Origin of the sequence: Bacteroides acidifaciens, assembly GCF_024623065.1 — a bacterium.
Lineage (GTDB): Bacteria > Bacteroidota > Bacteroidia > Bacteroidales > Bacteroidaceae > Bacteroides > Bacteroides acidifaciens.
In genome coordinates, this window is sequence record NZ_JANJZR010000001.1 from 115,344 (window position 1) to 167,025 (window position 51,682).

General features: G+C 45.0%; 30 protein-coding genes (1 of these 30 running past the window's edge). 11 read left to right on the forward strand and 19 right to left on the reverse strand.

Features of this window, described 5'->3' with window-relative positions; translation table 11 throughout:
• From NSB03_RS00420 to NSB03_RS00450, 7 genes are all read left to right on the forward strand, one after another.
• Nucleotides 1-313 carry the 3' portion of a SusC/RagA family TonB-linked outer membrane protein gene (locus NSB03_RS00420; RefSeq protein WP_162222255.1) on the forward strand. The gene continues 2,885 nt to the left of window position 1, outside the view, so only the last 313 of its 3,198 coding nucleotides appear in the window; its start codon lies off the left edge, out of view; the stop codon is at nt 311-313.
• Between the two features lie 38 nt (nt 314-351).
• Nucleotides 352-2,067, forward strand: coding sequence for a RagB/SusD family nutrient uptake outer membrane protein (locus NSB03_RS00425; RefSeq protein ID WP_024986068.1), 1,716 nt, complete (start codon nt 352-354; stop codon nt 2,065-2,067).
• Between the two features lie 32 nt (nt 2,068-2,099).
• Nucleotides 2,100-3,140 (forward strand): DUF5017 domain-containing protein, encoded by a 1,041-nt coding sequence (locus NSB03_RS00430; protein WP_024986069.1) that lies wholly within the window; start codon nt 2,100-2,102, stop codon nt 3,138-3,140.
• Nucleotides 3,141-3,177: 37 nt separating this feature from the next.
• Nucleotides 3,178-5,154, forward strand: a complete 1,977-nt coding sequence (locus tag NSB03_RS00435; protein WP_128824187.1) for a PL29 family lyase N-terminal domain-containing protein — start codon at nt 3,178-3,180, stop codon at nt 5,152-5,154.
• A gap of 13 nt (nt 5,155-5,167) precedes the next feature.
• Nucleotides 5,168-7,723, forward strand: a complete 2,556-nt coding sequence (locus tag NSB03_RS00440) for a BT3328 family hyaluronic acid endo-lyase (protein ID WP_024986071.1) — start codon at nt 5,168-5,170, stop codon at nt 7,721-7,723.
• 132 nt (nt 7,724-7,855) lie between these two features.
• Nucleotides 7,856-8,800 (forward strand): tRNA-dihydrouridine synthase family protein, encoded by a 945-nt coding sequence (locus NSB03_RS00445; RefSeq protein WP_257466126.1) that lies wholly within the window; start codon nt 7,856-7,858, stop codon nt 8,798-8,800.
• Nucleotides 8,801-8,854: 54 nt separating this feature from the next.
• On the forward strand, nt 8,855-10,078 hold the full coding sequence (locus NSB03_RS00450; RefSeq protein WP_121765610.1) for a DcaP family trimeric outer membrane transporter: 1,224 nt from the start codon (nt 8,855-8,857) through the stop codon (nt 10,076-10,078).
• A gap of 582 nt (nt 10,079-10,660) precedes the next feature.
• Here the strand turns inward: NSB03_RS00450 and NSB03_RS00455 are convergent.
• The 3 genes from NSB03_RS00455 to NSB03_RS00465 all read right to left on the reverse strand — a co-directional run bounded on the left by NSB03_RS00455 (nt 10,661) and on the right by NSB03_RS00465 (nt 16,001).
• Nucleotides 10,661-13,738, reverse strand: coding sequence for a chondroitinase family polysaccharide lyase (locus NSB03_RS00455; RefSeq protein ID WP_024986073.1), 3,078 nt, complete (start codon nt 13,736-13,738; stop codon nt 10,661-10,663).
• Between the two features lie 315 nt (nt 13,739-14,053).
• Complete coding sequence (locus NSB03_RS00460; RefSeq protein WP_172503684.1) at nt 14,054-14,614, reverse strand: DUF4348 domain-containing protein; 561 nt, start codon at nt 14,612-14,614, stop codon at nt 14,054-14,056.
• A 103-nt stretch (nt 14,615-14,717) separates the two neighbouring features.
• Nucleotides 14,718-16,001 carry a DUF2851 family protein gene (locus NSB03_RS00465; protein WP_024986076.1) on the reverse strand — a complete coding sequence of 428 codons (1,284 nt, stop codon included), beginning with the start codon at nt 15,999-16,001 and terminating at the stop codon, nt 14,718-14,720.
• Nucleotides 16,002-16,085: 84 nt separating this feature from the next.
• On the opposite strand from NSB03_RS00465, the gene dapB reads away from it, so the two are divergent.
• Genes dapB through NSB03_RS00485 form a run of 4 tightly spaced genes read left to right on the forward strand, consistent with a single transcriptional unit; the run spans nt 16,086 to nt 20,012 of the window.
• The gene (dapB, locus tag NSB03_RS00470; protein ID WP_024986077.1) at nt 16,086-16,850 is read left to right on the forward strand and encodes a 4-hydroxy-tetrahydrodipicolinate reductase; all 765 of its coding nucleotides are present in this window, start codon (nt 16,086-16,088) and stop codon (nt 16,848-16,850) included.
• Nucleotides 16,851-16,885: 35 nt separating this feature from the next.
• Complete coding sequence (gene lepB / locus NSB03_RS00475) at nt 16,886-18,370, forward strand: signal peptidase I (RefSeq protein ID WP_024986078.1); 1,485 nt, start codon at nt 16,886-16,888, stop codon at nt 18,368-18,370.
• 44 nt (nt 18,371-18,414) lie between these two features.
• Complete coding sequence (lepB, locus tag NSB03_RS00480) at nt 18,415-19,353, forward strand: signal peptidase I (RefSeq protein ID WP_257466127.1); 939 nt, start codon at nt 18,415-18,417, stop codon at nt 19,351-19,353.
• Nucleotides 19,354-19,373: 20 nt separating this feature from the next.
• A complete protein-coding gene (locus NSB03_RS00485) occupies nt 19,374-20,012 on the forward strand; it encodes a WbqC family protein (protein ID WP_128824190.1) in 639 nt (212 codons plus the stop codon).
• 420 nt (nt 20,013-20,432) lie between these two features.
• Here NSB03_RS00485 and NSB03_RS00490 read toward each other — a convergent pair whose 3' ends face one another.
• From NSB03_RS00490 to susR (NSB03_RS00565), 16 genes are all read right to left on the reverse strand, one after another.
• Nucleotides 20,433-22,679 carry a glycoside hydrolase family 3 C-terminal domain-containing protein gene (locus tag NSB03_RS00490; protein ID WP_257466128.1) on the reverse strand — a complete coding sequence of 749 codons (2,247 nt, stop codon included), beginning with the start codon at nt 22,677-22,679 and terminating at the stop codon, nt 20,433-20,435.
• 142 nt (nt 22,680-22,821) lie between these two features.
• Complete coding sequence (locus NSB03_RS00495; RefSeq protein WP_024986080.1) at nt 22,822-25,386, reverse strand: SGNH/GDSL hydrolase family protein; 2,565 nt, start codon at nt 25,384-25,386, stop codon at nt 22,822-22,824.
• Nucleotides 25,387-25,420: 34 nt separating this feature from the next.
• A complete protein-coding gene (locus tag NSB03_RS00500) occupies nt 25,421-27,448 on the reverse strand; it encodes a DUF5016 domain-containing protein (protein WP_024986081.1) in 2,028 nt (675 codons plus the stop codon).
• Nucleotides 27,449-27,470: 22 nt separating this feature from the next.
• Nucleotides 27,471-28,961 carry an endo-1,6-beta-glucanase gene (locus NSB03_RS00505; RefSeq protein WP_135036230.1) on the reverse strand — a complete coding sequence of 497 codons (1,491 nt, stop codon included), beginning with the start codon at nt 28,959-28,961 and terminating at the stop codon, nt 27,471-27,473.
• Between the two features lie 30 nt (nt 28,962-28,991).
• On the reverse strand, nt 28,992-30,527 hold the full coding sequence (locus NSB03_RS00510; RefSeq protein WP_257466129.1) for a RagB/SusD family nutrient uptake outer membrane protein: 1,536 nt from the start codon (nt 30,525-30,527) through the stop codon (nt 28,992-28,994).
• On the reverse strand, nt 30,527-33,532 hold the full coding sequence (locus NSB03_RS00515; protein ID WP_257466130.1) for a SusC/RagA family TonB-linked outer membrane protein: 3,006 nt from the start codon (nt 33,530-33,532) through the stop codon (nt 30,527-30,529). The genes NSB03_RS00510 and NSB03_RS00515 overlap by 1 nt, the downstream gene beginning before the upstream one ends.
• A 209-nt stretch (nt 33,533-33,741) precedes the next feature.
• Complete coding sequence (gene susR / locus NSB03_RS00520; RefSeq protein ID WP_257466131.1) at nt 33,742-35,385, reverse strand: SusR family glycan utilization regulator; 1,644 nt, start codon at nt 35,383-35,385, stop codon at nt 33,742-33,744.
• Between the two features lie 122 nt (nt 35,386-35,507).
• On the reverse strand, nt 35,508-38,030 hold the full coding sequence (locus NSB03_RS00525; protein WP_024986083.1) for a family 20 glycosylhydrolase: 2,523 nt from the start codon (nt 38,028-38,030) through the stop codon (nt 35,508-35,510).
• 17 nt (nt 38,031-38,047) lie between these two features.
• Nucleotides 38,048-38,950, reverse strand: a complete 903-nt coding sequence (locus NSB03_RS00530) for a glycerophosphodiester phosphodiesterase family protein (protein WP_167764619.1) — start codon at nt 38,948-38,950, stop codon at nt 38,048-38,050.
• An 83-nt stretch (nt 38,951-39,033) separates the two neighbouring features.
• The gene (locus NSB03_RS00535) at nt 39,034-41,187 is read right to left on the reverse strand and encodes a fimbrillin family protein (protein WP_128824189.1); all 2,154 of its coding nucleotides are present in this window, start codon (nt 41,185-41,187) and stop codon (nt 39,034-39,036) included.
• An 18-nt stretch (nt 41,188-41,205) separates the two neighbouring features.
• On the reverse strand, nt 41,206-42,099 hold the full coding sequence (locus tag NSB03_RS00540) for a fimbrillin family protein (RefSeq protein ID WP_024986085.1): 894 nt from the start codon (nt 42,097-42,099) through the stop codon (nt 41,206-41,208).
• A gap of 19 nt (nt 42,100-42,118) precedes the next feature.
• A complete protein-coding gene (locus tag NSB03_RS00545) occupies nt 42,119-43,570 on the reverse strand; it encodes a right-handed parallel beta-helix repeat-containing protein (RefSeq protein WP_257466132.1) in 1,452 nt (483 codons plus the stop codon).
• A 55-nt stretch (nt 43,571-43,625) separates the two neighbouring features.
• Nucleotides 43,626-45,401, reverse strand: a complete 1,776-nt coding sequence (locus NSB03_RS00550) for a RagB/SusD family nutrient uptake outer membrane protein (protein ID WP_162222424.1) — start codon at nt 45,399-45,401, stop codon at nt 43,626-43,628.
• A 13-nt stretch (nt 45,402-45,414) separates the two neighbouring features.
• Nucleotides 45,415-48,411: a SusC/RagA family TonB-linked outer membrane protein gene (locus NSB03_RS00555; RefSeq protein WP_257466133.1), complete on the reverse strand. Its 2,997-nt coding sequence runs from the start codon at nt 48,409-48,411 to the stop codon at nt 45,415-45,417.
• Between the two features lie 31 nt (nt 48,412-48,442).
• Nucleotides 48,443-49,621 carry a glycerophosphodiester phosphodiesterase family protein gene (locus NSB03_RS00560; RefSeq protein WP_024986086.1) on the reverse strand — a complete coding sequence of 393 codons (1,179 nt, stop codon included), beginning with the start codon at nt 49,619-49,621 and terminating at the stop codon, nt 48,443-48,445.
• 221 nt (nt 49,622-49,842) lie between these two features.
• The gene (gene susR, locus NSB03_RS00565) at nt 49,843-51,492 is read right to left on the reverse strand and encodes a SusR family glycan utilization regulator (RefSeq protein ID WP_257466134.1); all 1,650 of its coding nucleotides are present in this window, start codon (nt 51,490-51,492) and stop codon (nt 49,843-49,845) included.
• Nucleotides 51,493-51,682: the final 190 nt, after the last annotated feature.

Consider the following 51,682-nt stretch of genomic DNA (forward strand, 5'->3'; position numbering starts at 1 on the left):
GACCAGTGACATTCCAGCCGCTACGAATTCTTCTTCCAATCGTGTCATTTCTTCACGCATCATAGAAGACGGTTCCTTCTTGCGTCTGAAAAATGTAACGATAGGATACACCTTCCCCAGCCAGATGACGAAAAAATGGAAAATAGATAAAGCACGTATCTACGTTGCCGCACAGAATCTCTGGACATGGACAGGTTATTCTGGCTATGACCCCGAAGTATCTGTTCGTAACAGCGCCTTAACACCGGGATTGGATTATTCGTCTTATCCAAGAGCTTACTCCGTCAGCTTCGGTGTCAGTTTAGGATTCTAAGTTTAATATGTTATCATTCAACATTTAAAATTCATCACATGAAAATACTAAGAATATCAATCATAGCTTTACTCGCAAGTCTCTTTACTACATCTTGCGACTTTTTGGATAAAGAACCGACTGAATTAGCTTTAGATGAGTATTTCAAAACTCCCGAAGAAGCCTCCTCCTTCTTGACAGGCACTTATGCTATTCTTTCCCAGCCAACCTTTTATGGCGGTGACTATATGTACCTCGTTGCAGGAGATGACTTGTCTCATTATGGTGGTAGCGGACGCGGACCTGCCTCCACCGGTCTGATTTGTAATAACGCCACTACCAGTGATAACGCAGTCACCAACTTCTGGTATTTACTTTATGTTGGTGTCAATCGCGCAAATATCTTTTTAGAGAATATCAACAAGGTAGAAGGCTTTTCTACCGGCGTGAAAGAACAGTACATCGCCGAAGCCCGTTTTCTACGCGCTTTTTATTACTTCAATCTTGTAGAGTGCTGGGGCGATGTACCATTCAAGACAACTTCAACCCAAGATGTGAAGAACCTTGACGCACCACGGACAGACAAGCAGGAAATCTATGACTTCATTGTCAATGAAATGGCGGATGCTGCTGAGACTGGATTGAAATCAGCTGCCGAACTATCCTATTTACCCGGACGCATCTCAAAATCTACTGCATGGGGAATATTGGCACGCGTCTACCTGTTCCGTGCCGGAGAACATTTCCGTGAAAACCGTGCTGCCAATCAGGCAGAAGTCAAAGATTATTTTGAAAAAGCCAGTTTCTATGCTCAGAAAGTGACAGCGGAAGGACACGCACTAGCAGATAACTACTGGGATTTCTTCATTGATTTATGTTCCAACCAGTATAATACGACCGCCAATGAAAGTATCTGGGAAATTGAATTTGCCGGAAACAATACATCTGACACTCAAGCGGAAGGCCGTATCGGTAATATCATCGGCCTAGCCGGTCCCGACCTTTCATCTAAAAGCAGTATAAAAGGAAAAGCTGATCCAGGCTATTCGTATGCTTTTATTTACAGTACCCCAAAATTGTATAATCTGTATGTAAAGAACGGAGACATCAACCGTTTCAACTGGAGCATCACTCCTTTTGAATATAAGGAATCAGGCGGTAAGAATACCGGAGTGACGCATCGTGAATTTGAAATGGGAAAACTAGCGCAAGTAATGACGCAATATGGCCCGAAATCTTACCAATACAATGGTGATATTGAAAAAACCAAGGCGACTACCAATTATAGCCGTATGTGTGGAAAATATCGCCGCGAATACGAAGCTGATAAAAAAGACAAGAACTTTACGTCCATCAACTTCCCTGTATTACGTTATGCAGATGTATTATTGATGATTGCAGAAGCGGAGAATGAAGCAAATAATGGACCGACAGACCTTGCATATACTTGTATCAATGATGTCAGAGAGCGTGCAGGTTTGGATGAGCTACCGAAGAACATGTCGCAAACGGAATTCCGCCAAGCAGTAAAAGATGAGCGGGGGATGGAACTATGCTTTGAATACACCCGGCGTTTTGACCTTATCCGTTGGGGAGAGTTTGTAAAGAACATGCAAGCATTGGTACCGGCTGCACAATCTGGAGAAAACTGGAACTTAGGACCAACTAACGTATATACCTATTTCCAAGTATCCTCTACGTACAACTATTTCCCTATTCCAGATGCTGAAATGAGTACCAACAAGTACATTACACAAAACAATCCGAATTGGTAAACAAAGTATTCATCAGTAAAAAACAACAAATTATGAAAGCATATAAACTCATAGCCATCTGTGTAATAAGCCTCTTTTTCGGGGCATGTAATGACGGACTGGACGAAGATGTTGCATTGGACGTGACTGTAAATACCAATGAGAATGTGAGCTTCGACGGACATATCATCACTGTAAAGAAAGGAACCCCTGTCAACTTCAACATTGCCGGCGATCCGGACTTTCTTACATTCTTCAGCGGAGAAGAAGGATATAAATATCAATATAGAGAACGTCAGACCATTGATCCGTCACAAATCAAATCATCATCGCTGACTATCACGTTATATTACGAATATGGAACAACCGATATGGTAGACAGTAGAATCTATATATCCGATGAGTTCACCGGATTGTATAAAGACGACTTCGTGGCAGACTCCTTGTTAGTGGAACAATACGAGAATGACGGTATCTGGCAATCAATGATCCCCAACGAAGAACTAGGCTATGCCTTTCCGACAAAAACCAGTACACCGCAAACTTATACATTCGACATGACGCAATACCTCAATAAAAGAGTAACAATTGCCATACGTTATAAAGGAGTGAAAAACACAGCGGTTCAACCACGTCTGTATTTCACCCAGATGCATCTCACCAACGAACTGAACAATGGTTCCAGCCTGAAGTTCGGTGCAAGTTCTTTCGGACTGACACCAGTCAACATGAAAAACAGATGCAACCTGTCCGACCAGGCGACGATGACAACCGACCGTGAATATGGCACGGTGAGCGGAGGGACTTCAGGAATCTGGAATCTGCAGAATATCGGAACCGAAACATTCTACTTGCACTCATCGGCTGCAGGAAATCCTCTGAAATATAGTTGGCTGGTATCCGACCCACTTACTATCAATTCATGCGAACCGGATCAGGGAACTAAAGTGAAAGACATCACCCAAAGCCTTGACTCTTATACGTATACCTATGACAAGGTTGGTATCTATAATGCAACTTTCCTTGCACGGAATGCCAATATTGACCATTCATCAACGACTACCTATAATTTCGTAGTCAACGTAGTGGAATAATTTAACAACAATAAGAAAACAATTAATACATATATCTATGAATTACTTTAAATCATTCTTGTTAACCGCATTTGCACTGTTCACATTGGCAGCTTGCAATACAGACGATTTGAGAGACGATGTTGACAATCTGAAAGGTCGCGTGGAGTCTCTGGAAGCACAAATTAATTTGTTGAATGATAATATGACCGCAATCAAACGACTACTTGAAGGCGGACAGACTATTACAGAAATTACCCAGACAAACGGTACCTATACATTGAAATTGAGCGGTGGAGAAACTGTAACATTAACACAAGGTTCTGCAGGAGAAATAAAATATCCGGAAATCAGCGTCAATGATGAAGGCCAATGGGTAGTAAACGGCGAAGTACTGACCCAGAACGGTGTACCCGTACAAGCCGTCGGAACTCCCGGCAATGATGGCATGACTCCCAAATTCCGACTGACGGATGATGGCAGCTACTGGCAAGTAAGTTATGACAACGGCACTAGTTGGCAGGATGTTCTTGATGAAAGTGGCAACAAAGTATCTGCTGTAAACAATGGCTCTTCCGGTGGAAGCAGCACCGATACATTCTTCGAATCAGCAGGCATCGATGAAAGCGGAGATTTCTTCGTTATCCAACTGAAAGGACAAACTGAAAGTATTTCCATACCTATCGTTAAAGATTTGTTGTGCGAAATTATAGAGCCTGCCGAAGGAATGAATAAAGGATATTGGGAAATTGGAACCGGAGCAACCGCTACGACTACTGTCAAAGTGAAAGGAGATAATATTATCGTTACAGCTCCCGCAGGATGGGTAGCAACAATAAGCGAACCGGACACTGAGACAAATGAAGCTACTCTGAGTATTACAGCTCCGGCAAGTACCATAAAAACCCGCGCAACAGCCGACAACAGCAGTGATGTAACACTACAAGTAAATAAGGGTGCCAACTGGGCGGTAGCTAAAATTCAAGTGAAGGCAATAGAAATTATAGATAGTTACTATGCTCTTTATGAAGCAGGTGAAACCATCACAATCGGTGGAATAAATGTAAATAAGGATACATTCGGAGAAGCAACTCTTATCACAACAGAGAATCCCAACATTACGAACAAGGGAATTTATTTCATTAGCCCAGAAGTAGAAGCGGAATATACTGCAAGCGGTGGATATGCCCAACTCATTATCATCGGAAATAGTTCAACTCAAAAGAGCCAATTGAAAGTGTCCAGCCAAATCAAGCTTGTGGAAACAGCAAGCGATGCTTCTGGCATTTTTATCTGTCAAAATATAACACTCGACGCCAGAAACACATTAAATGCTGAAAATAAAACAAGTTATCCAATCGTTCAAAACAAGAATGGAGCATTCGGTAGTATAATACTCCAAGATTGCCATATTCTATTGCCGAAAGAACAACCTTTAAGTTACATCAGTAATAGCAACCGTAGTATTGACTATTTTCTGATGGAGAATTGTGTAGTTCCCATATCCTCTACTGACAATAATAAGTTCATTCTCAGCCTCTCTACAAGTACGGCTGCTTATAACAAGGTATCTTTCAAGAACAATATTTTCTATTGTGTTGACGAAGGGAAATCCGCTACCGGATTTAAACTGATGAATGGTGAAAAAGCAACCGCAACGGAATTTACATTGACGAACAATACATTTGTCAATGTATACACTGCCACTACTTTCTATGTTTATCTTACATCATTACCAAACATACATATAACTCACAATTTGATTTATGCTAAACCTGCAATGCCAAACAATTGTGGCATATTCCGCCTAACTAACAATCCGGAAAGTGGAGAATGTAATAGCAACATCTGTTACAAAGCCGAAAACACGAATAACTGGCAGATATTCTTTGGCGGCATAGGTAAGGGCATGGACGGAGCAGAAGAAGTAAATATAATTACTTCTGACCCATTCGAAGGTGGTACATTTGATATTGCCAACGGTGTGTTTATCCCAAATGCAGAATTTGCTGAATATGGAGCATCCATTAATTAATACCTACTGATATATGAAAAAAGTAATACTATCAATATGTACAATTCTTTTCGTCGCACTTTACTCGTGCGACGAACGGGATGACTTGCGCTCCGACATTGACAATCTGAAAGAACGGGTTGCCAATCTGGAAGCAAGTATAGAACAGATGAATACGGACATCAACAACTACCAACAGATGGTAGCAGGAGTAATTCTGGTGATGGGATACAATCAGGATGAATTAGGAAATTACACCGTAGAACTCAGTAACGGAGAAACTGTAAATATTTATAGTGGGAAGGCGGATATGAACGACATGCCCCTATTCAGCATTAATGCATCAGGAAACTGGGCGTATACCATCAATGGTGTAACTACAGAACTACTTTTCAACAATCAACCGGTCAACGCTATTCCCGAAACCGGTGCTGCTGGAATTACTCCGAAAATGAAGGTGGATGCAAATGGTTTTTGGCTAATTTCACTGGACAATGGCTCAACTTGGAGCAAATTAGGAAACAATCAAATAGCTGATGGAACACAAGCTACCTCAAATGCCAGCTCTGTTTTCAGTAACGTAATAGTCAACGAAGCTACCGGCGAAATCACATTTACTATACGCGCAGACAACAGCAAAGTTACAATACCCATCTACGGACAAGACTTCTATCTGAACATTCAATTTGAAGGGACAGCCACTTTCGGTCTGAAACAGATGCAGGAATTTGTTGTGAAACAAGCCAACGTAGAAACTGCCGTCATTGAGAACCAAACATGGGGAATCAAGTTGGAAGAAACAAAATTGACTGTTACCGCTCCTTCCACCAATCCTCGTGGAGAAGCATATGAAGACGTGATTTACATCAAAATATTCTCCAAAGAAGGCTATTGCCGAGTAGTAAAACTACCAGTGAAGCTTCTGACCACTGAAATTGATGCGAATGCTACCACCGCTTGGACAGAGTTCCTCAGCGGTGATGCTAAAAATGTATTGCTGGATTTCTCCTACGCAGGATATATGCGGGGAGAGACAGCTCCGCCCGATGTGGAAATGTTGATAGCTCAAGGATATAAGGTCTATGATGTCACGAAGTATGGAGCCGTCCCCAATGACGGAAAATCCGACCGTGAAGCTTTTATGAAAGTGCTGGCAGAAATTGCCGGCACTAATAATATCAAACAAGAAGACGCTGGTATGACAGACCGCTATATCAAAGAGAATGCCAAAGCCGTCATCTATTTCCCGGAAGGGAACTATATATTGCAGGACAAAGCTTCCCAAAACCGGAGAATTCGTATGTCTATGGGAAATATAGTACTCAAAGGAGCAGGTAAAGATAAGACAACACTCGAAATGACTGTTGCCAACACTTCCCCCAACCCAACAACCGAAATGTGGAACGCACCTGTGATGATGGAATTTAAACACAACACCGGATTAACAGAACTGGGAACAATTACTGCTGACGCCCCCATTGGCAGTAAAAGTGTGACAGCTAGCGTGACCGGAGTAAGCAGCGGAAGCTGGGTATGCCTTGTGCTGAAAAACAACAACGAAGATGTTATCAATACAGAGCTATCTCCATATAGATGGCAAGATATCAATGTACAGTCCGGCGGAACACTTAACATCAAATCAGAAGGTATCCAAATTTACGAATATCACCAGATTGAAAAAATCAGTGGTAACACTATTACCTTCAAAGAACCTATTATGCACGCCATCAATAAAGACTGGAATTGGAAAATCTCCAAATTCGCCAATTATGAGAATGTCGGCATAGAAGATCTTACTTTCAAAGGACACTCAAAAGAGAAATTTATTCATCATGGTTCTGACATCGACGACGGTGGATTCAAATTGATAGACTTTGTCCGATTAACCAACTCCTGGATACGCCGTGTCAATTTCGAAAGTGTCAGTGAAGCAATGTCTATCACAAGTTCAGCAAACTGCTCTGCTTATGACATACAAATAGGCGGTAACCGGGGACATGCATCTATTCGTTCACAAGCTTCTTCCCGCATATTTATCGGGAAAGTGATAGAGAACAGCAATGGATATACTCTCAGCAAAGGCGAAGGCGAAGGAACCTTAGGTACTTACCAGTCGAACGTAGGACAATATCACGCTTGTGGAGTCTCCAAACAAAGCATGGGTGCCGTAATCTGGAACGTAAAGTGGGGAGATGATTCCTGTTTTGAATCGCATGCAACACAACCACGTGCCACACTGATTGATTGCTGCTCAGGCGGATTCATGCACTGGAGACAAGGCGGTGATTCTGCACAAATGCCAAATCATATGGAAAATCTGACTATCTGGAACTTCAATGCAACAAATATTCAGACAGATACAGACATTGACACCGGAGGACAATTCATTTGGTGGGATGCAAAAGGATACTGGTGGAAATTCTTGCCACCAATTGTGGTAGGCTTCCATGGACAATCTCTTCAATTCAATGAATCACAAATGAAACGAAGCGAAAACAATAACGGTGCAGTAGAACCTCTTTCCCTTTACGAAGCACAGTTACGCAATCGTTTGGGATATGTACCCGGATGGCTGAACGCATTAAAATAAACACACAATTTTTCTAACCATTATAAAACGTATATGAAAATCAGACTTTAATCAATTTAACACCTGAAAGAGAGGGACCGCGAGGTTCTTCTCTTTTACTTTTTCCGTATCTTTGCAACAAAATTAAATGTCATGCAAGAAACTCTGCCCATTCACTTTGCCCCGCTACAGGGGTACACAGAAGTTTTTTACCGCAATGCCCACGCCGCTTGTTTCGGTGGCGTAGACACTTATTACACCCCATTTGTCCGAATCGAGAAAGGCGAGTTCCGCCGCAGAGATGTCCGGGGCATCGAACCGGAAAACAACCATGTGTCTCACCTCGTTCCTCAGTTAATAGCTCCGACAGCAGAAAAAGCGGAAGCGATTCTCTCCCTTTTTATCGAGAAAGGATACAAAGAAGCGGATATAAATCTGGGCTGCCCCTTTCCTATTTTAGCAAAGCGCCACAATGGTTCCGGCATCCTGCCTTATCCCGAAGAAGTGGAAGCACTGCTCAGCGTGGTTCGGAAGTATCCGCAAATCAGTTTCTCCATAAAAATGAGATTGGGATGGGAGAATGCGGCTGAATGCCTCAAACTAGTTCCTATTATTAATGAACTGCCACTACGGCAAGTCACGATGCATCCCCGCTTAGGCAAACAACAATATAAAGGTGAAGCAGACCTTAAAGGGTTCGCTGATTTTCAAGATGCCTGCAAACATCCCATCATTTATAACGGAGACATAAACAGCCTGGAAGATATTCAACAAATTCAGGACAAATTTCCTTCATTAGCCGGAATTATGATAGGACGCGGGCTACTCGCCAATCCGGCGTTAGCATTAGAGCATAGACACGGACACGTTCTTAGCTTCGATGAAATGGTACAAAAATTGCAATTGATGCACAAAAGCGTATACACGGCATACGCAGAGCAGCTTGAAGGTGGAGACGGACAGCTCCTAAACAAGATGAAGACTTTTTGGGAATATTTATTGCCAAATACAGAAAAAAAAATCATGAAAGCTATTCATAAAAGTACAAGCCTGAACAAATATAATCAGGCTGTCAATGCCTTTTTTAATCAACGATAGGCTGATTACCCGTAATTTTGTGTAATTTTGCGCCCGTTTATAAACAAGCACATTATGAAAAAATACATTTTATTATTTCTTTGCCTGATAACAGTTTCGGGCAGTTTTGCACAGATGAAGGACTTCAAGTTCAAGTTTTATGGACAGATTCGTACAGACCTTTATTACAACAGTCGTGCCAATCAAGAAACTGTAGACGGATTGTTCTATATGTATCCCTTGGACAAGAATCGCGATGAGAACGGAAACGATTTGAATGCAACGCCTAACAGTAATTTCTACACACTGTATTCACGTTTAGGAGTAGACGTTGCCGGACCTAAACTGGGAACAGCCAAGACTTCCGCCAAGATAGAAGCCGACTTTCGCGGTACCGGCAATTCTTTTTCAGTAGTCCGGCTGCGCCACGCTTATCTCAATCTGGATTGGAACAAATCGGCCTTGCTGCTCGGACAAACATGGCACCCGTTATACGGTGAAGTAGCCCCGCAAATTCTTAATCTGTCAATGGGAGCACCTTTTCAACCGTTCAGTCGCGCACCGCAGATTCGCTATCGATACAAGAATAAGAACTTCCAGCTTACAGGAGCTGCCGTATGGCAATCCCAGTATTTGTCTCAAGGACCTGCCGGAAAGAGCCAGGAGTATATAAAGAAAAGCTGTGTCCCTGAAATTTATATTGGGGCAGATTATAAGAAAGATGGCTTATTAGCGGGTGTAGGCGTTGAATTGTTATCATTAAAGCCGCGCACAGTCTCCACAGAAGGATATAAAGTAGATGAACGCATCACAACCCTTTCATATGAAGCTCATGTAAAATACACGAATAAAAACTGGTTTATCGGCGCAAAAAGTGTATTAGGCTCCAATCTGACACAAGCTTCCGGTCTTGGCGGATTCGGCATTAAATCTATTAACGAACGCACAGGAGAACAGAAATATACTCCGATACGTTTTTCAAGTTCCTGGCTGAATGTTGTTTACGGACAGAAATGGAAGCCGGGCGTGTTTGTCGGTTATGCCAAAAACCTGGGAACAAGCGATGAATTATATGCTCCGGATGGAAAAGCACAAGTATATGGTACGGGAACAAACCTCGACCAACTCGTCACTGCGGGAGCAGAACTAACTTACAATGTACCTCATTGGAAATTCGGTTTAGAATATACGTTGAGCTCCGCATGGTATGGCTCTCTGAATACATCCAGCGGAAAAATCAAAGATACTCATGCTGTATGCAACAACCGCATTGTCGCAGTTGCCATGTTTATGTTCTAACTCTTCTCAGCAATTTATTTTAATCATAATGCTGTCATCTGTCACCGATTGCAGCTTAACGTTGTGATTATAAACGAATAGCGTTGTGACAGCAACAGGTGACAGCATTGTGACGGCAACATTGCTGTCACAATGCTGTCACCTGTTGCTTCAACCCTACCTTCCATAAACTAACGATGTTCATCACGGCGGCCCAATCAACTATACTTCTATCTCAGCATGAAACGATTTGCTTCAAGCCTTTGAAACTAAAGTTTCATGCTGGAGAAACTAAAGTTTCATGCTGGAGAAACCAAAGTTTCACGCTGGAGAAACCAAAGTTTCATGCCGAAGGAACCAAAGTTTCACGCTGGAGAAACCAAAGTTTCACACCGAAGAAACCAAAGTTTCATGCCTTGAAACCAAAGTTATCCCCTGTTGAAACTTCTGTTTACACGTAGGCTTCCGTTTATATGCGGTTTTGTCTTTGCCGGACGATGATAGGTTGAAAGAGGAATTGCATTTTACTTGGGAGAGAGGAAGCCGGAACTGACAGAGCAACGAGGCAGAAGACAGTAGTTCTCGGCCAATCAAAACTCCAGATTATTTTTTCTTCAATTCCACTTCAAAGCTAGCTCCGTCCCTACAAGTAAAACGAAGTACTGTCTGTTTCTTATCTGCTGAAATCACTTTGCAGAATGGAGTTTCCTTCATATTCCAATAACCTTTCAAGGTTACTGTCACCGGAATCTCACCACTTTCGTCATTAATCCATGGGCGGGAATAAATGCTGCGTTCCACTCGTTTTCCATCTTTGTCGAAAGCTTCGTCACTTGCGCCTCGATACAATGCCAAGTCCGGCTGAGCCACAGTCAGCAGAAGTTCATTCGGAGATTCCTTATGCACCATCACCAGACAAGACGTATCCGTTTGCTGTAATAATTCACCGGGAAGAGGTGCTTGCGGAGTCTCAAAGAGTACATAAGAGTATATATTCTCTGCCGGTGAATACACGATATGAGCATCACAATCCTGCTTCAGTACCTTATAAGCAGGTTTCTTGCCAAATGACTTCATAGCAGTTTCATTTGTTTGTGGCAGGACAGTGTATTCATAACTTCCGCCTTTCGGAGCTTTTCCATGATTCACGACTAATGAGACCCAATCCCCTTTCGTTTCCTTACCTGTATCCTGCATACGGGAATATTGTGGAAAAGCTTTCTCAAACTTAGCAGTAACGGGTACATAATATCCGGTTCCCAAATGATCAATCCATGTTTTACCATTACCATGATAGTTTTTCCAGTAATCATGCCCTGCCTTATCCGTTACCGCCAACTGGAATATTGTGGTTTCAGTGGGATATTCCGTATTGGTATTTTCAATGTCCGAACCTAAGCAAACAATCATTTCACCGATGAAATGGAAAGATTTGCGCGCCCGATGGGAACCGTTGTATTTATCATGCTCATGCAATTTCATACCGAAATTGCCATTTTCTTTCTGTTGTGACAGTCCGCCGGCAAAAGCTTCGTCGGAATAAAGCATTTCTTCCATGCCGGAGAAAGTATCCACATTCAGGACTTTAGCCTTCAACTGTTCCAATGGAAGATGGATGGAAGTCACACCCGGGATACGGTTCCAGTCGAAACCTTCCTGCTGCCATCCACTTGTGGCAGGAGTAACGATGTGTCCCGGTGCTGCTGTCAGAATTTGCAGACTCCCATGTGCCAGATAACGGCCATAGAGATTATGTCCCAAATAATGTTCTGCCGCCCAAAGATAGCGGGAATGTCCGCGAGCTACTGCAGACCAGTCACTACGGCGCTGCACAGACACGCAGCCATAACCAAGTGCCAAGTTTCCTTGCGGGTCGGGTTCAGGGTGGAACCCGTTATCGACAAGCAGCTTCGCAATCTTCCGTTCCTGTGCGTTGGATACTTTTGGCATATAATCCGGTTCCTGTCCTTTGGAAGAAGTGCCTAAAACAAGACGCAGATAAGCAGACGCCATCTCCTTATCGAACTCAGACTTTCCATCAGAAGTTCCTGCCATAGCCATCATTGCATAGTGCATCGGCACTAATCTCCCCCTTCCATCGGGATGACGACCGGACATTGACAATGGGAAATTCAACTTATTGCAATAGAAACGCATTGCAAACAATACATTTCTCACCGTTTCATGCGCCAGTTTCGAGATAGCAAATTCTGTCCGGCTGAAAAGATAAATCATATTAGTCGCTCCGTCCAAACCACCGACGGCATAAGCCGGGTAATTATTACGATGATGGAAAGCACCGCCGTCTATCTTGAATGAGCCATCCAATCCCGGAGCAGGGCGACAACCGTAATCAATCCAACGGGAGAAAGACTTCAAGTATTGCAACTTTTCCGGTGTATCCTCCATCATCAGGATACTCGCGATACGACCGGTAGTCTGTGTATTAAATGAGTCCATATCAATTCCATTACCTTCCGGTTTAGGATATACCTCATTCGTAATGGCATACCACCGCAGTGTGCGTTCGGCTTCCTGCAACTTACCAGCTTCACGAAGTACGTCTTTCATCAGGAAATATGCCAGATACAATCCGCGAACACTATATCCGTAATGATGGATATTCCCCCAACAACTGCCATAAGTCACCCCCTGATCAGTTATATGGTCATACATAGCCAAGAATTTTTGCTTCATTTCTTTCTGAAGTTCCGGGTTCGCAGCACTATTATTATACGCAACAGCAATCCGTTTCATCAAATCAAAATAGGCACGCATTTCTACACCAAGTTTGGTCAGCATATCCTTGTCCCAGTCCGGTATAATCCGTTCATAAGCTTCGGAAGCGCGCACCATATAAATAGGTACACCCGATACCTGACCGTTTTTATAAGTAATCTGATAGAAATCATATTTCTTGCGGATAGTCTCCACTTCTTTATCCGAGAGTTTACCTTTTGTATAATTCATGTCCCGGAAACGTTTCTCCAGCAGTTGCATTTCTTTCTTTTGCCTGTCACTGACAGGAGTCAACTCGATATCCGGCTTCAAAAGGGAGTGTTTGTAAACAACCAACCAATGATTATTAGTTCCGGCATTTACAAAAGGTACTTGCAAATCGGCTGTTTGCTGACGTGCATCCACTTTGGTAGCAGTAATCAAATGATCGATGAAAAGGCATCCTTTTGAATTTGGAGCAACAATACGAAGTTCATTCATACCTTCCTGAGGTGTGCCTTGCATATCCCGTTCATAACAAACCCATGCGGCACGCCAACCTTTAAAGTTGATTCCGAAAGGAAAGGAAGTACATTTCCTGCCGTCTTTCAAGAATTCAAATTCGATAGTTGTGTTTTGGGGCTCTTCATTATACACCCATACGATGAAAGCCGAAAGATACAGGTCTTTACCAGTCGGATCCTTCTTTTCAAATTTCAGGTCTTTCTTGAGTTCTAATATACCGCCAGGTTCAAAGTCCCATTTCATCGAGTGTTTTCCATCTTTATAATGAATATCAGAGATGGAAAGTTGAGAATGAATACTCGTTATACAGTCTGGGACTTTGGGGGCTTCAAAAGAAAATAGCCGCTCATCTGTTACTACTTGCGAATGAAGAAATGCAGAACATAAACAGGAAAATAGAGTTAGTACTCCAAGTCTGATAAAAGATTGTTTCATCATAGATATATTATCTGATTAGTTTTTTATATGCAAATTTAGAAAGCAGTCACTTTAAATCCAGTAAACAACACATGATTCATCTTCTGTTCTCCATTGTTTGGCAAAGGAGTTTTCGTGTTGTGCAAAGAGCACCGCACCATTCAAAAAGAAAAAAGTAACCAAGCTGTAGCCAATAAAAAATCGCTTCATCATTACGGTATTAGTTCAAAGATTATTCTTCCGGGCACAAAGAAACCCCTCTTTTTTCAAAAAGAGGGGTTCAAATTGTACAAAATATCTCAAATAACGTATCGACTGAAAAATTGTATTACCATTTTAAGGATGTAGGTCCTTGAATGCCGCATTCTCTTCCTTTACATGCTCTATGGTCTGTTTCAATTCGCCGACAGGCAAGTCATATCCATACCACCCCGTATAGCAATCCACCACATACCATTTCCCGTCAGACGAAAGTTCGAATTCGACACGCAAGTCAATCTCTGACTCTTCATATCCCGCCTCGAACACCTTATGTCCGGGCTCGTTCACCGTGAACTTAGAGACATAAATGCCACCTTCTTCCTGAGAGATGCGTTCTTCCTTCATAGTCTCGCTATCCAGCAACGGCCATTTTTCTTTGGTGAAAGGGAATGTTTTCTCGGTTTCACCGTCATCTTCAAATAAAGTAATCGGAGTTTTCAACGGAAACTTGATACGGGTATATTGGAATGCCGCACTGGAAGTAAACTTATCCAAAAACGACTTGAACTCCTCACCGAATCCGGTAGCCGCTTCACTGTCAGCTTTTGCTTTCGAACTATTACCGCAAGAGATGAACGAAACACCTGCAAACAGCACCATGGCCAACAAACAGCATACAAACTTTTTAGTTCTCATAACACTATATAAATTAAGAGTTTAATTGACGCTGCAAAGATAATGACAAGTTTGATATCTTAGTTATTCCGGAAGCTAAATCTTTTACGTGTCCCCAAGCGGATTATTCGTGTCGCAAATATTCATAGCCAAAGCGGCAAAACAGGCATTTCCGCTTATCACAATACTCCTTCCGCAACTGTATCAACGCCTGACTATCTGCCGCAGTGGCAACCGGCAGTCCGGCATTGCTCCACGCACGGGTTATATGATTATCTTCCGCTTTCAACTCTTCCAGGAAACGTCCGGCACGTTCACACATCCGCTCGTCCGCTTTATGCAAACCGTAGGTGTATAGAAAAGGGGTCACAGTATTTATGATAATCAAGTTTTTCGACCTCTCCCCTAGGGTTTTCTCTTTGTGCGGAGAAGTCTGTCCGAATAAATAATGACTTTCCCAATAAGCAGAAGTACGGGTAGTCAGCAACTCCCTTACTTCCGATAATGTTTCAGCTTCCAGCAACCGCGAGAACAATTTATCCCCTTTCTGATAAAGATAAGCCAACTGTGCCAGACGAATATGAGGAAAATTCTCGGGACGAAGCCTGAGAAACCGCCACAATGTGGCATCCATCACTCGAGTAAACTCAAACTTTCGCTGCAAATAACGGAACTCTTTGCAAAGGCGAAGGCTATACTCGTCTTCCTGTTCCTTTTTCAGAAACGTATCTTCGAACAGTCCTGCCAAACCGTAGAAGAGAGCTTCTATCTGAAACAAATCATTCCGGTGCTTATCTACGGCACGGAGCGGGAGCAAACCCGCCCACGTTTCAAAAGCATCCCCGTTCAGTCCAAAACCAAAGTTGCGGGCAAGGGTGATGAAGAAAGCGTCTTCCCAGTTGTTGTTACAGTGTTCAAGACGTTGCGTTATTAACCGCGCTTTTTGTTCCAACCGTTCAGTCTGCAAAGCTGTCAGCCAGGAGTGGACGGTAAGTTTGGGCAAGGAAGCAAGGACAGGATAGCAAGCCGGATACTGGTCAGCCACACAAAGTTCATGATAATGAGCTCGTATATGCTCGGGGCATGTCAATTGCAGTTGCGGGATAACCTCACCGTTAGTACGGGTTATTTCCCCGTCAGCCTCCCCCACTACATGAAGAATCACCGAATCGTAAACCTTATCGCTATCATGTCCGTGGTGAAACCAGTCCGAAGCATGGGCATGTATTTCGATGTTTCCTACCCACAATATACCGTTTATTTTTAGTTTAGCATTGAAAAAGTCGGGACCGGCGTTGGGGTTTTGCAAACCGGGGTCAATCACTTCTACCGGTAAACCGTTGGTGGTTTGCAGTACTTTCAGGGGAAATAATTTATGTTTCCACACGTAGTGAAGAAGGTGTTCCATGTTAACAAGACGTTAATGTACGCTACAAATGTAATAAAAATCACTATCTTTGCGACTATTATTTTGAATATAAGTCAGAAAACAATGAAAATAGCACTAATCGGTTACGGAAAAATGGGCAAAGAGATAGAAAAGGTTGCCCGTAGTCGCGGACATGAAATCGTCTGCATCATTGATATCAACAATCAGGAAGACTTCGAATCGGAGGCGTTCAAATCTGCCGATGTAGCCATTGAATTTACCAATCCGATGGTAGCTTACAATAATTATATAAAAGCTTTCAAAGCCGGAGTAAAACTGGTGTCAGGCAGTACCGGATGGATGGACGAACATGGCGAAGAAATCAAGAGACTCTGTACGGAAGGGGGCAAAACACTCTTCTGGTCGTCCAACTTCAGCCTGGGAGTCAGCATCTTCTCCGCTGTCAACAAGTATTTGGCTAAAATTATGAACCAGTTTCCTGCTTATGATGTCACCATGAGCGAGACGCATCATATTCACAAGCTGGATGCCCCCAGCGGAACAGCCATCACACTGGCAGAAGGTATTCTGCAAAACCTGGACCGCAAAGACAAATGGGTGAAAGGAACCTTCGCAGCACCGGACGGAACCGTCAGCGGTACCAATGATTGTGCCGCTAACGAACTTCCTATTGCCTCTATCCGTGAAGGAGAGGTTTTCGGTCTTCATTCCGTACGCTATGAATCCGACGTGGACAGCATCACCATCACACACGATGCCAAAAGCCGTGGCGGATTTGTATTGGGAGCCGTATTGGCTGCCGAATATACTGCCACACACGAAGGTTTTCTAGGCATGAGTGATTTATTCCCGTTTTTAAATGACTAAAATATCAGAAGCTAGTTCTAAACAAATATAACATTATGAGACAAGCCACACGCGCACAATGGATCAAATGCGTCCTTGCCATTCTACTTTACCTCATCTTCCTTATCTGGGTACGAAGTTGGTGGGGATTGATTGTTGTTCCTTTTATTTTTGATATTTATATTACCAAGAAAATTCCCTGGTCTTTTTGGAAGAAGTCGAAGAATCCGGCTGTTCGCAGTGTCATGAGCTGGGTAGACGCCATCGTGTTTGCATTGGTTGCCGTCTACTTCGTCAATATCTACATCTTCCAGAATTATCAGATTCCTTCTTCTTCTTTGGAAAAATCATTGCTGGTGGGCGACTTCCTGTATGTGAGCAAGATGAGTTACGGTCCCCGCGTACCGAACACTCCCCTTTCCATGCCGTTGGCGCAGCATACACTACCTGTCTTCAATGCCAAATCATATATTGAATGGCCGCAATGGAAGTACAAACGGGTGCCGGGATTCGGCAAGGTGAAGTTGAATGACATTGTCGTGTTCAATTTCCCGGCAGGCGATACGGTAGCAGTGAAGTACCAACAGACAACAGACTTCTATACACTGGCTTACAGCGAGGGACAACGCATCTACCCCAAACAGGTTGAGATGGATAGTCTGACCCGTGCGCAGCAACGTGCCATTTACGACTTGTACTATGCCGCCGGACGGAAGCAGATAATGAACAACCCACGCACTTATGGTGAAGTCCTCTGGCGCCCGGTAGACCGTCGCGAGAATTATGTAAAACGCTGTGTCGGTCTGCCTGGTGATACCCTTCAGATTGTAGAAGGCCAGGTGATGATTGACGGTAAAGCGATTGAAAATCCCGAAAACCTGCAATTCAACTATTTCGTGCAAACTACCGGTCCGTATATCACAGACGATATGTTCCGCGAACTGGGTATCAGCAAAGCCGACCAAATGCTGATAGAAGACTCCGGTTGGGAAATGGGACTGCTGGAAATAGGACTGGACAGCCGAAACGCACAAGGCAAACTGAACCCTGTCTATCATCTTCCCTTGACCAAGAAGATGTACAAAACCCTTTCCGGCAACAAAAAGCTTATCAGCAAAATCGTCATGGAACCGGAAGATTACGCAGGACAGATGTACCCGCTGAATCTTTATACGAAATGGGATCGCAACAACTACGGCCCTATCTGGATTCCTGCCAAGGGAGCCACCATTACGCTGACAGAGGATAATCTTCCTATCTACGAACGTTGCATCGTAGCTTACGAAGGCAACAAACTGGAAATCAAACCGGACGGAATCTACATCAACGGTGAAAAGACCGACCGATATACCTTTAAGATGGATTATTACTGGATGATGGGTGACAACCGTCACAACTCTGCCGATTCCCGTTACTGGGGCTTTGTTCCCGAAGACCATGTAGTAGGCAAACCGATTGTTGTATGGCTGTCGCTTGACAAAGACCGCGGATGGTTTGACGGCAAAATCCGTTGGAACCGCCTGTTCAAGTGGGTAGGCTGATAAGTGCATACTGCCATAACAGAGTGATAAGGTGATAAGAATTGATGAACATTCGTAAATTCAAATGGATACTAGCATTTGCCGGAGCAGTAGTCGTCGTGCTTCTGCTCCGGGGATTTGCTTTTACGTCCTGCCTTATCCCGTCCACCGGCATGGAAAATTCCATTTTCCAGGGCGAACGCATCCTAGTCAACAAATGGAGCTATGGGCTGCGGGTTCCTTTCATGTCGCTCTTTTCTTATCATCGCTGGTGCGAGAGTCCCGTGCGTCGGCAAGACATCGTAGTGTTCAATAATCCTGCCGGAATCCGGCAGCCGGTCATCGACCGTCGGGAAATCTATATCAGCCGTTGCATCGGCGTTCCGGGCGACACCTTATTGGTAGACTCCCTATTCTCCGCCACCTCTCCCGAAACAAAACATAATCCGGACAAAAAGAAACTTTATGTGTATCCCGTCTCCAAAGAGAGCCTGATTACCTCACTTATGCACACGTTCTCCATCACCGACGACGGTTTGATGGGAAGCAATGACACCACCCACGTACGTAGTTTCAGCCGATATGAATACTACCTGCTGGAACAGGCCATGTACGGGCAAAACTGGCTACAGCCTTTATCCCCCAAAAAAGACATTGAGCTGAAACCTTTGATTGTCCCCGGCAAGGGAAAATATATCCGGGTATATCCCTGGAACATCACTTTGCTGCGGAATACTCTCGTAATGCATGAAGGCAGGCAGGCGGAAATTAAAAACGACATCCTATATGTGGACGGCAACCCCACACAACACTGTTATTTCACCAAGGATTACTATTGGATGGGATCAAACAATACTATCAACCTGTCCGACTCACGTCTGTTCGGATTCGTCCCGCAAGACCATATCATCGGGAAAGCCTCCGTTGTCTGGTTCTCTAAAGAGAAAGAAACAGGCTTATTTGACGGATACCGATGGAACCGTTTCTTCCGGACGGTGAAATAAAAGACTTCCAAACGTATAAAATGAAAGAAATGAAAACAGCTTATTTATCTTCGGCTTACCTCGCTCCCGTCGAGTACTATACCAAATTACTGGCTTATGACAAGGTATTTGTAGAGCAACACGACCACTATATCAAGCAGACCTACCGCAACCGGTGCACCATCGCCGGCCCATCGGGTGAGTTGGCTCTTTCCATCCCGACCGTAAAGCCCGATACATTGAAATGCCCAATGAAGGATATCCGCATCTCCGACCACGGCAACTGGAGACACCTGCACTGGAACGCGATTGAATCCGCTTACAACAGCACTCCTTTCTTTGAATACTACAAAGATGATTTCCGCCCTTTCTACGAGAAGAAATATGAGTTTTTAGTCGATTTCAACGAAGAGCTTTGCCGATTGGTCTGCGAGCTGATAGATATTCATCCCGATATGGAACGTACTGCCGAATATAAAATGAAGTTCACTGCCGAAGAAACCGATTTCCGGGAAGTGATTCATCCGAAAAAGGATTTCAGAGAAGTAGATACAAAGTTTATTCCGCAACCTTATTATCAGGTTTTCGAGTCCAAATTGGGTTTCCTGCCTAATTTGAGTATCATAGACTTGTTGTTTAATATGGGACCGGAAAGTCTGTTGGTACTGGGCAAGAGTTAGAACATTAATATCAGAGAAGACTTTTTAAAAGACTATATAGCATCACGCCCAGAAAGAGTGAATTTTTCTGAATATGCCGTGAACTGCTATATGAATTCTATAAAGCTGTTTATATTACTACTTCTTCACGATTCTTCCCTTCATTAGAGTCATTTTGAAGGTTCACCGGTTTCACCGTTAGCTGAGCGGCTATAAATCAACGGTGAAACCGGTGAACCTTATTTATAACTATTAGAGAATTACATAAATTCCATATTAATTAATTAATTAATACACACAACTATATTACTGAATCTCAAAGGAATAGATTATTTCCCAATCACAGATTAAAAGAACTCCAAAGAAAAAAAGGAGAATGTTACTCCTACCTTGACAAGATAGTAACATTCTCCCGACAATCCATTTTTACCAAACTTCTACCTATTTCAATTCAAAGGGTACACTCCCCTTCATATCCCTTGATGAACTTCCGATAACTGCTTCAAACTTACCTGGTTCGACTATCCACTCGTGTTTTCCATCATCAAAGAAGCTCAATGCTTTCTTATCAACCGTCAGCGTTACCTCTTTCTCTTCGCCCGGAGCCAGTCTCACTTTTTGGAAGGCTTTCAGTTCTTTCACCGGACGGGGCAGAGAGGATTTCTTGTCACTGATATAAAGCTGAACGACTTCCTGACCTTCGCGGGTTCCTGTATTCTTCACGTTGACAGTGAACGAAATCGTGTCATCGGCGGTCATTGTTTTCTTATCTGCGGAAGGTTTGCCATAAACGAAAGTTGTATAGCTCAATCCATGTCCGAATGGAAACAACGGTTTGATTTTCTCCTTATCTGCCCAACGGTAACCAACAAAAATATCTTCGTGATAAGTTTCGTTAATAGTATCCCCCCTATGCTTGGATTTTGCGAGCTCTTCCTTATTACCCGGATATTCGCCCAGTTTATGAGCACCTACATCTTCCAGTTTTGCAGGAAAAGTGAAAGGAAGTTTTCCTGAAGGATTCGCATCTCCTGCTAAAACCGAAGCAAGAGCCGTTCCGGTTTCCGAACCCAAGAACCAGCCTTGTACAATGGCGGGAACTTCATTCACCCAAGGCATGGCCACAGCGTTACCGGAGATATTGACAACAATCAGTTTTTTATTCACCTTTGCCAGTTCGCTTATCACTCTATCCTGTGCGTATGGCAAGCCTAAAGAAGCACGGTCAGAGTCTTCACAATCCTGATGATTGCTCTTGTTCAAGCCACCAAAGAAGATAACATAGTCGGCGTCTTTAGCCACTTGCAAAGCCTCGGCGAGAAGTTCATCTTCCGAGCGGTCATCTTTTAGGTTCTGCCCGGTTTTCACACCGTTATACTCTCCTGTCGGATCGCCTACATATCCACGAGCATATACAATCTCTGCCTGTGAGCCGACACGTGCTTTTAAACCGTCCAACGGAGAAATCTCATATTTCACTTTCAAGGAAGAGCTACCACCGCCCACTGTCATCATCTTTATCGCATTTTCACCGATCACTGCAATTTTCTTCGCTTTATTCAAATCGATAGGCAATACGTTACCGTTGTTCTGCAACAGCACAATTCCTTCTTCAGCTATCTTACGACCAGCTTTCCCGTGCTCGGGAGAGCCTAAAGAGCCGAACGGCTTATGCGGGTCCATCGAAGTACGGAATATCAGACGAAGGACATTGCTAACCTTTTCGTCCAGTTCCTTTGTTCCAACTTTACCCTCTTTTATCAGTTTCAGGTAAGGGAAAGCAAGGTAATAATTATCATACGCATTTCTCGTTCCGGCAGACAGTCCGTTCGTCCATGAACCGAATTCCAAGTCCATGCCGTTGTGAATAGCCTGTTCGGTGTTGTGCACACCACCCCAATCGGACACAACCACGCCGTCGAAGCCCCATTCGTCACGGAGAATGTCTTTGAGCAGACGTTTGTTATGACAAGCGTGCTGCCCCTGATAAAGATTATAAGAGCCCATAATCGACCAGGTTCCCCCTTCCTGAACGGCAGCCTTGAAAGCAGGCAGGTATATTTCATAAAGGGCACGATCGCTCAGATGCACGTTAGTAGTATGACGGTTGAATTCCTGATTGTTCAGCGCGTAATGCTTCACGCAGGCGGCTACACCGTTCTCCTGCACTCCTTTGATATAAGGAACTACCATTGTGGCGGACAGATACGGGTCTTCGCCCATATATTCAAAATTACGTCCGTTCAAAGGGGTACGGTAGATGTTCACACCGGGGCCTAGCAAGATGTCTTTCTTGCGATAACGCGCCTCTTCACCGATACTTTTCCCATAAAGATGAGACATTTCGGGATTCCATGTAGCAGCAAGGCACGTCAGTGCCGGATAAGCTATACAGGAGTCGTTTGTCCATCCCGCCTGGTCCCATTCATCCCACAACACTTCCGGACGGATGCCGTGAGGACCGTCGGTAGCCCATACTTCGGGGATTCCGAGGCGGGGAACGCCTGCCGAACTGAATTTTGACTGTGCATGAATCATCTTCACCTTTTCTTCAAGGGTCATCCGATTCAAGGCATCTTTTACTCGCTCTTCGATTGGCTTATTCGTATCCAGATACACCGGTTTCTGCGCTGAGGCAGGCAGTGCAGCCATAATAGACAAGCCAAGTAACATTGCTTTAAGTTTCATGTTTGTTTATGATATAAGAAGTAAGTTATAAATCCATGTATTTATAATTAAAGACTCGCAAACAAGGGGTAGTTACTAGTTGCATCCGGCTTTATTAATGTTTTTTATCATTGCAACCCGATGCAACCAGTATCATACGTCCTTATTCAGTCTTTAATGTAACACTATTCATACTTTGGGCAAGGTTCTCAATCGTTGACTTCGAGCCATCCAAGGGAGCATATATTTCCAAGCTGGACTTCAGCATCCTTCCATCGCAGAGCTTATCTATCTCTTCTTGGACCATAGCCGAACGATAGAAGAACAGTTCGCTATATTCCCTGCCTATTGTGGAAGTATTATCACCAACGATGAATTTTCCGATGGTCAGCTTTTCATCCAACTCTCCGGCTAATGCCTTGTCTGTATATAACAGTGTACGCCCCTGAGCATAATAGTGTGTCAAAGATACTACATGCCACTGATTATCCGTCACATTTACCGTACCTTTTATTTCGCCAGTCAACGGGGAGTCATATACTACCACTCCATCCTGAATCTTCAGAGTTCCGGTCGCATTACCGCCATTGGCAAAGGAAGCGATGATTCCGTCTGCCGTTCCTTTCACTTTGAAAGAGATTGTAAACGGATGTACGGTTTCTTCGGGAGTGAATTCCAGTACTCTTTTGTTTGCTAGAGAGTAGGAAGTGCCGATAACACGTACCGGTTGTTTTTTGCCTGCATCTATCGCATCGAACAGGGAAGGAACCATGGCATAGGTAAATTCACGATGTCCGTCGGTAGTAGGATGATAAATATCATCACCATTCTGATAGCCGTTCGCCCATGCACCACTACCGTTATCTATCGCTCCCAACAGATTGACAGAAGGAAGGTCCCACTCATGAATCAACAAGTTCATTTGCTTCACGTATTCATAGTCGCTTGCATCAAAATCACCACGGGTATAGTTGTTCATCATCACAGGGTACTTTCCGTCTTCACGGGCTTTCTGAATCAGAGTTTGCATATTATCCCTGAATTGGTTGTAGACCGCCTGTTGGTCGACTGCATTGTGAATACCTTCATTTCCCAGTGAAAGACCGAAAATCACATAAGTGCCGCAGTCGTGAATCAAGTCGTTGTAGCGTGCCAGCAGGTTAAGCGTATTATTGCCATTAACGGCTATACCGGAAGTGTACCACGGAAATTTACTTTCCTGATTACAGAAACGCTCGTCAAGCAGTTCACCATACATATAAGCATAACCATGATTATTCGTTGCTCCCTGCCCGTTGGCAACAGAAGAACCCATTACGGAGATTTTGAAAGGGTCGATACCTTCTTCACCACAGTCGATATAGTAAACATATCTGCGCAAGTCCAGTGTAATGTGATAAGTACCGTGGTTCAGGTTAATATCCTCGGTATTATATCCCTGCGTACCCATGCCGACTTCATTTGTCGTACCTTTCACACGTTTCATCACGTAATCCCAGCTCCTGTTCATCACAAAGTTAAAGCGTTCGCGGTCACTCACACCGGATATTCCGGTCAACTTCACTCTTCCGCCCCAGACACCTTTTCCCTGATAAGCCAAAGGAACACCTTTGTCTACCGTCCATCCGTTCGGAGTGACGCTTCCCACAAGTGTCCAGCTTTCTATCGAGGTGATTTCGTACGTTTTACTGCTCAGGTCAATGGTAAGACGAATCTGTCCGGTCACAGGGGCGGCAATGCTATAATTATTTGTAGCCACCACTCCTTCTTTATACCCTTTTCCGATGTTTACAGTCTTGCCGTCTTTTGTGGTTCCCTTGAACGAGAAGTCACCGGAACCGAAAGAGGTGTACGCTTCAAAAACATTTGTCGGACTCCCGTCGGCAGATACCATATGCATCGATACTTGACCTTCCTCCACAGCACTGCCGCTCATAGTGAGTGACGTAAATTGTTCGGGGCGTTCTATATCGGTATATTCTTCTACTTTCAGCACATTTAACGCAATATAGTCACCGTTCTTTCTCGAAACGGTAAATTTTATATTGCCAGCATCATCCGGATAAATGAGCTCTGACTCACAGATATTCTGTATATTCTGGTTGATACCTTCGCCACCACAGTTGGTTCCGGAAGTCTGCAATTCGCCTTGATAGAGGTTCAATCCCGTCATTGTATAATAAGCAGTACGTGTCTGCGTAGTGCTCCGGCTACCGAATGCATAGAATTTATATGCTTTCTTCGGGTCGAGGTTACTGAATGTAAAACTGCTGTTATTCTCACCGGACTCAATAAAGAAGTAGTCTTCTGTGGCAGAAGCCACGGCAAAATCCTTCAACAACTCTTCCTGAGGTTCGAGCAGACCGCCGCCACCGCTCTGTCCGTTGGTGGAAAAGCGGCTGTTCAGGGTCAGTTCATAAGTCACTGAAGTATTCTCCGAGTTAACCAAAGAAGAGTAGACTGTATTAATCGCGGCATAGTTTCCGTCATTATTGGTTATATTATTCCAATAATGATTGTTTGCGTCAGGCCCTTCGGTCATGCTCCCCCGCCCATCCGTTTGGGAGCCAAAATCAAAGTATAATGTCTGTACCAATACCGGTGTTGCCGGATCCGGAATTTCAATTTCTTCACCCGGTGAAGGGGGGACTACCGGTTCATCATCATTACAAGAACCTATCGCCAGCATTCCAAATAAAGCGAATACCAATAACATATATTTCTTCATATTCTATTAATCTTATTAAGTTCTGATTTCTTTATCATTTAACATTGGTATATTCCTCCATCTTCAGAGCATTGAGCGCAGCATAGCTACCTTGCTTTTTTGCCAAAGTAAACTTTATCTCGCCATTTTCATTCGGATAAATCATTTCTGACTCACAGATATCTTTAATGTTCTGATGAATACCTTCACCTCCGCAATTATCACCTGAAGTTTGTAATTCACCCGTATATTCATTAGAACCCGACATAATATAATTTACGATACGGATATCAGTAGCGTTCGTTTTCCGGCTACCGAATATGTAAAACTTATATCCTTTCTCTTTATCCAATCCTGAAAAAGTAAAACTTCTGTCCTCATTTTCATTCTGTTCGGTAAAGAAATAATCTTCGGTAGCGGATGCCACAGCCAAATCATTCAACAAATCAGCCTGCGGTTCTAATAAACCACCACCCCCACTCTTTCCATTAGTAGAGAAACGGACATTCAAAGTCAAAGCATAATCAGTTTGAGCATTTTCAGAATTAACCAGAGGAGAATAAACCGTACCTGCTGCCGCATATTTATTACCTGATTCATTATTAGTTATATTATTCCAATAATGGTTATTCACATCGGGTCCCTCAGTCACAGTGCCTTGAGCTGCCGTAATAGAGCCGAAGTCGAAATAAAAAGTCTGCACTACCGCCGGTTCCGGCTTCACCTCTCCATCTGAAATCTTCTTTAAAGAAACCACACCTTTAGTAATACCTGCTGTCAAATCAACCGTAAGAACGTAAGTTGCGCCCTCTTCCAGACTTGCACCGTCCGCAAACTCAATATTTCCGCTGTCAAGCACCTTTATGAGAGATTCCGAACCCGCTGCTACCGTTAATTGGTTGCTATTGGAGAACTCGCCTCCCCAAGCGTTCTGGAAGTAGAATTTACAACCCAAATAGTCTGCCCTGATACGCTGTCCGACAGACGAACCATGTTCGGGCCCTGCCGTTGCCATGAATTGATACTTCTTAGACGAAATCTCGGGTACGCAGTATGCCTGCCCCTCATTCCAACCAAACTGATAATCCAATGAAGGAGAACCGACTCCCCATCCTAACAGCCAGATAGCACCATGCCCGTCTTCAGAAAGGGTAGCCTCTTTATCACCGTCCATACGGGTAACCCCGAAATACTTCTGTTTCATATTGGCAACCACCCGGTACTTACCGTCCATCGGCAAGAAAGTCAACGTACCATCAGATTCTTTCGTGAAATAATCAGGGTTTATCCACCAACCGTTCATATCAATACCCGACACCACGATTGACTGTCGTTGCGTAAAGGATTTTTGTATAAGATACGTATTCGCATCTTGCGCTATCATTTTCTCTCCATCAAACAGGACATTCACCAATGGGGTAACTTCATATGTAAGGGCATTGAATGTCACTTCATAAGGCTCTTTGGCCGTACCGGAGAAGGTGATAGGATTCACGTTCTTTCCTTCTGCAAGCAGATTGTCATTATCCCAACCGAAAGTCAGTTCGTTGCCGTTCTCCCCTACTTTCGGTGTTTTGATATAGGCCTTCAAGTCTTGAGGAAATCTGCCGGTTACACTATAATTATACAACGACTGCCTTTTCATCAAGTACTCCTCTCCCATCTCGTCCACCAAAGTCACGTAAGGAAAGTCCGGACGGGACAACACTACTTCCTGTTCCATTTCAGTCGTAGTGAAATGAATGTTCTGAAGTACAAATTTCAAGGTCGCCCTGCCGTCAATTATATTGGGATAGTAAGGAACAAAGACCTTTCCGGAATAGTCACTGCCGCTTGTCTTTGTGCGGATGACCGTTTCGGATACCTGCTCTTCGCCATAGAAGAGCTTTGCTTTCAATGTAGAAAGAGGAACGTCGATATCCGAAGCCTTAATCGTAAACGGAAGGCTGTCGCCATAAAGAGCGCTAACTTTTCCTGTGATGAATTCCATATCCGGATTGCCCGACAGGAACTCGTCATCACTACAGGAATTCATTGCCAGTATTCCTGCCAACGCCAGTATTATATAGATACTTCTTTTCATTGTCTTTATCGTTTTAAGGTTCTTATTCCGACTTCGCCCAACGGTAAGAGGTCACTGATTTGCCCGGAACATCATAGGCAAAATGACGCTTACCGTCACTGAAGGTTATTTTCTTTGTCTTTTCGTTGTTGTTCATCAGTACAAAGGCATACGTCCCGTCCGGGTTCTCGAAAGCAGAATACATGATATTGCTGTCAGAATAACCTGTCGCACCGATACGCACGGCTCCCGGCTTCACAACGCTTGAAAGGTGGGCGATGATATAGTAGTGGGAGTTACGGATAATCGTCTTATAATCGCTGTTGCTAATATCTACCGCTCCATAACAAGTCTGGCAGCCGCCTTCACGGTTGGGGGCGCGGTCATTGTCAAGCATCAGGTTCCAGACGATAACGCCCTTACACCAGTTGTTAATCGTGCCCAATGCCACTTCTTTCATATCTTCGAGCAGTCGTTTCGACAAATCACGCCCGCTGTTCCAAGTTCCGATAGAAGTTTCCGTAAACAGGAGTTCTTTATCCGGATACGCCTTGTGCATATTCAGGAGTTCTTCACGGTCGCCGCCGTAATTGTGATAGGCTGCGCCTGCCAGGTATTGGGAAGCTTCTCCGTCTTCATACATTTTGCCGGGATAGTTCTTCTCCGATTCAATGTTGCTGTAATCATAATTATGGTCGTATGCATAAATCTTTGTAGACAGTCCGGCAGCAGCGAATTGGGGGCCGAGAGCAGTTTTCACGAAGTCCCTCTGTTCTTCCCAACTCATGTAGAGTGAAGCCGAGTTGCCACGATTCAACGGTTCGTTCTGTGGAGTGACGGCATAAATATCAATTCCTTCGGCTTTGAATGCCTGTACCCATTTCACAAAATAAGTAGCATAATCCTGATAGTAAGCGGGATTTAACTGCCCGTTTGTCCAGGACGTAAGCGGGGTAAGGTCTGTCAGGCTCTTCACTTTCATCCATAGCGGGCACGTCCAGGGTGCAGCCATAATCTTAATGGAAGGGTTGATAGACAGAATCTCTTTCAGAACAGGCAGGATATAATTCTTTTCTTCGCTCTGCAAAGCAAAATTTTCAATGCCTTTGGTATCACAGCAAGTATATTCGCTCAATGAGAAGTCCGAACAACCGATGGAAATACGGATATAGCTAAAGCCGAAACCACTGTTATCAGAGAAGGTTTCCGTAAGAAAAGCATGACGGTCTGCCGGTTTCATTTGCAGTAGGTTAAAGCAGGTAGCGCCTGTGATAGCGGCTCCGAATCCGTCCATAGTCTGATACTGCTCCGCAGGGTTCAGAGTGATTGAAGTAGGTGCCAAGTTGTCTTTCGAACTGAAATTAACGGCATCACGAGCCAGGTCGCGGGTCAGACTGTTGGTTGTCGTATAAATGGTCACGTCTCCGGTTGGAACGGGCGCAACCGGTTTTTCCGCGTCGTCACTGTTGCTGCAAGCAGCCAATATGGTGAAGCATCCTAATAAGGTCAATGCTATATTTTTCATGTTAATCATATTTTTGAGTTTATATGTTTTTGAATTGAATTAATACCCCGGATTTTGCTGAATCTTATCGTTCGCATCAATGACCGATTGCGGGATAGGCAAGCGATAGGAAGTCTTGTCGAAAACGTAAACCTGTGCTTTTCGTCCGGAATCTTTGGCATACACCGCATTCATCACTTCTTCCACTTTATCCAAACGGACAAGGTCGAACCAGCGCTGTCCCTCGAAGGCAAGTTCCAAACGGCGTTCTTTAAGCAGTGCGTTCAGCATAGCATCCTTATTTGAACGGGTGGAAACCGAAAGTGCTCCCAGTCCGGCACGCTCGCGAATCTCATCAATAATATCGGCAGCCGCATCCAAATCCGGCGTGTCCTGCATTATCAGTGCTTCCGCTTTCAGTAATAATACGTCGGCATAGCGGTATTTAATAATGCTGCTGTTTGCCGAACGGCATTTGTACATGAACGGGTAATTGTCCGACGGGTAGTAATTGCTCCATTGGCAGTCATAATAGACAACAGACTCTTTGAAACGGACTTCATCCCCTTCTTTCTTGAAGGCGTTAATCAGGTCGCGGGATGGCGTTACCCATTTTGCCCAAGTGAAGTTCGTATTCCAGTTCACCAAGTCACGACCAAACATCCACGAACACCAGTTTCCGGCTCCGGGAGTGAATTGGGCTTCCAGGATAGATTCTTTTGTATTGCGCATCTTCGCATCCGTTCCGGCATCATTCATTCCAAACAAATCACTGAAATCATCCACAAGGTCGAATCCGTCGGCTTTTACTTCATCGCAGTACTGAATTACTTTTGCATAGTCGCGCAACGGCTTTTCCGCATAAATCTTTGCCAATAATGTACGGGCTACCGATTTGGTAAACAATGTCTTATTACCCGGCGTATTGTCCGGAGCATAAAGCACTGCGTCCAGCAAGTCCTTCTCAATCTGCTGATAGGCTTCAAGTTCCGTGTTCTGCTCTGGGAAATATTGTGGATATACATCATCAATATTTTCAGAGGTGATATCGTCCGCCACGGTGGTAATGACGGGGAAGTCTCCCCAAAGACGAACCATATCGAACATAACCATGGCACGGAATATCTTTGCTTCGGCTTTGTATTGTGCCCGTTCGGTGGTAGTCAACAAATTGTCGGTCACCAGGTCAATGTTACAAATCAACTTGTTGGCACGGGCCACATCTTCCAGATAGCGGTTCCAGTCACGTTCCAATACAGAGTTGGAACCTTCAATGGAGTTATTCTCAAACGGGACTACTTCTGCTCCCGTAGTGCCGGCGTAGGCATTATCCGCGTGAGAGTCTGAAATCAGCAGCAAGTCCACATACCAGTGTTCCTGACGGTCGCGCATCTGATTATAAAGCGTTGTAAGGTGGCTTTCAACCGCCGCTTTATCCTTGAACACAATCTTTGTACCATTGTCCGTTACTCCTTCCGTCACATCCGAATAAGTATCTAATGGCTCATAATTCAGTGAGCAGGAAGAAAGTCCCAATAGTAAACCGGATGTTAATCCGCAAAATAGATATTTTAGTTTCATAATCTTTCCTTTCATTAGAATTCAACATTTATACCAAACACGTATGACCTGCAATGCGGATACGTACCCCAGTCAATACCTTGTACCGTACCGCTATTTCCCCATTGGTTTACTTCCGGATCCATACCGGAGTAGCTGGTCCATGTCAGCAGGTTACTGGCGGTGAAATAGGGTTGCAGGCGGGTGATGCCCCATTTCTTCAGAAGTTTGCCTTTGAAGTTGTAAGATAAGGAAACATCTTTCAGCCGCAGGTAACTACCGTCTTCCACGAAATAAGTGGAGTTGAGCAGCTTGAAATTGGCTTTAGGTACATCTGTTATCTGTCCGGGGATTTTCCAACGGTTCAGGACGCGGGTCGACTGGTTCTTGCCGTCGTACATACCTTCCGTTTCAATGCGCGAAGCGTTATAGATGTCGTTTCCGTAAGAGCCCTGGATAAAGATACTCAGGTTGAAGCCTTTCCAGGAAAATGTATTCGTCATACCGTAGGTGAAATCCGGGTTCGGGTCACCTATATAGGTACGGTCGGACGACGAAATCTTTCCGTCATTATTCAAGTCGCGATACATCAGTTCACCGGTTTCGGGGTCTACGCCGTCACTGATATAACCATAGAAACCACCCAAAGCGCGTCCCGGCTCATTACGTACCACATAGTCATTGATTACGTCCGATGTTTTTGCGTCGTAATATACTTTTTGCAGTTCCAGTTTCGTTAGTTTATTACGGTTGAAAGAGATGTTGAAATCCGTATCCCAGGTAAAGGCTCCGCCGCGGAAGTTCTTCGAGCTGATAGAAAGTTCGAAACCTTTGTTCACCATCTCCCCCTCATTGCGGGCAATGGAAGTGGACGCGGCAGCACCGGCAGGCAGTGAGACGTTCATCAACATATTCTTGGTTTTCTTATAGTAATAGTCGGCATTGAAAGACAGTCGTCCGTTCAGGATTGTCAAGTCCAGACCGATATTTGTCTGTGTAGTAGTCTCCCAGGTTAAATCGGATGTACGCAAGTTTGCCTGGCTGATAGTGGGGACGGCATTTGCATAGTCGGTCTTGTCCCCTTCCTCGCCTTTCTTGAACCATTCGATACGTCCGATATTGTAGCGTTGCAGGTAGGCATAATCCCCAATACCCGACTGGTTACCGGTCTGTCCCCAGCCACCACGCAGTTTCAAGTCATCAATCCATGTAAGGTTCTGCATGAACTTCTCTGAAGAGATACGCCATGCGGCAGAGAACGACGGGAATACTCCCCAACGATGGTCGGGATGCAGTTTGGAAGAGCCGTCGGCACGGAGATTGGCTGTCAGCAGATATTTACTGTCGAAATTATAGGCAACACGTCCGAAGAAAGACATGATTCCCCATTGTGAAGCGCCTGTTCCGGTGTTGTCCCATGATATTTTATTGGCAGCATTCAACGTCGGAATCTGGTCGCTGCGATAATGCGAACCGTTTATCCAACTGTTAGAATAATCAGAGTCCGTCCAAGATGAACCTGCCATCACTTCCAGCCCGTGCTTCTTGAAGTTCTTATTGTAAGTCAGTACATTGTCAAATGTCAGAACGGTGTTCATATTCCGGTTGTCCGAAGCCTCACCGTATTGGTTACGTCCCCAAGTGGTAGAGACAGGGTCAAGAAAAGTAGTGTTGACAGCATTACGGCGGTCAAGGGTAAGGGTGGACTTGAATTTCAAGTCGGGGAAAGGAGTCAGCAATACATTACCCGAAGCCAACAAGCGGTTCTCCTTATCCTTGTTGTTCTTTGCGCGTGCCATATTTTCCAACGGGTTGGTGATATTGCCCACACCATAAAAGTTATTATAGTATTGGTTGGGATTCAAGGCATCCCAAATAGGTGCGTAGGTCGGTGTATTGATAACCGCCAGGATGACGCCGCCACGATTAGAACCGGTTCCCATGGCGCCACCGCCGTTGCTGGTATAATCCGAATAAGAGATGTTGGCACTCACGGTCAGCCATTTGCGAATCTGATTTTCGAGATTCACACGGAAGTTATAGCGTTTGTAATAAGAGATGTCGAGTACTCCCTGTTCTTTCAGGTATCCGGCGGAAAGGTAATATTTCATTTTCTCGTTGCCGTTGGATACGGCTACCTGGTAATTCTGTGTCTTTCCGGTCGTATAGGTTTCATCAAACCAATCTGTGCGATCGGGCAATCCGTCCGGCAAGGAAACAAGCCCGATTTCGTCCTGCAACTCCTTGTACTGCGCAGAGTTCAGGGATTCTACCTTATCCGCTACTTTGTTCAATCCGAACTGAGCCGTCAGAGATACTTTCGCATTTCCTGTCGCACCGGCTTTGGTGGTAATCAGAATTACACCATTGGCAGCTCGGGAACCGTAGATAGAAGCCGAAGAAGCATCTTTCAGAATCTGCATACTCTCAATATCGTTCGGAGAAAGGAATTTGATGTTGTCTACGGGCACTCCGTCCACTACATACAGCGGGTCGTTACTACCATTCATCGAAGTCGTACCACGCACACGGATAGACATTTCACCACCCGGCGTACCATTAGGCTGAATCACCGATACACCGGCTGCCTTTCCCTGGATAGCCTGACCTGCCGATACGATAGGGCGCATATCCAGGTCTTTGGTGGATACGGAAGAGATAGCGGTAGTAACATCTTTCCGTTTCACTGAGCCATAACCAATCACCACCACTTCGTCAAGCACCTCATTGTCTTCCTGAAGCGCGACTTTCATCTGGCGGGCCGCTTTCATCTCCTGCGACTTGTAACCCACATACGAGAATATCAGAATGGCATTTTGTTTCACATTTAACGTGAAGTTACCATCCAAATCGGTGATTGCTCCATTAGATGTACCTTTCTCCTGTACACTGACACCAATAAGCGGCTCTTTTTGGGCATCCATGACCTGACCGGACGCGGTAATTTGCTGTGCATTTGCACTCAAAGATAAAAACATTGCAAGGATAGCAAAGAAAATCTTGCGACTCCCCGAAAGGATTTTTCGCCTGTTCTTTTTCATGCGTACTAATTTAAAAGTTAATAATAAACGTTCGTCTACAACGGAGCTTGTCCCATTGCTTTCGAAGCACAGGTCAAAAGTATAAAGAAATCGAGGTGAGCTCACGAAGAGGGGTCAATAAGTGGATTATCAAAAGATTCAACCCATTTACTACCAACGCATTACCTCTAGTTTACATCTCTAAAAAAGTGGATAGTTTACAGTTCCAATCAGCGGATTTTTCGTACTAAATCTTCAAAATCCTCTCGCGAACCACGGGCTTTATTCTTCACTTTCGCCCGGTAGTTATAAATTGTGTTCACCGAATAACGGAGAAATTCTGCAATCTGCGAACTGTCTTCAATGCCCAGGCGTATCAAGGCAAAGATTCGTAATTCGGTATTCAGCAACTCGTCTTTCTTCAGCACAATCCGTTCATTGTCCTGCAACAGGTCATTGAACTTCTTCACAAAATCGGGGAAAAGGTGAAGGAAAGCTGTATCAAAGTTAGCATACAGTTCTTCCAGTTCTTCGTCAAGCGCATCCTGTGAGCGCGTTATCTTTAACAGTTCCGCTATCTGTCCGGCGGATACTTTCTTGTTCACCATGCGGCGATAGGCGTCCAAACGGTTGATATAGGTGGAACATAGCTTGATGAAGCGGGCGATATATTCTTCCTTAATCTGATTGGATTCCGAAAGTTCGATATTGGTAGCGGACAGGCAACTGTTCATCTGTCTCAACTCTTCATTCAATCCATTTAATTGCCCGTTAGCCACCTGGAGATGATTACGGGCGTCTGCCAGCTTCTTCATCTGGCGGTAAATATAGCCTAAAGCTACCATCAACAAGACCAGCAATGCGGTAATCAGCAGCAGATTCTGTTGCAAACGGTCGTTCTGTTTCTCAATCATGGCCTGATAGGTCTTGTCAATCAATGAAAGCACATCGGCGCTTTGCCAGCTACGCAGGCGGGCATTATAGAATTTGGTTGCATTCCAGGAAAAGCGCATACACTGATATGCACGTTCCATATCGCCATCCTCGTAAAGCAACTGCGCAAGCATCCATAACGATGCATGGTCTTTAATCGCCGAGCGAATATCGGAAATGGCGGAAAGGCACAGGTTCTCTTTCTCGCCTTGCCTGTCATTGCTATATTTATAAATGAGAGAACGGTGATAAGTAACCAATGCATATTGCGGGGTATTGGGTTCGGCTTCTGCCAGACGGATGTCGTTTATCTTCAAGGCTTCCTCATACTGGTGACGGTCACGAAGCAGCGCTTCGTGCATCAGCAGGTATTCTTCGGATTCATGGGGTAATATAGCATACAAGGAGTCCTTATATGCCTGCGATATACTCCAGTAATGTCCCGAAAGTGTCTTATCCTGTGTATATACGCTCAGTTCACCATATACATGGTCAAAGCAGGTGTAATAATCGGGAATCAGACGGGGAGCTACTTCTCTCCGGTCTACGGATTCCAAAACATCAATAGACTCCGTGTACATTCCTGTCGAGGACAATAGTAATGAAAGTTGCAGTTTACTTTCTATTCTCCGGTCAGTATCATGCAAGCGTTCTGCAATCCGGATATTTTCATTCAAATAATGGATTGCAGAATCGCAGATAAAGGCTTTGTATTCTTTGTATATCTGACTGTTCAGATTGTAATGTTCCGCAGAACTGGCTTCTATTCCGTGTACTAAATCTTTAAGATGCACAATGCGGGATTCACGCTGTATAACGTACTTTTCATGTTCCTGAATGGTCAAATCAAGCACACTGAGCAGCGAATCCAGGGTCTTGCCGGCCCAAGTATATAGTGGAAAAGAAAGGATCAAAAAGAATAACAGGTACTTTTTTTTCATCGGAGCATTACACTTTAATAGAAGATTACAAGACTAATAAAGACAAATGTAGAGAAAATCTTCGTATTCTAAAGTATAAAACAGACAGAAATTAAAAGTACACCTATATACCTATCCGCTAACTATCGCATATAAAGACTGGTCACACTTTGCTTATCCTTATAGAACAGTTTCGCTTTCACGATAGCAGACTGGCAAGCTACCGGAGCTTCCCAAAGCGTCGAATCCATCGTCGGCTCCGTTCCGTCCGTCGTATAGCGTATCTGTCCGCCTGCAATGGAAGTATTCGCATACAGCAGACCGTCTTTGACAGAGAGTCCGGGATGAGGCAAACGGAAGTTTACCCCTATCCGGCTCCAGTAAGGCATTTCCTTCATACTGATTTTTTCATAGAACAACGACAAATCCCGGTCAAAGGCTTGCTGCTCCGCCGTGCCGGAAAGGTTTTCCCAATTCGGGTGCGCATTCCAACCGCGTTCTACCAGTCCCATCACTTTCGGGAATATATAATATTCTACCCATTGAAATCCTCGAATCGTTTCGGCAAACAGTTGCGCCTGTACGCCTTTTATATTTTTCCTGCCGGATGCGGTCAGTGCGGTCTTTCCTTTCCCTGCCGTACTTACATCAACCGGATTGCCTGCCATATCTGTGCGGGAAGAACGGTAGACATCGTACGGAAGCATGGAGAAGGCTTTGGACTCATCCACATATCCTCCCCAGAAATGTCCCGGTTCGTCGGGATGGGCATCATAAGCCAAGTCCAGATAGAAGTTGTTCACATTGCAGAGAATCACCGGATAGCCGTTGTTGGCTATCTGATAAGGGATTTCGTCTTCTTTCCAATCAGGAACCGTTTTCCATGAGTTGACGCCGGCAGCATGTTGAGACAGATAAGTATGAGTCTCCGGGGTATGTCCCAAAGCTACTTCTTGCCAACCGTTAAAGGATAAACTATAACGTTGCAGACAATCAACAACCCGGGTAATGAAATACTCCGCCAGGTCGTGCGCTTTTGTCATTCCTTGTTCTTTCATCAATGCGGTGCACAAAGGTGAACCTAGCCAAGCACCTCTTGCCACTTCGTCACCACCCAGATGGATAGTAGTCAGAGGCACACCGGCTTCTTTATACATAGCCACAATTTCCTGAATCACCTTCTCCATAAAACGATAGGTTGACGGTAAGGCTACATTCATCACGTTGTCCGTATATGCCTGAGCGGAAACATAGCGGGAAGTATCCTGCAAATCGCACAAAAGGTATTCGTGAGCCTTCTCCGGGTCTGTATCTATGTATTTGTCATAACGCGCTTTCATCGCTACGATAGCAGCACGTGCATGGCCGGGGGATTCTATTTCAGGAATGACCTGCACGTGCCTTTCTGCCGCATATCGCAAGAAGCCTATAAATTCATCACGGGTATAATAGCCGTTTCCCGATGTTGCGGAAAAGGGGTCATACCCTCCGTTATAAGCGGGATATAGCCATTCTTTTTCATCAACGGTATATCCACGCCGTGCTCCAACCGTTGTCAGTTCTTCCAAACCCGGAATCTCCAGACGCCAGCCTTCATCATCCGAGAAATGGAAATGAAGCACATTCATCTTATAGGAAGAGAGTACGTCTATCAATTTCTTCAAGTTATCCACCGTTGTGTAGTTGCGGGAAATATCCAGCATTTGACCTCTATAAAGCAAGTCCGGATAATCTTGGATAGACATTGCCTGCAGACGTAATGGCGCTTTCTGCCCCTTTCCCCCTTCTTGTCCTTTCAACAGTCCCAATAAAGTTTGCGTTCCGTTAAAGATACCGTGAGATGTATTACTACATATTTTCACCTTTTCATCGGTGATATTCAATTCATAGTACTCTTCGTTCACCGCTTTCTTTCCGGTAGGGAGATAGTCCAGGACAATAGTCACCGGGGCTTCGGGAACTATTTCCAGTCCGTATATCTCCGACAGCTTATCTTTCAACAGCTTCCCTTCGTTTGCAAAATCCTCATGAAAAGTCAAAGCAAGCTGTTTTTCCAACAAGATTTCCCCCTTGGCGGGAATCACCTTCTTGACAGATGGTATGATGTCCGTCTGCTGAAATTCTGAAGTATTTGCTTTTTGCAGACGCAGATTCGTATCATAAGTCTTTTGCGCAGCAGACTTCTGCCACTTTGTAACAGGCAGTGGAACGGTATTCAATGACACAGGAAGCGGTTTTCCTTTCAATGCACCCGACTGGCTTACCCAATAAGATCCTTCGGGCGCATGAGAGTTTTTCGGCACCTCGCCATTACACTGGAAAATCACTTTCAATGAATCTCCCGGAGCCAGTGGAATATAGCCCTCTCCCGGATACATTTTAAAGTAGGTGGCATTTACTTGCTCTACCCGAACCGGTGATGAAGCATCCTGACGGATATTACGGGGAAACTGCGAATAGAAAATCTCCCAGTCCTTGCTTAATGGGGTATCTGAGATATTCTTCAATACAAATGAATTCTTATAATATTTGCCGTTGCTGTCGTAACTTCCCATTTCCCAAGTCAGAGACACCGGAGCTTTCGAATCATTCGCAGGTTTACAACCACCCACCACGAGTAAGACACACAGCCATCCCGCTAAAAAAGAAAATCTTATATCGTTCATAAATTTCGTCTTAATAATTAGTCATGCCACCCTTTGCTTCTCAAATAATCGAGCATATAAGCCGGGGAGTCTGTTTGAAGGATTCTTGCCCCTAGTTTGTTTATCAGATAGCCGTAACTTGCGTCCGGGTCTTTTCGGGCAAGTTCATCATCGTGCCCTCCTGCCAGAGAAGCCCATAATGTATTATACCAAATCAGGCTTTTCCCCGACAGCCTACGTTCCATTCTGGCGGGTATCGGGCTTGAAACATTCCGGTAGCACAATTCAAAAGCAACGGGCTGCAACTGTTCCATGTAATCCTCAACCATCTTTACCGACTTTTCATCATCAATCGTAACGACAGGCATATAGATTACCTTATCCAAATAAGAGCCGAATTCCCGTTTTACCGTTTCCACCGGTTGTCCGCCCTTCATAATAACCAAATCGGCTGTACCGGTTTTCTCCAATATGGCATATACATCATCAAAAATGCTGTAAGCCTTATCCAGATTGACCATAATGTGACCTTTGGCAGCCAGCAACGCTTCTTCCAGGGTAGGAACCGTATGTTCCGTCAACCGACCGTCTTTATCTTTAAGGCGGAGTTGCTTTATTTCAGTCAATGTTTTGTCTTTTACCTTGCCTGTACCATTGGTGGTGCGGTCTACCGTATCGTCATGCATCAGCACCAACTGCCCGTCTTTCGTCTTACGGATATCTATCTCCACAATATCTACTTTCATCTGAATAGCGCTATCAATAGCTGCCACGGAATTTTCGGGGGCAATACTCCAGTTTCCACGATGCGCCACCACCAATACTTTGTCCAGGCGCGGGTTCAATACATCTTTCCTGATAGCCTCCGCCCGTTGTGCAACCAAGAAACCCGGCTGCAAACAGAACAGTAACAAAAGCACTATGAACTTGCTTTTCTTCATATCTTTCATCTGTTTTTTTATTTTCTTACTTAATTATATTCAACTTTCTACCTTTTTATAGCTGAACTATTTTTATGCTGCAATTACAATCCGGCATCATAAGCTCCGGGCTGCATTTTGTTTATATTGCGGTTCGCTCCACGCTGGTCTACGCCAAAGCCTTCTTCACCCACCCAATCTACAAATTGCTGTCCCACAGTCGCATCGAAAGACTTCACCGCGTCAATAACAGACTGTCGGGTTGCAAATTCGTCAATAACACCAGCCACAGTCCATTGGTAAACACCGTCAGTCAGCGAAGCAGCCGGAAGAGTTTGAGATGAATAGTCCGTATCCGTATCAACAGCTCCCCAACCGGCATCCGCTGCCTGATATACGTTATATCCTTTGGAAGTAATATTACCCAAATAAATTGTCTTGGTTCCTGCTCCTTTGGCAAACAGGGAGTTAACTACAAGAGAAGCCCCCTTTCCTGCACGGAATACTCCGTTAGGATTGCCCGAATTACCAACAATCGTGGTATTGGAAAGCATAAAGCGGGCATCTCCGTTGACAGTAACACTATTATTACTTGTACCCGTAGTACCAAGTACAGTTGTATTATTCATACAAACATATCCATTTCCGGCATGTATAGCAGTACCCCAGGCTGCCGGTGCATGATTCTCATGTAATAGGCAATTGTTCATAAACAATAGAGGAGCATTATTATTACCTACCAGAATAGCTCCTCCCCGATTGGCTGCCCGGTTATTCACAAATTCTACACGTTCCAGGAAAACATTTCCTTTGGCTATCTTGACAGCCGGTCCTGCATCAGAAGCACTTTCGCGATTGAAGTTCCTTACCACACAATTCTTCAACTGTAAGACAGCATTGCCCGACTGACCTGCCGCCACATAGAATCCATTCACATCTCCTTTATCGCCTTGTTTATATTGTCCGTCGAAAGTACAATCCTCGAAAGTTATATTTATCTGATTTCCAAGACAGAACATGCCTCCCGATGTAGCAGACGCATTGCTGCTTGTACTTCTGACAAAAGCAGTCGTATATTTGCTAACGTCACGTCTGGTCAGGTCGGTTCCCGTGCTTGAAGGGTCATATCCGCCCTCAACCGTTATCTCCACCTGCTTGCTATAACCGCTATACTCTACCTTCACACCGGAATTCTCTTTCGCTATTTCATAAGAGCCCGCAGCCACATAAATCTTCTTGCCATCCAGTTTGACTGCATTGGCATTGGAAACCGTACTGTTACTGCTCGTTTGCAACAAATTACGTAGCGCATCCACTCCCATGGCATTGTCCCAATCCATACCGGTTGCATTTCCGGCAGGCTGTTCTTTCACATAGTAGGCTGCAAGCTGTAATTCTTCCGCGTCTCCACCCTGGATAGTACCGCTATCCCACGGGGAAACAATCGGTTCACTGATTGATATTACCGAGCCTTCCACCTTTAGAGTGAACTCATAACATTTTCCGGGTTTCAGTTCGGGAATGCCGGGCATTACCAAATCTTCTCCCAAATAGTTCAAAGAGACAAAAGTAGCAGTTGTTCCGGCTTTTCCAGGAGTCACGATTGCAGTATAGCTGCAACCATTCTGCCCCGCCTTGCCACCTTCGGGAACAGTAATAAAAGGTGATACCAAGGAAGTAGTTTCTACCACTTCCCCATTCGTATATCCCTGATAAGAACCGATTTTCACTCCCTGCACTTTACCTTGTCCGCTTACATCCGCCAACGTCATTATGACTTTCGCCATTTTCCGATTCATACCCAGGCGGAGAATACGGGAACCGTCATCCGTAGCATTCTCCACAATACAAGTCATATAATCCGCATTTGCCAGATTTTCCAAACGTTGCTGGTTGGTGGGAAGAATAAAGTTGGCAGTGCTAGCCCCGTTAATTACCGGATAAAAGGCGGAATAAGTTACAGGTTCCGTTCCCCATCTCAGATAGTAATTATCAGTCGGTGACCATTTGCCACCGGAGAATACATAGTTCAGATAGCCGTCTTCACAACTTAACTGAAGCTCGTCTCCCTCATTAAATTGTTTCTGCTGTTCTCCCGTCGCACCAGGATTACTGCGGGTGAAAGCCGTATTTATCGTAGCCTCAACTTGAATAGCACCGGAATCTTCACCGTACACCGCCACATCTTTGTCTGTATCACAAGCCGCCACGCCCGTCAATAAACAGGCAGCCATTATCAGTTTTGTTATCTTTTTCATCGTTTATCTCCTCCTTCTTTAATTCCGGTCGATAAGCTGACCGGTTGCCCAGTTCCTGGCTTGCATGGCAGCCAGCCGCGCAGTTGTATTTACATTGAGAGTCAAGGTATGCTCCACGCCTTTCTCCAGTTCAATGGCTTCCTTCGCAGACCAGATATAGAGTTTTCCGTCATAACTGAAATTGATAGAGAAACCCTCCGCTATCCTTTGCGGCGGCAGGATACATTCACAATAATCCGTTCCTTTATAGGGAACCACAGTAGCCACTGCGGCATCAGCTACAGGAACAACCACCGGAGCCGCTACCGTCAAATCGCAGATACTGTTCACGACAGCGCCGTTGATAGACATATCTCCTAACTTATTCATCTCAGCATCCGCCGTTCCGTTCACAGTGATTTTAATAATCAGCTTGCTCATGGCATGGTTCAAGGAGATTTTCAATTTTCCGTCGGCAGTCAAATCCTTTTCCGGGTCGACTGTCGCTTTCATCAGTAGAAAATCGGAAGACATCACATTGACTTCTGTCGCCTGATTGGTCAGTACGTTCACCGCCAACGGAGCATCCGGAGTGGCTTCACTCGCATAAGGTGCATATGCAATCATCGTCACAGGCGTTCTTTCCGCATCCCACAGCATTTGCTGACCGTCCGACGTGCTCCACACATTGCCGGAACCGACCATTTGTTTGTGATAGTTGTAAGCGGCATTCTCAGCGTTGCGAATCATTAATCCGAAACGCTCCAGATTCGTAGCGTCATACCCTGCACGCGACAGCGGCTCATTCACTTCCGTAATAACACTGATTATCTGTGCTTCAGATGAACCACCCACCGGTAGTAATTCATCCTCATTATTGGAGCATCCGGCCAGTCCGATGCCCAAGGCCAGTATATAAAATATCTTTTTCATGTTACAGTCTTTTTACAGTTTAATTCGTCAGAACGGCATCATAAGCGCCAGCCTGCATCTTGTCGGCATTACGGGTCACTCCACGCCGGTCTACTCCGAAAGCATCCTCACCAACCCACTCTACAAACGCTTCTCCCAGATTAACAATGGGCGAAGCTACCGGATTGAAACTTTTTGCCACCTCTATCACCGCCTGCTTCGTGGCATATCCTTTTACCGTACCAAGCTGGTTGATGTCCCATACATAAACGCCTTCCTCATTCAGCGTGCCGTTCACAGGATTGGGATAAGCCGTATCAAGTGTGCTCATCGTAATACCTGTGACGCGTTGATAGACGTTATAGCCTTTTGATGAAGCTTCTTTATTGCTTCCGTTCAGATTGAAACTTGGAGCAGAAGGATTTTCGGCAATCAAAAGGTTATTGATAAACTTCGTATCCCCACCAATTCCCGTCTCGCAACGGACAGCCCCATGGCTATCACTTCCATTTCCCACAATCGTACTATTGACAAGCAAGAAACTTCCCGCACCATTCAAGGCAGCACCCGTACCTTCATTCTCTATAATCGTAGTATTGTTCATGCAGATATGCCCTTCCGACATCTGGATTCCATTGCCCCATGAACCCGAATGGGAATTACCTTTCAGCAAACTGTTATTCATTAATGCCACAGCAGTCTTACTATTACAACGCACAGCTCCTCCACGACCTACCGACGTATTATCCAGAAGCTTTACATTATTCAGCCGGACTTGTCCCGACAGGATGAAGACAGCCGCTCCCCCTTGTTTAAGAGAAGTCGTCACTGTCGATTTACAATCCCTAATCACACAGTCAGTCAGTTCAACGGAAGTATCGCCCGCGCTGCCGCTCACGTAAATGCCACTCCCACATTCGGTAGTACCAGCATCCGCTTCGGACACATACCCGTATTGGAAAGTAACTCCCTCAATAGCGATAACCCCTTTCTTGACCAGCAGCAAACCACAGTCACCCGCATCTGCCTGCTTATTCCCGTTCACATCGCCACTGATAACTGTCACATAAGCATCTATATCACGAACCGAAACATCCGTCCCTTCACTAAACTGGCTATATCCGCCTTTAATCGCCTTCACATTCTTGCGGATAATCACGCCAAGACCACTCTCTTCGGACATCACATACTTTCCCTGGCTCATATAAATCGTACTCTTGGAAAGGTCGACAGAACCGCTCAACAACTTGCGGAAACCGGCCACGTCCAACGCCTGTTCCCAAGAACTACCGTCCATATCACCCTCACCGAACTGGGTTACAAAATAACTCTCCAACCCTTCTTGCATAATCACCTCTTCGTCCAAATCATCATCGTAATCGGTCATCATAGGCGGGTCTATCATCTCATAGTCTTCCTGACATCCCTGTGCCAACAGGATAATGAAAGCCAGCATACACAACTTCGATATTATGAATAAACTATTTCTCATTTTCTTTCTTTTTTAACTTGTACATTAGATAAGAATAATCGCAAAATCACCGATTTCATCGGGTAATATCAGGATAACCCGGATTCTGTTTCAGGTATTCGTTCTGTTCCAGTTGCGTCTGCGACAAGGGAAACAGTTCATAATGATTGTCCGCATCCCGTGGTTTATCCCACCATGCTTCCTGATACCTGCCGAAACGAATCAGGTCAGTACGCCGGCGGCTCTCCGCCAGGAATTCACGTCCCCATTCATCGAGCATTTCTTTCATGTCGAGCACCACATTGCCTTCCGGCTGGTAAGCTATATTGGCTGTAAAGTTCTCATAGTTACGCTTACGCACGCTGTTCAGCAACTTGCCCGCTTCTCCTGCCTGTCCGAGACGGAGAAGACATTCCGCCTGCGAATAGACAATCTCCGCCAGACGTATCTCCGTATAGTCCGATTCAATATAATATCCTCCCGTGAACGGGTAGAACGGATATTTCACGCAGTAAAGACCTGAGTTGAAGTCACCGTTGCCCAACTTTGATTCCTTATAAGCCGGATTGGAGATATAACCCGATTCGGCATTTCCCTCGAAACGTCCCACCTGGTCGCGCAGGTAAAGCACATATTGATTATCCGGATTCTTGGCATATCCTCCACTGACCGCTGAGTTCGCAATCTTGCCCTCGAGGAAGAACATGCCTTCCCTTGTGTTATTGCCTGTATTTACATATTGTTTATAACGGACATCTCCCGGATATTTGGCAAATTTTCGGGTGACCATCCCCAGTTCGTAATCGAACAGTTCGCGGGGTTGCTGGTTGTCATAGCTCGGTGAAAGCGCGTATTTCGGATTACGTTCGCCATTTCCTTCTATTTTCAGGTAATAGGCACTTCCATAAGGCAAACCACGTCCGTACACCGTTCTCCGGTCGTTGTGGAGATGCCAGCTAGTCAGCCCGTAGGAACCGGGGAAACCGAATATCACCTCATTACTCATCTCATTGTTCCAGTCGAAAGGCTCATACCAGTTGTCCGCAATCGCATAATATCCGAATTCTCCACCAGTGATGCGGTTACACATCTCAATACATTCCTGCCACTTGGGCTGTCCAATCCATTTTTCCGCATTGAGATAAAGGCGTACCAATAAAGATGCAGCGGCAGCTTTCGTAAATTGCCCCTGTTGGGCACCATTGCCGGATTGCCCGCTCTTCGATGGCAAGGCAGCCAGACAGTAGTCTTTCAATTCGCTCTCGATGAAATCGAACATTACTTGCGGAGAAACTTGCTTCCGGTTTTCCGGCCGCTCGTTCACCGCCTGGTCTGAAGTGGTAGTCAGGATACAGTTACGATGTGTATTCAGCAGACGGAGATACCCCCAGGCACGCATACAGCGCAACTGTGCCTTGAAATTCTCAAACTCACCATCGCTCAAGCCAAAAGAAGACGGGGTCAACTGGCTCAAATCATCCAGCACCATATTGCACTGGGCAATGCCTACATAAAAGTTCTCCCATTCAATCAACCAGTCACCCTGGTTAATATCATCATATTGGTGGCGGTGATACATTTCCCACAATCCACCGTCGTACCACCAAGTGCCACGGGTAGGAGTAATAAACTGGTCTGCCGGCAGTTCTTCGTTCTCATGACGTATCCAGATACAGCAGTACATATGTTCAAAAGGACGGAACACGGCATTGATGACATCTTGTTTCGTGTTATAGTAGTTTTTAGACATCACTTGGTCGTACACCGTTTCCGACAAGTCGGTACAGGACGGCAAGCCCAATACCGTGCCCACCATCAGACCTAATCCTATGATATATTTTGTTATTTTCATAATCGTTCCTTTTTTAAAAACTAACTTGTAAACCTAAAATAAACTGGAAAGCAGACGGATAATAGTTGTATCCTCCTCCGAAAGTACCCGGTGTCAGACCGTTGACTTCGTAAGTAGAAGGGTCTACACCCGTGAATTTCGTAAACGTATAAAGATTGTTGGCTGTGCCGAACAAACGTATTTTCTCGATATACTTCTTATTCAGGTTCATCGTATATCCCAAAGTGATGTTGTCTATCTTCAGGTAATCGCCCGGTTCGATGAAATAGTCGGTTATCACGTTCTTGCCGGTCGTGATATGCGCGTTCTTCGAGTAAGCGGTCGTCAGCTGGTTGGTACTCATGCTCTGCAATCCGAAGTAGAAATCGTGCACGTTGAATATATCGAATCCGGCAGCGCCACGGAAAGCAACGGTCAAATCGAAATTCTTGTAAGTGAAGTTGTGCGTTATGGAGCCGGTGAATTTCGGCAGACCGTTGCCGGTCACCGCCTTGTCTTCTTCCGAACCCTGGGCTATTGGAATCACATTGCCCTTCTTATCGTAAATCAGCCAGTCGCCTTTCTTGTCTACGCCTGCATAACGGTAGGTGAAGTAATTACCGATACGTTCGCCTTCCTCAATCCGTTGCAAGTATCCTGGATTGTTGGGATTCGCCATATTGCAGGTCGAGTAATACTTCTGCCCCTTATAGACATCGTTGGAGAAGCTGACAAACTTATTGTTATTAGTAGCGCCCACCAATGTGAAACTATAAGCGAAGCCCTTCGTCCGGACGGCATTTACCGTCACGTCCAGCTCGAAACCTGTATTGCGGAGCGTACCCACATTGGCATAGATAGTGGTGAACAGGTTGGGCGGCACGGATACGGAGTAACTACCGAGCAAATCGCTTTGTTTACGGTGGAAATAGTTAAATGAACCGGTCACTTTGTGCTTGAAGAGTGAGAAGTCCAGACCGATATTCTGATTGTGTCCCTTTTCCCAGCGAAGTTCCGAATTGACATTCTTGCTCGACCCCCATACGTGGAAGTTGTTGCCGTTATACTGATACCAGCCATAGGCTCTATACGTAGCTAAGGACTGGTAGTTTCCTATTTCCTGATTACCGGTGACACCGTAGTCATAACGTACTTTCAGGTCATCAAGCCAGGATAGTCCTTTCATAAACTTCTCGTCAGAGATACGCCAGCCCACGGATACCGCAGGGAAATTACCCCATTTGTGGTTCTCACCGAAGCGGGAAGAACCTTCGTGGCGCAAAGAGAAAGTGAACAGGTAGCGTTCTTTCCAGTCGTAGTTGACACGGCCGAAGAAGCTGATTAGCTTATGGTCGTTTTTGTAGGAACTCATCATTGTCTTTCCTTCTTTCGCTGCTTCCAGACCGGAGCCGAGATTGTTGTACATCAAGCCGTCGGAAGAGAAGTCCCAGTTTTCCGCGCCCATGCCCGAACTTACACCGTAGTTATAGCTATATCCTACCATTGCACGGATTTGGTGGTCTTTGATGCGGGTGGAGAAGTTGGTCACCCACTCCAGGTTGTTGCTGGTGCTCTTGTCAAAGTCACGGCTTGCTTTTCCGGCAACGCTTGAGTTGACATTAGGGCCATAGGTGGACGGGGTGAACCATCCGTTGAACTTATCGACCTGATATTGTGAAAGGGTCACCTGTGATTTCAGCACCATATTCGGGTTCTTCGGATTGAACAGGGGAAGCAAATTGACGGCAGCCGTAGCATTCCACTCCAACAGTTTGATTTCTGTTCCGTTCTCTTCCTCATTCAGTTGCTCGACGATATTGGAGCTGTCTCCACCGGAAGGGAAACGATAGTAACCATTGGCGGATTCGGAATCGTAAACAGGCATGGTCGGGTTATTCTTGATAACACTGCCGTAGACGCTTGCCGATTTGTTCCGGTCGATTACGCGCGGAGTCATGTTGGCGGAGAATGTGAACAGACCGTCTTTCGTTGTGTGGCTGATAGTGGCACGTGCACCGTACTCGCGGCGGTCGGAACGCAGGTCGATACCTTGTGCCTTGCGGTAGTCGGCAGTCACGCGGTAATTGGTTTTCGCATTTCCGCCGGAGAAGGTCAATGTATGCATATGCGTTACGCCCAGGCGGGTAACGGCATCGAACCAGTCTGTGGTAGCTCCCATATCGGAAAGCGGATTGGATACGGTACGGTAGGCACGATACTCTTCAGCGTTCATTATATCCAGCTCTTTCTTCGCCTTATTAAAAGTAACGGCAGCACTATAAGTAGTATGTACCTCTCCGTCCCTCGTTCCTTTTTTAAGATTCACCAGAATAACACCGTTGCTGCCTCGCGTACCGTAGATAGCAGAAGCCGCACCGTCTTTCAACACGTCGATAGATTCAATATCGGCAGGGTTGATATTCGTCATATCACCGCCCGGCACTCCGTCTACCACAATCAACGGGCCCAGGCCGGCATTACGTGAAGATATACCACGAATCTGAATACTTCCCGTACTGTTCGGGTCAGCCAAAGCCGTATTCGAAACCGATACGCTGGACACCTTCCCTTGCAGGAGCATGGAAGCATCGAGACTGGAAATCTGATTAAGGTCTTTAGCACCTACGTGCGAAATAGCCGAAGTCATTTCTTTCCTTTTCATCGTGCCGTAACCTACTACCACCACTTCATTCAAAGCGGTCGATTCTTCCTTCAACACGATTCTCAAAGACTGGCGGTCTTTGATAGCTATTTCCTGTGTTTCATAGCCGATATAGGACACTTTCAGGCGACCGTTCTGCGGGGCATTCACACTGAACTTTCCTTCTATATTGGTTATCGCTCCTTGTTTCGTCTCTACAACCACCACCGAAGCACCGATGACAGGTTCGCCCTTCTCGTCGATGACCGTACCGGATATTTTACGTTCCTGCTGCGCTTCCCACGAAGCTCCCCTTGCCTGGATACCGGAAAACAGCATCAGCAATATACCTAACAGACAGGTACACATTTTGCAATGAATATTTCTCATAAATAGATGATTTTTATATTAGATGATAAAGTTAACGCAGTCCTCTCGCCTGTAACGCAGGAATCAACAAGTCCGGTACATCCGTCTGTATCATACATACCATCGGATAGATTTGCAGGAGTTCATCCAGATAGTCCTCGTTCAGTGTCCATTCGGAAACACTGCTGCCGCTTGCAGGAAGCATATTCACGGTAGCCAGCATTCCGTCGTTGATGGAACTTCCCAACGGGGTACTTTTCCCATTTGTCAGGTAGCTGTATTGCACGAAGTAGTTACCCGGCAGTCCCATCATCGGTTTGTGGTTTCCCGTCCATGTGTAAACATGGGCTTTGGAGGTGATGCCCAGCACTTCTTCCGCTTTCTGCACACTGTTGCAATAGAAGAATACGGACTCCATCATGTCAAGTTTCATCACGATGTCCACTACCTGTTGGGAAGAAGCCGTACGCGGGGAATAATCGAGATTGAAATAGATTCTGCCACGTCCCGCTTTCAGAAACTCTTCAAGAGTGGGCATCTTTTCATCGGTTACCCGACCGTTCCGGTCTTTCAGGTTGTACTTCTGTAATTCTGCATAGGTCATTTTTGTGATGTCGCCCGTACCGTTCGTGGTGGCATTGATTGTCTGGTCATGGCATACCACTACCACTCCGTCACTTGTCACGTGGGTATCGCACTCTATCACTTCCGCTCCCGACTCAATGGCATCTTCTACGGAAGATACCGAGTTCTCGGGGACAGTCCTGTCCGTGGTATGTGCACGGTGTGTCATCACCCATACATTCTTGTTAGACGACTCCCTGAATTGCTTCATCGCTTCCGTCAACGCCAACAGATTGTAAATACGGATTCTTTTCTGCACCTCATACTGACCTGCCGTGACGTGCAAAGTATAGTCACCGCTTTGAGTATAGGCATGAGTGACAGCTTCGGCAGCTTTACCATTCTTCACCGTTCCGTCACCAAAATCGACAGTAATATCGGTATTTCCATCAATGTTGATAAACTTGACCTCTACCACCTCTTTCAGCATAGCGCGGGTACTTGTTTGCAGGTAAGGGTTCTTTTTCACGGAGTCATCATCAGAACAGGCGATGCAAACTATTCCGCATACACAGAGGACAACCCAACACCAAAACCATTTCATAGACTGACGTTTCGTTCTTCCTCCTTTTTCCGGTATGGAAAAATGCAATAAATCATTTTTCATGTGTGTTTTTATAAAGGTTAATAAAAAAAGAAGTTTCCGGGGCGGAAGAATGTATTACTTCCGCTCGGTTATGACAAAAATAGATGGAAATGACACAATAAAAAATAGCCAATAAGATATAAGTGGACATTCACAACATTCGCAAAGCACCAATATATTGACAAACAACATATTAACACATATCATGCCCGCATCAAAAGGTAGATTTGATACAGACCTATTTACCGGATTTTAGCTACCAAATCTTCAAAATCTTCGCGTGAAACGCGTGCTTTGGTCTTCACTCTCGAACGGTAATTATAGATAGTATTGACCGAGTAATGCAGAAGCTCCGCAATCTGCGAACTGTCCTTAATGCCGAGGCGAATCAGGGCAAAAATCCGCAGTTCCGTATTAAGTAATTCGTCCGGTTTCAAGACGATTTGTTCTTCGGGCAGCAATAATTGATTGAGAGATTCCACGAAGTTCGGGAAAAGATGCAGGAAGGCGGAATCGAAGTTCGCATATAATTCCTGCACCTCAACGGTCACAATATCATTGCTGAGATGTGTCATTTTCAACAGTTCGGCTACTTGTCCCCGTTGCAATTTCTTGTTTACCAGCTTTCTGTATGCCTGCAAGCGGTCTACATAGACAGAGCAGAGCTTGAAGAAACGGGCGATATAAGCTTCTTTAATAAGGTTGGACTCGGAAAGGTCTAAATTTGTGGAACGAAGATGCCGGTTCACCTCTTCCAGTTCTTCATTCAGTGAGAAGAGTCGTTCGTTCACTTCCTGCAATCCTTTCTTGGCAACGGAAAGGGCTTTCATCTGCCGATAGATGTAGATTAACGCTATCACCAGTAATAACGCAAGCAGGGCTACACATACGATATAAATCAGCAGTTCCTTGTTTTGTTTCCTGATGATATCCTGGTAATTCCCGTTTATCATGGAAAGCGGGGTTATATTCATCCAACTGCGCAACCGCGTTTTATAGAATTGTGATATTTCCCAGGAGAAGTTGATATATGCATACGCGCGTTTCAAATCTCCTTTGCCATGCAGTTCCTGTGCCAGTACCATCAACGAGGACTGCTCTTTGATGGCGGAACGTACATCGGAAATAGCGGAAAGAACCAAATAATATAAATGCTCGTCTTTCTTCCCCATACTTTCAAAAAGACGGAAGCGCTGATAAGCCACCAATGCATATTGGGGAGTGCCGAATGGAGATTCCGAAAGCCGCCGGTCACTGAATTTAAGAGCTTCATCGTATTTCCCGGCTTCTTTCAGCTGGGTTTCGCGCAACCACAGGTAAGTATCCGAAGAGGGTTCCAAGGTTACCTGCATAGAGTCCCGATAGGCACGGCTCAACTTGAAATAGCGCGATGAAAACATCTTGTATCGCGGCTGCGCCGCTCCTGCTTCGGCATATACATGTTCATAGCATGTATAGTAAAATCCCAGAAGAGACTGTGGAAGTGACGGTTGGTCTATGGCTCCCAGTATATCCGCCGCTTCCATATACATTCCGATGGATGATAACAGATAGGACAGCTCCAACTGAATTTTAAGTTCACGTTCCCCGTCGTTCAACTGCCGTGCCAGTAATTTGTTTTCATTCAGATAATGGAGTGCGGAATCGGAGCTATACGCCTTGTATTCAAAATAAATCCTATTATTCAGATTATATCGTTCGATGGAGACAGGTGGTGTCTTCCTGGCTTCTTTCTTCAACTCCCGAAGCCTGTTCTCCTTAATCTGCACATAAGCGTCTGCCTCTTTTATGGTTGCGTCAAGCACATTCAACAGCGAGTCCAAACGCTCATCGGCAAGGACTGAAGAACAGGAAAACAACAGTAAAAGGAATGACAAGCAGCTCTTTTTCATCGGGTTGACAGACTTAATCATAATAGAGATTTCATGGTTTAACGAAACAAATGTAGGAAAATTCTTCATAATCCAACTATAAGAGCCTGTTTAAATTCTCTTCAGTCATAATTTTATAGCTGATATTTCAACTTACCCCGGCTCTTCTTGTCGCGTCCGTCTGTAGTTGGCGGAAGGGGTATTAACAGTT

What these genes read in the sequence shown, in the direction of transcription:
- NSB03_RS00485 (WP_128824190.1), top strand. Translation starts at nt 19,374, where the DNA reads ATGAAAGAAATGAAAACAGCTTATTTATCTTCGGCTTACCTCGCTCCC.
- NSB03_RS00500 (WP_024986081.1), bottom strand. Translation starts at nt 27,448, where the DNA reads ATGAAAAGAAGTATCTATATAATACTGGCGTTGGCAGGAATACTGGCA.
- NSB03_RS00530 (WP_167764619.1), bottom strand. Translation starts at nt 38,950, where the DNA reads ATGAAGAAAAGCAAGTTCATAGTGCTTTTGTTACTGTTCTGTTTGCAG.
- susR (WP_257466131.1), bottom strand. Translation starts at nt 35,385, where the DNA reads ATGAAAAAAAAGTACCTGTTATTCTTTTTGATCCTTTCTTTTCCACTA.
- dapB (WP_024986077.1), top strand. Translation starts at nt 16,086, where the DNA reads ATGAAAATAGCACTAATCGGTTACGGAAAAATGGGCAAAGAGATAGAA.
- NSB03_RS00555 (WP_257466133.1), bottom strand. Translation starts at nt 48,411, where the DNA reads ATGAGAAATATTCATTGCAAAATGTGTACCTGTCTGTTAGGTATATTG.
- NSB03_RS00505 (WP_135036230.1), bottom strand. Translation starts at nt 28,961, where the DNA reads ATGATTAACATGAAAAATATAGCATTGACCTTATTAGGATGCTTCACC.
- NSB03_RS00560 (WP_024986086.1), bottom strand. Translation starts at nt 49,621, where the DNA reads ATGAAAAATGATTTATTGCATTTTTCCATACCGGAAAAAGGAGGAAGA.
- NSB03_RS00510 (WP_257466129.1), bottom strand. Translation starts at nt 30,527, where the DNA reads ATGAAAGGAAAGATTATGAAACTAAAATATCTATTTTGCGGATTAACA.
- lepB (WP_257466127.1), top strand. Translation starts at nt 18,415, where the DNA reads ATGAACATTCGTAAATTCAAATGGATACTAGCATTTGCCGGAGCAGTA.
- NSB03_RS00440 (WP_024986071.1), top strand. Translation starts at nt 5,168, where the DNA reads ATGAAAAAAGTAATACTATCAATATGTACAATTCTTTTCGTCGCACTT.
- NSB03_RS00545 (WP_257466132.1), bottom strand. Translation starts at nt 43,570, where the DNA reads ATGAGAAATAGTTTATTCATAATATCGAAGTTGTGTATGCTGGCTTTC.
- NSB03_RS00495 (WP_024986080.1), bottom strand. Translation starts at nt 25,386, where the DNA reads ATGAAGAAATATATGTTATTGGTATTCGCTTTATTTGGAATGCTGGCG.
- lepB (WP_024986078.1), top strand. Translation starts at nt 16,886, where the DNA reads ATGAGACAAGCCACACGCGCACAATGGATCAAATGCGTCCTTGCCATT.
- NSB03_RS00435 (WP_128824187.1), top strand. Translation starts at nt 3,178, where the DNA reads ATGAATTACTTTAAATCATTCTTGTTAACCGCATTTGCACTGTTCACA.
- NSB03_RS00460 (WP_172503684.1), bottom strand. Translation starts at nt 14,614, where the DNA reads ATGAGAACTAAAAAGTTTGTATGCTGTTTGTTGGCCATGGTGCTGTTT.
- NSB03_RS00450 (WP_121765610.1), top strand. Translation starts at nt 8,855, where the DNA reads ATGAAAAAATACATTTTATTATTTCTTTGCCTGATAACAGTTTCGGGC.
- NSB03_RS00525 (WP_024986083.1), bottom strand. Translation starts at nt 38,030, where the DNA reads ATGAACGATATAAGATTTTCTTTTTTAGCGGGATGGCTGTGTGTCTTA.
- NSB03_RS00455 (WP_024986073.1), bottom strand. Translation starts at nt 13,738, where the DNA reads ATGATGAAACAATCTTTTATCAGACTTGGAGTACTAACTCTATTTTCC.
- NSB03_RS00535 (WP_128824189.1), bottom strand. Translation starts at nt 41,187, where the DNA reads ATGAAAAAGATAACAAAACTGATAATGGCTGCCTGTTTATTGACGGGC.
- NSB03_RS00540 (WP_024986085.1), bottom strand. Translation starts at nt 42,099, where the DNA reads ATGAAAAAGATATTTTATATACTGGCCTTGGGCATCGGACTGGCCGGA.
- NSB03_RS00550 (WP_162222424.1), bottom strand. Translation starts at nt 45,401, where the DNA reads ATGAAAATAACAAAATATATCATAGGATTAGGTCTGATGGTGGGCACG.
- NSB03_RS00425 (WP_024986068.1), top strand. Translation starts at nt 352, where the DNA reads ATGAAAATACTAAGAATATCAATCATAGCTTTACTCGCAAGTCTCTTT.
- NSB03_RS00490 (WP_257466128.1), bottom strand. Translation starts at nt 22,679, where the DNA reads ATGAAACTTAAAGCAATGTTACTTGGCTTGTCTATTATGGCTGCACTG.
- susR (WP_257466134.1), bottom strand. Translation starts at nt 51,492, where the DNA reads ATGAAAAAGAGCTGCTTGTCATTCCTTTTACTGTTGTTTTCCTGTTCT.
- NSB03_RS00515 (WP_257466130.1), bottom strand. Translation starts at nt 33,532, where the DNA reads ATGAAAAAGAACAGGCGAAAAATCCTTTCGGGGAGTCGCAAGATTTTC.
- NSB03_RS00465 (WP_024986076.1), bottom strand. Translation starts at nt 16,001, where the DNA reads ATGGAACACCTTCTTCACTACGTGTGGAAACATAAATTATTTCCCCTG.
- NSB03_RS00430 (WP_024986069.1), top strand. Translation starts at nt 2,100, where the DNA reads ATGAAAGCATATAAACTCATAGCCATCTGTGTAATAAGCCTCTTTTTC.
- NSB03_RS00445 (WP_257466126.1), top strand. Translation starts at nt 7,856, where the DNA reads ATGCAAGAAACTCTGCCCATTCACTTTGCCCCGCTACAGGGGTACACA.